We start from the raw sequence: 57671 nt of genomic DNA, 5'->3' as shown, positions 1-57671 counted from the left end.
CATACAGAACATCGGCGGCTCAGATGGATTTTCATAGGATTCTTCTGTCAGGTGCATTCTTGCATAGCTTGGATGAGCGCTGATCAGCAGCTTATGGTTTGTTCTTCCGGAGCGAATGGTTAAGATAAGCTCATTTTTATAAGGCTGATAAATCTTGGTAATTCTCCCGCTTTCTAGCTTATCCTTCAACTCTGCAGTCATGGCGTATGTAAAAATACCGTCGAAACTCATATATGTAAACTTCCCTTCTTGTTCTAAACCTAAAAGATTTCTCTTTTATCATTATATCTTAACAATCTTGATAACACCCAAAAAGTATATCATTTTTTTGGACGAGTCCGAATAGACTTTGTTAGATAGATTTTGTGCAAAGGTTGTGAGGTGGAACAGATGAAATGGCATGAAATGAGAGCAGAACAAGTCGAAGAACAGATCAATTCCGATTTAGAAGCGGGTTTAAGTGAATCAGAAGCAAAAAATCGTCTGTTGCAGTATGGGACGAATGAACTTCAAGAGGCGGAGAGACCGAACGCCTTTTTAGTGTTTTTAGAGCAGTTCAAAGATTTCATGGTAGTGGTGTTGCTTGCTGCAACATTGATTTCAGGTCTGCTAGGGGAATACATCGATGCAGTTGCCATCATTGCCATTGTGATTATCAATGCATTTTTAGGCTTTTTTCAGGAGCGAAAAGCAGAAAAGTCCTTGCAAGCATTAAAAGAGCTCTCGGCACCACAAGTAACGGTGCTTAGAGAAAAAGAATGGCGGAAAGTGGCGTCAAGAGAAATAGTAGTAGGGGATATTATCAAGTTCGGAAGCGGAGACCGTATCGGGGCGGACCTTCGGATTGTACAGGCCAGTTCGTTAGAGATTGAGGAGTCTGCGCTGACCGGGGAATCAGTGCCTTCGGTAAAAAGTGATAAACCTGTGCATGGCTCTGACATCTCCATTGGTGATCAGGAAAACATGGCCTTTATGGGGACACTTGTAACACGGGGAACGGGTGTTGGTGTCGTAGTTGCAACAGGTATGAATACTGCCATGGGACAAATCGCGGACCTCTTACAGACTGCTGAGACAACCATTACACCACTGCAGCGGAAACTGGAGCAGCTTGGGAAGATTTTAATTACGGTTGCTTTAATACTAACAATGCTTGTAGTTTTGGTGGGAGTTCTTCAGGGGCATAGTTTGTACGAAATGTTTTTAGCTGGTGTCTCTTTAGCGGTTGCAGCCATTCCGGAAGGCTTACCGGCAATCGTGACCGTTGCCCTTTCACTTGGAGTGCAGCGCATGATCAAAAAGAAATCAATTGTCAGAAAGCTACCTGCTGTCGAAACGCTCGGTTGTGCTTCTGTCATTTGTTCTGACAAGACAGGGACACTGACTCAGAACAAAATGACCGTGACCCATGTGTGGTCTGCTGGGACCACATGGAATGTAACTGGCAATGGCTATGAACCAAAAGGTGAATTTCTAACAGATGGTGCTGATAGCGCAAGTAAGAATAAATCTTTACATCAACTGCTGACATTCGGTCTGTTATGTAATCACGCCAATATTATCCAGAAAAAAAACCAATATATCCTTGATGGGGATCCTACGGAAGGAGCCCTTGCGGTTGCAGCCATGAAGGCAGGGTTTACTCGTGAAGGTTTACTAAATGAATTCCAAATTGTAAAAGAATATCCTTTTGACTCGGAACGAAAGATGATGAGTGTCGTAGTAAAAGATAAACAAGGAAAGCTGTTTGTTATCACAAAGGGTGCACCGGATGTGATAACGAACGTAAGTGATTCGTTATTATGGGAAGGAAAGCGGGAACTGTTTTCAGCCAAATATGAAGAGACTGTAAAAGATATGGTTCATAAACTGGCATCACAGGCTTTAAGGAATATTGCGGTGGCATTCAAGCCGATTTCTAATTTTCATGAGGGCATGCACGAAAGAGAGATAGAAAAAGACCTTGTCTTTATTGGACTCCAAGGGATGATTGATCCTCCTCGCTCAGAAGTAAAACAGGCTGTTCGTGAATGTAAAGAAGCAGGAATTCGGACAGTGATGATCACAGGTGATCACATCGTCACAGCAAAAGCGATTGCAGCTGAAATTGGTATTCTTCCCATGGGTGGAAAGGTACTAGAAGGAAAAACTCTTCAGAAGATGAGCCAGGAAGAATTAGAAGACATGGTGGATGATGTGTATGTGTTTGCTAGGGTGTCTCCACAGCACAAACTGTCCATCGTAAAGGCACTTCAGAAAAAAGGACATATTGTCGCCATGACTGGGGATGGAGTGAATGATGCCCCGGCGATAAAAGCCTCTGACATTGGAATTGCGATGGGTATTACCGGTACGGATGTTGCGAAGGAAGCAAGTTCCCTAGTCCTATTGGATGACAACTTTGCCACTATAAAATCAGCTATTAAAGAAGGCCGTAATATTTATGAGAACATTAGGAAGTTCATCCGATATTTGTTGGCTTCGAATGTCGGGGAAATACTTGTCATGCTGTTTGCGATGTTATTGGCGTTGCCGCTTCCGCTTGTTCCCATCCAGATTTTGTGGGTGAACCTTGTAACAGACGGATTGCCTGCAATGGCGCTTGGCCTTGATCAAGCAGAAGGGGACGTCATGAAGCGTAAACCAAGGCATCCAAGAGAAGGCGTTTTTGCCAGAGGTTTATGGTGGAAAATAGTATCGCGCGGCTTTCTAATAGGACTTGCCACCTTGCTTGCTTTTATGATTGTATACAAACAACATCCAGATAATCTTATTTATGCACAAACCGTCGCATTTGCAACACTTGTCATGGCTCAGCTGATCCATGTGTTTGATTGTCGAAGTGATAGATCCATTTTCCATCGAAATCCGTTTCAGAACATGTACCTAGTTGGAGCAGTCATTTCCAGTATTGTTTTAATGCTAATCGTTATCTATTATCCACCATTACAAGGTATTTTCCATACAGTGGCACTGGCTCCAAAAGAGTGGTTATTGATTTTGGGGATGGCATCGTTACCGACTTTCTTGCTAGTGGGTACTCTTTTCACAGGAAAAGCAAAAAAGAATATGGTATAATAAATTTAAGGTAGTAGAGGGAAACTCTATTGCCTTTTCTTCTTTTTTCGCCATCAATCAAATACCCACTTAATTTTCTATAAAAATAGCTTTCAAATTAGGTTAAACAATGCTAATATAGTGGTTGCTTAGCATCAACAATAGCCAGTTTTCCGGCTCTTTTTCTATATTTAAGAACGGACGTGAGTATACTATGGTGAAAAGTATGACAGGCTTTGGGCGGGCAGAAGCAACTCAAGGATCTTATCAGATTCTTGTCGAGATGAAATCTGTCAACCATCGCTTTTGTGAGATTAATATCCGGATGCCTAAGCAGTTCCTAGCAATGGAAGAGACGATGAAAAAAGTCGTTAGCTCTTATTTGCAAAGAGGAAGAATAGAAATATTCATAACGATTGAGGGCCAAGACACTCAAGATAAACATCTGAATGTGGATTGGGAGCTTCTTTCGGCATACATAGATTCTATACATAAGGTAAAAGATAGATACCAAATTTCCGGTTCCATTGAGATTAATGATATACTAAAATTAGAAAATGTGTTTACGATTATGGAAACACAGACAGGAATGGAAGCAATAGGAGAATTGTTGCTCGAACAAATCCATTCAGCGTCTAAGCAATTGGTTGCCATGCGTTCTGCTGAGGGCGATCAGTTGAAAAAGGATATTATCACTCATTTAAACTTTATTGGAACTATGTCGGAGCAACTCGCAGAATTAGGTCCGACAGTTGTGGAAGCGTATCGGTTGCGTTTGGAAAAAAAGCTGAAGGAATATTTAGGTTCCCAGATTGATGAACAACGTATACTGGCAGAAGCAGCAATTTTTGCTGATAAGGCTGACATTAATGAAGAGTTGAAAAGAATTAACAGCCACCTTGGTCAATTTACCCAATCCCTCCATTCCACAGGGCCGGTAGGCAGGAAGCTGGATTTCCTTGTACAGGAATTGAACAGGGAAGTAAATACCATCGGTTCCAAGGCAAACAACGCAAATATTGCGAATCTGGTAGTCGAAATGAAAGCTTGCCTGGAAAAAATTAAAGAACAGGTGCAAAACATTGAATAATCGTTGATTACTAACCTTTGAACACGGTTAGAATAGAGTTTGTAACAAGAGGTGGGAACCATGAGCATAAAGTTGATTAATATTGGCTTTGGTAATATCGTATCAGCAAATCGTATTATATCTATTGTTAGTCCTGAATCTGCTCCGATTAAACGGATCATCCAAGATGCAAGAGATCAGGGAATGTTAATAGATGCAACTTATGGAAGACGAACAAGAGCAGTACTAATAATGGATAGCGATCATGTTATCTTATCGGCAGTGCAACCGGAAACTGTGGCACAACGCCTGGTAAATAAAGATGATATGTCTGATGAAGGGTAGGTATTTGTAAATATAATGAGAGATAGAGGATTATTGATTGTTCTTTCCGGACCTTCCGGTGTTGGAAAAGGGACAGTAAGAAAAGCGTTATTTTCAAAAGAAGATGTTAGTTTACATTATTCCATTTCCATGACAACACGTAACCCGCGTGAGGGGGAAGTGGACGGAACGGATTACTTCTTCAAGTCTAGAGAAGTATTTGAACAGTTAATAGAAGAAGATAAATTTATCGAGTGGGCAGAGTATGTTGGAAACTACTACGGTACTCCTGTTGATTATGTAGAACAATGTTTAGCTGAAGGCAAGGATGTCTTCCTTGAAATTGAAGTTCAAGGTGCCATCCAAGTTAAGAGCAAATTCCCTGAAGGTGTATTCATCTTCCTGATGCCGCCAAGCCTATCTGAATTAAAGAACCGAATCACGACAAGAGGTACTGAAACAGAAGACTTAATTAACAACCGCATGACAGTTGCCAAAGAAGAAATCGAAATGATGGACGCTTATGACTATGTGGTGGAAAATGATCAAGTGGACCTTGCTTGTGACAGAATACAAGCAATTGTTCAGGCGGAACATTGTAAACGTACAAGATTGCGTGAAAAATATAAGCAAATGCTGGAGGCTGAATAATATGCTATACCCATCTATTGATTCACTAATGCAAAAATTAGATTCAAAATATACGCTTGTAACCGTTTCTGCACGACGCGCTCGTGAATTGCAACAAGTAAACGATCAAATGATCGAAAAAACGGTTTCTCACAAATTTGTTGGGAAAGCCCTTGAAGAGATTGACGCAGGCTTATTATCTGCCAAGACAATTAAAACTGCTGAAAGAAGCGAAGGCATCCTAAATCACAAGTAAAGATAACAACCTAGAAATAGGTTGTTATTTTTTTAAAAAGAAAGTGTATAGTTCGGTTTATTTCCGTTCCAGGCGCTTCGCTTGCCTGCGGGCGGTCCGTGAGCCTCCTCGGCTTTCGCCTGTGGGGTCTCACCTGTCCCTCTCCGCGCCTTCCACTCCAACCAACAGTGTGACATCATTCACTTAAGGGTTTAATGAAGGGAACTTAGATGAGTTTACTGATAATGAAATAACCTTTCGTTCATATAATTTCTAGCTGTGGATTGGAGCAAATGGCGAAGACTCCTGAGGGAGATGGCGGTAGCTTGAGACCCCGCAGCAAAGCGAGGAGGCTCAAGCACCGCCCCTAGGAAAGCGAAGCCATTTGCGGAAAGGAACAGCGGCGATTAACCTAACCGCCAAATTCTTTTAAAAAAAGGACCGGGCGGATGTTGCACGGTTTTTCTTCATGAGGCAAGTGACTTAAGGGAAAGAGGATTAACGGGGTAAAGTAGAATTTCTAGTACATGACGGGGGTTGTGAAATGAAAAATAAAAAAATCCTATTGTGTGTAACAGGTGGTATAGCTGTCTATAAAGCGGTAGCTTTAACAAGTAAACTGGTCCAGCAAGGTGCAGAAGTAAAGGTAATTATGAGCCAGTCTGCCTGTAAATTTGTCACACCGTTGTCTTTTCAAGCTTTATCAAGAAACGAAGTATTCACGGATACATTCGAAGAAAAGAATCCTGCAGTTATTTCACATATTGACCTTGCAGACTGGGCAGATGTGGTGCTCGTTGCGCCTGCGACCGCAAATGTAATCGGGAAACTTGCTAATGGTTTAGCGGATGACATGATTACGACAACTTTATTGGCAAGTACGGCCCCTGTATGGATCGCACCAGCTATGAATGTACATATGTATGATCATCCTGCAGTTAAGCAAAACATGGAGCGGCTTTTGTCTTTCGGGTATCGATTCATTGAACCGGGAGAAGGTTTTTTGGCGTGTGGTTATGTAGGAAAGGGTAGATTGGAAGAACCTGAAACCATTGTCGAAGGACTGAAGCGTTTTTTTCAGAAACATGACGAGTTGACGCTAACAGGGAAACGAATTCTTGTCACAGCAGGACCGACTATTGAAAAAGTGGACCCGGTACGCTTTTTCACTAACCGTTCAACAGGTAAGATGGGTTATGCCATTGCAGAAGCTGCAGCTAGTTTAGGTGCAGAAGTTATCTTGGTATCAGGTCCTACAAACCTTCCTGATCCTCCGAATGTAAATACAATCCGAGTGGAATCTGCGGAAGAAATGTTTAACGAAGTAATAGCTCATTATGAACAAACGGATGTTGTCATAAAATCAGCTGCAGTTGCCGACTACCGTCCTAAGTTTGTTTCCGACATCAAAATGAAAAAGCAGGACGGGGACAGCGTTCTGGAGTTAGAGCGGACGAAAGACATTCTCAAAACATTAGGAGAAAGAAAAGAACACCAGGTGCTGGTTGGCTTTGCAGCTGAAACAAATAATGTAGAGGAATATGCCAAAGGTAAGCTTGCAAAGAAAAACTTGGATTATGTCGTAGCAAACAATGTAACAGTTTCAGGTGCTGGGTTTGGAACAGATACAAACTTAGTAACCATCTATAAAAAAGATGGCACAAGCATTTCTCTGCCGATGATGACCAAACAGGATGTGGCTTATGCACTGCTTGAGGAAGTAGCAGCAACACTTGAGGAAAAACGATGACCTATTATGCTAGTGTGATCGTTGATGTTCCTGCCAAACAAACGGATAGAGCCTTTGATTATGAGATTCCTGCGAAATGGAATGGGTTCATACAACCTGGAATGAGGGTGAATGTACCTTTTGGTCCAAGGCAGATCCAAGGCTTTGTCGTGGATGTAAAAGATACAACCACCGTACCTAAAACACGTCCGATCACTTCATTGATAGATATCCAGCCAATCCTGACAACAGAACTTATGCAACTGGCAGACTGGCTTAGAGACCATACTTTATGTTTTACTATTTCAGCTTACCAAGCAATGTTGCCAGCTGCATTAAAGGCGAAATATGAAAAATGGCTAATTGCCAGAAACATAGAAGGAGTCCCTTCAGAGCTTCAATCATTCTTTCACACATCCAATCGCGTGAAATTTGAAGAGGTGGCAGGGACCAGTCATTTTAAAACAATCAAACATCTGATTGAAGAGGACGTTTTAGAAGTTTATTATGAAGTAAAAGATAAACTTTCCAAGAAAACGAGAAAAGTAGTGGAGTTACAGGTGTCGAAAGAGGACCTACCAGAAGCAAAAAAGAAAATCTCAGCTCGTGCTGCCGCACAACATAAGCTGTTGGACTTTTTCTTGGAAACAAGTATTGAAAAGATGGATAAAAAAACTCTGTTAGAAGAGTTGCAGATTGGGACAAGTGCGATTCACGCATTAGTAAAACTTGGTATCCTCTCAGAAAATGATGAAGAAATATACAGAGATCCATATGAAAACAGGGAGTTTGAAAAGTCTCAAGCGCTTTCCTTAACCCAACAACAACAAGAAGCTATCATTCCCATTTTGAATTCCATTGAACAACATACACATGAAGCGTTTGTCATGTTCGGTGTCACAGGGAGCGGTAAAACAGAAGTCTATATGCAGGCTGTGGATGCTGTACTAAAAGAAGGAAAAGAAGCAATTGTACTTGTCCCCGAGATTGCCTTGACTCCGCAAATGGTCAACCGATTCAAATCAAGGTTCGGTTCCGACGTGGCTGTTATGCACAGCGGTCTTGGAATGGGAGAGAAATACGATGAATGGAGAAAAATACACAGAAAAGAAGTCAAGGTTGTAGTAGGCGCCAGGTCCGCTATCTTTGCTCCTTTTGAAAATGTAGGCATTATCATCATAGATGAAGAACATGAAACCAGCTATAAACAAGAGGACACCCCCCGTTATCATGCCCGCGATATTGCTTTAGAAAGGGGCAGGTATCACCAATGCCCTGTTGTTCTTGGCAGTGCCACCCCCACACTTGAAACCTTCGCCCGTGCATCCAAAGGGGTGTATAAACTTCTGACGATGGACAAGAGAATGAGTGAACAAGGAATGCCGTCAGTGGAGATTGTTGACATGAGAGAGGAATTGCGAGACGGGAACAGGTCGATGTTCTCGAGAAGCCTTCTCGAAAAGCTCCAGTCTAGATTGGAAAGAGGCGAACAATCCGTTTTATTTTTAAATAAAAGGGGTTATTCTTCTTTTGTAATGTGTCGAGACTGTGGATATGTGGTGGAATGTCCTCATTGTGATATCTCCTTGACTTATCACCGAAGCAGTAACCAAATGAAATGTCATTATTGTGGCTACGAAGAACCTGTGCGTTCTACGTGTCCATCGTGCGACAGTGAACATTTCCGTTTCTTTGGTACTGGTACACAAAAAGTCGAGGAAGAACTAACAAAACTCCTACCACAAGCAAGGGTAATAAGGATGGACGTTGATACGACGAGTAGGAAGGGCTCCCATGAAAAGCTTCTCCAGCAATTTGGTGACCGGAAGGCAGATATTCTGCTTGGTACGCAAATGATTGCCAAAGGCCTTGATTTTCCGCTTGTAACACTTGTTGGGGTACTGACGGCAGATACAATGCTGAACGTTCCTGATTTTCGTTCTTCCGAAAAAACATTCCAGCTCCTCACACAGGTTAGCGGAAGAGCTGGCAGACATGAACTGGCTGGCGAAGTGGTGGTCCAAACGTATAGCCCGGAACATTACAGTGTGGAGCTTGCCAGCACACACAACTACCTAGAATTTTACCAAAAAGAAATGCAAATTAGAAAACTGCATCAATATCCGCCATTTTACTTTTTGGCGCTTGTTACCGTGACACATCAGGAATTAACCAAAGTGGTCACCGTGACAGAAAAAATTACCCATTTTTTAAACATGCAATTATCCAATGAGGCTGTTATACTTGGACCGGTTGCTTCTCCTATAGCGAGGATAAAAGACCGTTACAGATATCAATGCATCATTAAGTATAAACGAGAACCAAATCTGCAGGCAGCACTGAAAACGGTAATAGAAAAATACCAAACACAAATGGATCAAGATAAATTAGCAGTTCATATTGATCTAAATCCATATATGCTTATGTAACAAATGGAGGAATAAAGATTGACTATATTAGATATTGTGAAGTACCCAGCGCAAGTGTTGGAGCAAAACTGTGAGGCGGTTACTCTTTTTGATAAAAGATTAATTCGACTCCTAAACAATATGTATGATACGATGCTCGAGGCAGACGGGGTTGGCCTGGCAGCACCGCAGATAGGTATCGCAAAAAGAATCGCTATTGTAGATATTGATGATAAACATGGGAAGATAGAACTGATCAACCCTGAGATCATAGAAGAAGAAGGAGAACAGGTCGGACCTGAAGGCTGCTTAAGCTTTCCTGATTTGTATGGAGAAGTGAAACGTGCAGATTATGTAAAGGTACGAGCTCAGAACCGTAAAGGCAAATGGTATGAGCTGGAGGCGCGAGGGTTCCTTGCCCGTGCTATGCAGCATGAGATTGACCATTTAAACGGTGTATTGTTCACATCTAAAGTGTTAAGGTATTTTGAACCAGATGAGTTGGAAGTAGAAGGGTGATAGAAATGAAGAAGAAAATAGTGTTTATGGGGACGCCGGATTTTGCGGTACCAGTCTTGCAGCAAATTATCCATGACGGATATGAAGTAATTGCAGTAGTAACCCAGCCTGACCGTCCGAAAGGCAGAAAAAAGGTGTTAACACCACCTCCTGTAAAAGTTGAGGCGGAAAAACATAACATTCCGGTTTATCAACCAGAAAAAATTAAAGAAGCTGTGGAGTATGAAAAAATCACTTCATTAGAGCCAGATTTAATTGTAACAGCAGCATTTGGGCAGATTTTACCTAAGCCTCTGCTTGATGCACCGAAATATGGCTGTATCAATGTTCATGCTTCCTTGCTTCCAAAATTGCGAGGTGGTGCACCTATTCACTACTCCATCATACAGGGGCATGAAAAGACGGGTGTAACCATTATGTATATGGTAGAAAAATTGGATGCCGGTGATATGTTGACACAGGTGGAAGTAAAAATTGAAGAGCGGGATCATGTCGGTACTTTGCATGATAAATTAAGTGCGGCAGGATCTAAGCTACTCTCCGAAACCCTTCCGCAACTTTTTGACGGGAAACTGCAAGCAGAAGTCCAAAACCATGAAGAAGCAACATTTGCATCTAACATTAAGCGTGAACAGGAGAAGATTGACTGGGCGAAGAATGGCGAGCAAATCTATAACCATATTCGCGGGTTGCATCCATGGCCGGTTGCCTATACAAACATGGAAGGGCAAGTGATGAAAGTTTGGTGGGGAGAGAAAACCCAAACTTCCAAAGATGCTGTACCTGGTACCATCATTGGGATCGAGGATGATGGTTTCATCGTCAAAACAGGCAATTCAACTGGGATAAAAATAACAGATTTGCAGCTGGCTGGTAAGAAGAGAATGACTGGTACGCAATATTTAAACGGTGCAGGAGCTTCTTTATCAGAAGGCACAAAGCTAGGAGACTAAAATGAAAAATGTAAGAGAACTTGCTTTAGAGGCATTATTAAATGTCGAAAAAAAGCAAGCCTACAGTAACTTATTGTTAAACAACTACTTGGATTCAGGTAAGTTATCCAAAAAAGATGCCGGGCTATTTACCGAGATAGTCTATGGTACCATCCAACGGACCATCACCCTGGACTATTACTTGGCTTCTTATATTGAGAAACAAAAAAAGTTGCAGGATTGGGTAAAAGTCCTGCTAAAGATGACTTTGTATCAAATGTTGTATTTGGACAAAGTTCCTGTACGTGCTGCTATTTATGAAGCGGTGGAAATTGCCAAAAAAAGAGGCCATAAAGGTGTTGCATCTGTTGTCAATGGCGTGTTAAGGTCCATACAGCGTGACGGTGTGCCTGATCTTGAGAAAATGGAAAATGATGTCGAACGTATATCCATTTCAACAAGCCATCCTAAGTGGTTAGTGGAAAAATGGATTGAACAATATGGCGTCCATGATACAGAAAGAATGTGTGAAATGAACCTTGTTCCTCCACACCAATCGGCAAGAGCAAATACGGCGAAGGCAGAAGTGGATGAAGTGTTGCAAATGCTCACCGCACAAGGATTCAATGTAGAAAAAGGGGAAGTTGCAGAAGAAAGCATTGTCTCTTTAAAAGGAAATATGGCTTATTCCAATGCCTATAAAAATGGCTATATGACCATACAAGACGAGAGTTCCATGCTAGTTGCTAGAGCTCTTGGTGTTGAGCAGGGCGACTACGTTTACGATTGCTGTGCTGCTCCTGGAGGGAAAACGACCCATATTGCCGAATTATTAAAGGATAGTGGGAAAGTCATTTCAACTGACCTCCACGATCACAAGGTAAAGCTGATTAAAGATCAAGCTGAACGACTTAAGCTTTCCAACATTGAAGCACAAGCACTCGACAGCAGAAAGGCCCAAGAAATTTTCAAACCTGAACAGTTTGATAAGATCTTGGTGGATGCACCATGCTCAGGTTTTGGAGTTATCCGCAGGAAGCCCGATTTGAAATATACGAAGTCCATGCAGGATATCAAGCAACTAGCTTCCATTCAATTGGCTATACTAAAGGAAGTGGCACCTCTTGTAAAAAAAGGTGGAACTTTGCTATATAGTACATGTACAATTGATAAAGAAGAAAATGCTGATGTTGTTCATGCATTTCTAGAAGAAAACAAAGAGTTCGAAATAGATTTCAACATTAAAGAATTACTGCCAGAAAAGGTAAACAGCTATGTTAAAGAAGGTATGCTCCAACTATTGCCTCACTATTTTGGTACGGATGGATTTTTTATTGTTAGACTAAAAAGGCAGGTGTAAAAGATGGAACATAAAACAAAAGAACAACTCAAACAAGAAGAAGCAACGCGTAAACCGTCCATCTATTCTTTACAATTGCATGAATTGGAAGAATGGTTACTAAGTATCGGAGAGAAAAAATTCAGAACCACACAGATTTTTGAATGGCTCTATCAAAAGCGTGTGACGTCATTTGAAGAAATGTCCAATCTCTCCAAAAGCTTAAGAGAAAAGCTGGAAGAGACATATGCACTAACGACATTAAAGACAATTGTTCAACAAACATCTTCTGATGGAACGATGAAATTCCTATTTGAACTGCATGATGGTTATTCCATTGAAACAGTTCTAATGAAGCATGAATACGGAAATTCTGTTTGTGTAACCACACAGGTAGGTTGCCGAATTGGCTGTACATTCTGTGCCTCTACTCTTGGCGGATTAAAACGTAACCTTGAAGCAGGAGAAATTGTTGCCCAAGTTGTGAAGGTGCAACAAGCTCTTGATGAAATGGATGAACGTGTCAGTCATGTGGTTATCATGGGGATTGGGGAACCATTCGATAACTTTGATGAGATGCTCGACTTCCTAAAAATTATCAACCATGACAAAGCGCTTAATATCGGCGCACGCCATATTACTGTTTCCACAAGTGGAATCATCCCAAAAATCTATAAATTTGCGGATGAAAACATGCAAATCAACTTTGCTGTATCCCTGCATGCACCAAACACTGAGATACGTTCAAGACTGATGCCTATTAATAGAGCATATAAACTACCTGAACTAATGGAATCAATCCGTTATTACATCAATAAAACAGGACGTCGTGTTAGTTTCGAGTATGGCTTGTTCGGTGGAGTAAATGACCAGGTAGAACACGCCGAGGAATTGGCACAACTTCTAAAAGGCATGAAATGTCATGTCAATTTAATTCCAGTAAATTACGTTCCAGAACGTGATTATGTGAGAACGCCAAAAGAACAAATTAATTTATTTGAAAAAACGTTGAAAAATCTTGGAGTCAATGTAACAGTTCGTCGTGAGCAAGGTCACGACATCGATGCTGCATGCGGACAACTGCGTGCGAAGGAGCGGAAAGAAGAGACGAGGTGACAATGGTTAATGGTCTTTTTAACAGATAGAGGGAGAGTTCGTTCACATAATGAAGACAATGGGGGAATTTTTGTTAATAAAGACGGCACAAAACTGGCAGTGGTTTGTGACGGCATGGGGGGCCATCAAGCAGGTGAAGTGGCAAGCGAAAGAGCTGTAAGTCACATCAAGGAAGTGTGGGAAGAGACAACCAACATCTCTTCCCCTGAACCTGCTGAAATCTGGCTGAAGACGTTCATACTTCAAGCCAACCAAACACTGTTTGACCATGCAAATGCCCATGAGGAATGCAATGGGATGGGGACTACAATCGTTGCTGCTATCATTGGCGATACTTTTGTGACCTTAGCACATGTGGGTGACAGCAGAATTTATCTTGTTTCAGAGGAAAATGCCAAGCAATTAACAGAAGATCATACATTTGTAAATGAACTCGTTAAAACTGGGCAAATTTCGAAGGAAGATGCAGAACATCATCCTAGAAAAAATGTTATACTACAGGCTTTAGGGACAGAAAAAACAGTGAAAATAGATATAAAAACCATTACATATGATGATCCAGGATATATTCTCCTTTGTTCAGACGGTTTGAGTGACAAAGTAAAAGACCGGGAGCTAGTTGAGGTTTTAAACAACGGGAACCATGCTTTGTCTGAAAAAGCAGAGGAATTAATTAGACGCGCCAACCATTACGGTGGGGAAGATAATATCACGGTTGCCATCTTGGAATTATCTGTCTCCGAAGCTGGGAGTGGGTGAAATAGGTGTTAATAGGTAAAAGATTAAATGATCGCTACAAAATTATGGAAGTCATCGGTGGCGGTGGAATGGCGAATGTTTACCTTGCCCATGATATGATTTTGGATCGTGATGTCGCAGTTAAAGTATTACGGTTAGATTTTGCTAATGATGAAGAATTTATTCGCCGCTTTAGAAGAGAGGCACAGTCTGCAACAAGTCTAGACCATCCGAACATAGTAAGCATTTATGATATTGGCGAAGAAGATGACATTTATTATATCGTGATGGAGCATGTTTCAGGAAAAACCTTAAAGCAATACATTCAACAATATGCGCCCGTGGAACAATACAATGCAGTGGAAATCATGAACCAGCTGACATCAGCTATTTCTCATGCCCATGAAAACGGGATTATTCACCGGGATATAAAACCGCAAAACATATTGATTGATGATTACGGAACCGTGAAAGTGACCGACTTTGGCATAGCCATGGCCTTGAGTTCTACCACCATCACACAGACCAATTCTCTTTTAGGTTCTGTTCATTATTTATCTCCTGAACAGGCAAGAGGAAGTTTGGCAACGAAAAAATCTGATGTTTATGCATTAGGTATCGTTATGTTTGAATTGTTGACAGGAAGATTGCCGTTTTCAGGGGAATCTGCTGTTTCTATTGCTCTAAAGCATTTACAATCACAAACACCATCTCCAAAGCGTTGGAACCCTACTTTACCTCAAAGTATGGAAAATGTTGTATTAAAGGCAATGGCAAAAGATCCACTTCACCGCTATGAATCTGTAGATGAAATGCAGGCAGATGTTATGACGGCGCTTGAACCAAGCCGTATGAATGAACCTAAATTTTACATTCCAGATGACGATGAAGAGGCAACAAAGGCCATTCCGATCATTAAAGGCAGCCTAAACAATTTTACGAATGAAGATGAAACTAGAATTCGTCCACCAGAAAATAAACCTGCAAGCGAGAAGGCAGAAGAACCACCTCCACCTAAAAAGAAAAAAAAGAAAAAATGGGTTATTGGTTTACTAGTCCTGTTTTTACTGCTTGTTGGTGGCGGGGTTGCTGCATTTACCCTTTTACCATCCATGCTTCTACCGAAAGATGTTACGGTTCCTGATGTGACAGGTAAGGAGTATGACGATGCAGTGAAAGAATTGATTGATTTAGGTTTTGTTTTAGAAGAACCTAAAGAGGAACCAAGTGATGACATAGAAGAAGGTAAAGTAACGAGAACCTTTCCTGAAGCAGGAGAAGTAGTAAAAGAAGGGAAAGCAATTACCATTTTCCAGAGCTTAGGAAAAGAAAAGGTCGAAATAGCTGACTACTCAGGACTTCCTGTCAATGAAGCTATCAACAGAATTGAAGCAGCCAATTATGATGATTATGAATTAGATGAAATTCACTCTGATGAAGTACCAGAAGGAGAGGTCATCAGTCAAGAACCTGAAGCAGGGGAAAGTGTAGTACCGGAAGAAACAGTAGTAAAACTTATTGTCTCTATGGGTTCAAGTCCAATAGAACTCGATAATTACCAAGGATCGTCCATTGAGTTTGCCCAACGACATCTTGCAAGCTTAATGTTAGTTCCAGAAGTTACAAGTGAGTATAATGATTCTGTCTCTGAGGGGAATATTATTAAACAGGATCCTGCACCGGAATCCCAAGTGAAAAAAGGGGATACCATTAAACTTATCGTTTCTGATGGGCCACAACCTGGTGATAAGACAGTGGATATACCACTTGAAGTAAAATATGATCCGGAAGAAGAAGGCGCAGAGCAAACAGTTGAATTATATCTAGAGGACCTTAACAACACCATGGATGATGAACCGAAAGAAACCTTCATTATTACGGAGGACTTAGTTACGAGTTTCATGGTAACTGTGGCATATAAGCAACAGGCTAAATATCGGGTTGTTGTAGATGGAAAAGAAGTGGAAAATAAAACCATAAACTATGACGACATAGAGTAATTATTAAGGAGTGAGTGTATGCCAGAAGGCAAGATTGTCAAAGCATTGAGCGGCTTTTACTATGTTTTGACAGCGGATGGCGAAATTACCCAATGCAGAGGAAGAGGGGTTTTCCGTAAAAATAAGATAACCCCTCTTGTTGGGGACTCCGTTGTATTCCAAGCGGAGAACGACCAAGAAGGATACATCATGGACGTTCTGCCTCGAAAAAACGAGCTTGTAAGGCCGCCAATCGCTAACATCGATCAAGCAATCCTTGTGTTTTCCGCGATGGAGCCTGAATTCAGTACTGTTTTATTGGATCGATTCCTTGTGCTGATAGAATCCAAAGGAGTAAGTCCATTGATTTGTATTTCCAAAATGGACTTGCTGGGCGAAGATGCAAACCTTATGAAGTACGCAGAGTATTATCGTTCCATAGGGTATGAAGTGCTGTTAACATCCACAAAGGAACCGGAGCAGCTTAAGGAAATTTTGCCATACCTGAAAAATAAGACATCCGTAATTGCAGGACAATCAGGAGTTGGAAAATCATCTCTTTTAAACGTGTTACGCCCTGAACTAGAATTGAAAACAGATAACATTTCCTCCCATCTAGGACGAGGAAAACACACAACAAGGCATGTGGAGCTGATGGAAATCAACCATGGTTTTGTTGCGGATACTCCAGGATTCAGTTCATTAGAGTTCCTTGAGATGGAAACAGAAGATGTAAAAGATTGTTTTCCTGAATTTGTTGAGAAAAGCCATGATTGCAAATTTCGAGGCTGTACTCACTTAAAAGAACCAAAATGTGCAGTAAAAGAAGCGGTTGAAAATGAAGAAATTGCATCTTACCGCTATAAACACTACGTTTCTTTTGTAGAAGAAATAAAAGACAGAAAGCCGAGGTACTAAAATATGATAAAAATCGCCCCTTCCATTCTAAGTGCTGATTTTGCCAACTTAGGAAAAGACATTCTTGATGTGGAACAAGGAGGAGCAGACTATATTCATATTGATGTGATGGACGGACATTTTGTGCCAAACATCACCATTGGCCCTTTAATCGTGGAAGCAGTTCGCCCCATCACGAAGTTGCCATTAGATGTGCACCTGATGATTGAGAACCCTGATGCATATATTGCGGATTTTGCTAAAGCTGGTGCAGATATCATCTCTGTTCATGTAGAAGCATGCCGCCATCTTCACCGTACCATTCAGCATATAAAATCACAAGGTGTGAAAGCTGGGGTGGTGATCAATCCAGCTACACCGGTAGAAAGCATTATTCCTATTATAAATGATGTGGACTTGGTGCTATTGATGACAGTCAACCCTGGTTTTGGCGGACAGGCTTTTATTCACGATGTGTTGCCTAAAATTAAGCAAGTGGCATCCTTAGTGGAAGAAAGAGGATTGTCCATCGATATTGAGGTTGATGGTGGCGTGAATCCTGAAACAGCTAAGCTTTGCGTAGAAGCCGGTGCAAACGTTCTGGTTGCAGGCTCTGCGATTTATAACAAGGAAGATCGCAAACAGGCAATCTCCTCTATCAGAAGCAACTTATCATAATTTTACTTTTGTGCGGAAAGCTATTGGTAAATAGTGAGGGAGGAATTCTAAGATGAATATTTCGAAGGATGACCAGGCAATACTTGAACAAGCGTTGCATTCCGCATTGGCCAATAGCACCGACTATAACGAAATTGACATGTATGAACAGCTGCTAAAGAAATTCTCCGCAGTTGGTGTAGAAAATAAACAACTGGATGGTTTCCGTTACGATTATGACGATTCCTCCAGCACGTAAAAAGTCTTCGTTAATGAAGGCTTTTTTATGTTAAATAAGATAAGGGGAGAGTTAAATTGAATATACATATTGTTGCAGGGGGACCGACAGACAGAATTCCCAAGTTGCATGATTGGCAAGCTGAAGATGTGATTTGGGTGGGGGTTGATAGAGGGGTTGCTTATTTACTTGAGCATAATATCATTCCAGCCAAAGCTTTCGGGGATTTTGATTCCATTACAAATCAAGAACTTATTAAGATAAAAGCTCAACTCCCACACGCAGAAGTTTTTCCGAGCGAAAAAGATGAAACAGATACAGAACTTGCAGTAAACTGGGCACTTGAACAAAATCCAGCTCTCATCAGAATTTTTGGTGGAACAGGTGGAAGGCTGGATCACTTCTTAGGGAACATACAGCTTTTATTGAAGGGTCTGGAAAAAGGGGCTGTTATTGAGATACATGATATTCAAAATCAACTTTTTGCTCATAGGGAAGGTACATACTCTATCACGAAAGATAAATCTCTGCCATATATCTCATTTATGCCCATCACCCCTGATGTAAAAGGCATTACGCTAAGGGGATTTAAATATCCATTAGAAAAAAAGCATATTCGCTTCGGGGACACACTATGTATTAGTAATGAACTTGAAGTGGAAAGTGGTACTTTTTCATTTGATGAAGGCATATTAATGGTGATAAGGAGCCGTGATTATCATCCATTATCCTAAGACGGTCCCAGCGATCCGCTAATTTGCAACCTGAATGAATAAAAAGGTAAAAGTTCGGAGGAGGGAATGTAATGAAATTTTATACAATCAAACTACCTAGGTTCTTGGGAGGAATAATCCGAGCTATGCTTGGGTCGTTTAAAAAGGAGTAAAGCACCTGGTTAAGGGTGCTTTTTTTATAAATGTATGGAGTATGCTTGAATGCGGAAGGTTATGGTGGGGAACGGGTGCAGATTGGGCAAATGTCCGAAGTTTTGGTGATTTTGACCGAAGTTTTTCAAAAGTTGACCGAAGATTTTGCGAAGTTGACCGAAGTTTTCCGGAAAATGACCGAACCAATTTTTTAAGTGACCGAACGTCACTGTGAAGTTGACCAAACATCCAGTTGAATTGTCCGAACTACCTTAAAAATACTAGAGAAAATGACCGAAGTTGCCAAAATATTGTCTGAACCAATTTTTACATGCTAATAAAGGACCAAAAACATACAATCTAAACTCATTTCGACTAATTCCCAAAGGTGTATACGATAAAATAGTTATGTAAACCTAAATGTTCCATCATAATACAATCCAAAGTAAAAAGCGACAGGAAGACTCGCTCCCTGTCGCTTCTTTATGTGCGCAAATATTAATTAAACGCGCTCAACTTTACCTGATTTTAAAGCTCTTGCAGAAACGTATACACGCTTTGGCTTACCGTCTACTAAAATGCGAACTTTTTGAAGGTTTGCACCCCAAGTACGACGAGTAGAGTTCATTGCGTGAGAACGTGCGTTTCCAGAACCAGTCTTTTTGCCTGTGATTACACATTTACGTGCCATGTTCAATTCCCTCCTAACTACAAAGAAACATCATTCAATATTTTCATTAGTAATAAGAAAGTACCTTCTTATTATTGCGAGAAAAACCATACATAAGGTCTACGTCCATAGAAGTACCCTTCTGCATCATTTTTCTTTACCAAAATAATCTCTTGAAAATACTTATATAATTTAACATACTACCCCACACTTTGCAATAGTTCTAAGGAAAGCTTTCAAGAAAAAAACCTTGACATACATGTTTTTAGCATTCAGTATAATAATAGTATTATTAGAATAGTACCCGCCTGCTTTTAAAATGAACGATTTTATAGTAAAATAGCGTGTAGACAAGGTGAAAAATCCAATTGAAGGGGGAACCTTTATGTCCATCGAACTAAAAACATCCTATGGTCAAATAGATATTTCTAACGATGTAGTTGCTACTATTGCTGGTGGAGCTGCAGTTGATTGTTACGGAATAGTAGGCATGGCCTCTAAAAGCCAATTGAAAGATGGGTTGTCCGAAATACTTAGAAAAGAGAATTTCACTAAAGGCGTTATCGTACGCCAAGAAGAAGATCAGCTACATATTGATATGTACATCATCGTTAGCTATGGAACAAAGATTTCCGAAGTGGCTCATAATGTACAGACGAAAGTTAAATATACCTTAAATCAAATGCTCGGTCTTTCCGTTGATTCTTTAAATATTTACGTACAGGGAGTTCGAGTTACGAACCCGTAATAAGGAGGAAAATTTAGTGTCAGTAAAAGTTCTAAATGGGAAACGTTTTGCACAAATGGTCATCCAAGGTGCAAATCATCTATCAAACAACGCCAAGACAGTGGATGCGTTGAACGTTTTTCCGGTTCCGGATGGAGATACGGGAACAAATATGAATCTTTCCATCACTTCAGGAGCGAAAGAAGTGAAGGGCAATGTTTCTGAACATATTGGGAAGGTTGGTTCGGCACTGGCTAAAGGCCTACTTATGGGTGCAAGAGGTAACTCTGGAGTTATTCTTTCTCAATTATTCCGCGGATTCTCTAAGCATATTGAGTCTAAAGAAACGATTACAAGCAAAGACTTTGCACAAGCGCTTGAAGCAGGAGTACAAACAGCATACAAAGCTGTTATGAAGCCTGTGGAGGGAACTATTCTTACTGTAGCGAAAGATGCTGCAAAGAGAGCTGTTGCGGTTGCTAAAAATGAAGAAGATATCATTGTTTTAATGGAAGAGACATTAAAAGAAGCAAATGCTTCCCTAAAGCGCACACCAGACCTACTACCTGTGTTAAAAGAAGTAGGAGTAGTGGACAGTGGCGGACAAGGGTTAGTTTATATTTATGAAGGATTCCTTGCGGAGCTGAAAGGACAAAGCATTGAAGATATCGTTCCTACTACAACTATGAACGAGCTTGTTAATGCAGAACACCATAAGAGTGTTCACTCTGCAATCAATACAGAAGATATAGAGTTCGGTTATTGTACAGAGTTCATGGTCAAGTTTGAAGAGGAAAAAGTGAAAGCTAATCCTTTTACTGAAGAAAACTTCCGTAACGACCTGTCTCAATATGGGGACTCCCTTCTAGTTATTGCAGATGAGGAAATTGTGAAAGTACACATTCATGCGGAACAGCCTGGAGATGTTTTGACTTATGGTCAAAAATACGGAAGCCTGATCAACATGAAGATTGAGAATATGAGAGAACAGCATAGCAACCTACTTTTTGAAGAAGATGACTATCCTGCTCCAAAACCTGAAGTAAACAAAAAGCGTGAGAAATTTGGAATCATCACGGTTGCGATGGGCGAAGGGATTGCCGAGCTATTCAAGAGCATCGGAGCAAAAGCGGTCATTGAAGGCGGCCAGACAATGAACCCAAGCACAGAGGATATCCTTAAAGCGATCGAAGAAGTGAACGCTGATAACGTGATCATCCTTCCAAATAACAGCAACATCATCATGGCGGCAAAGCAAGCAGCAGAAGTTGCTGATCAAAACGTAGCGGTTGTGGAAAGTAAAACAGTTCCACAAGGAATGGCAGCAATCCTTGCATTTAACCCTACTGGAGAGCTTGCTGACAATGAAGCAACAATGAAAGAAGCTTTAGGATCTGTAAAAACTGGACAAATTACATTCGCAGTTAGAGATACAAATATTGATGGTGTTGAAATCCAGAAAGATGATTTCATGGGAATTGCTGACGGAAAAATTGTTCTTACTAACAAAGACAAAAAATCCGCTGCAAAGGAACTTCTAACTAGCATGGTTGACGAAGACTCAGAAATTCTTACTGTCATCTACGGTGAAGATGTAACAGAAGAAGATGTGGAAGAACTTGTGAGTGAATTAGAAGAATCTTATCCGGAAGTGGAAGTGGAAGTCCATAATGGAAAACAGCCACTATATTCCTTTATCTTTTCGATCGAGTAGGCTAATATAATATTTGAAAACAAAAGAAGGGCTAACACCCTTCTTTTGTATGTGTAAAAAAAGAAAATTTGCTGTGGTATAAAACAGTAAACCGTCATAGGGGAGTGGGCAGGCATGAAATATAAAAGTGTATTTGATATTATTGGCCCGATCATGATAGGACCATCAAGTTCCCATACAGCCGGGGCCGCTAGAATCGGGCGTGTGGCAAGAAGTCTTTTCGGCAGGCAGCCAAAATGGGCAAACATATCGTTTTACGGTTCTTTTGCAAAAACATATAAAGGGCATGGTACAGATGTAGCGATTGTCGGAGGCTTACTTGATTTTGATACATTCGATGAAAGAATTAAAACCTCCCTTCAAATTGCAGATTCATTAGGGGTTGCCATTTCATTTCATGAAGAAGATGCCGTCACAGACCATCCGAATACGGCAAAAGTTGTAATCGGTGATGAAAAAGGAGAATTGGAGCTTGTCGGTATTTCGATAGGCGGTGGGAAAATTGAGATTACAGAGCTTAACGGTTTTGCCCTGAAGCTTTCAGGAAATCATCCTGCATTACTTGTTGTTCATGATGACCGTTACGGTGCGATAGCTGGAGTTGCCAATGTTTTAGCGAAATTCGCCATCAACATAGGCCATATGGAGGTTTCTCGTAAGGAAAAAGGAAAAACAGCCTTAATGACCATAGAAGTGGATCAGAATATTGATGACGCAGTAATTCAAGAACTAACCGCATTACCTAACATCACTCAAGTTACAAAAATTGTAGACTAGCTTTTAGAATAATAATGATAGCGCTTTCAACTGATGTATAGCTCTTAAGGGGGAAAAATCATGTTTCGTAATGTTGCAGAACTGATTGAAATAGCACAAAGCAGTAATAAGAAAATTTCAGAGATTATGATTGAACAGGAAATGGAATTTACCGGAAGAACACGCGCGGAGATTTTTGAACAGATGGACAAAAATCTTACGATCATGGAGCAGGCTGTAGAAAGAGGCCTTGAAGGGGTAAGATCGGTTTCTGGTTTAACGGGCGGAGATGCAGTGCTTCTACAAAAATATATCGAAAAAGGCAATTTTCTTACAGGTAAAAATATATTGGATGCAGTAAGTAAAGCAGTAGCTACAAATGAAGTAAATGCTGCCATGGGTACAATCTGTGCCACTCCGACAGCTGGTTCTGCTGGGGTCGTTCCTGGAACACTCTTTGCCGTCAAAAATGTGCTTAACCCGACAAGAGAAGAAATGATCAACTTCTTATTCACGTCAGGAGCTTTCGGGTTTGTTGTTGCTAATAATGCCTCTATCTCCGGTGCAGCCGGTGGATGTCAGGCTGAGGTGGGCTCTGCATCTGGAATGGCGGCAGCTGCTATTGTGGAAATGGCTGGTGGAACTCCAGATCAATGTGCACAAGCAATGGCCATTACGCTTAAAAACATGTTAGGATTAGTATGTGACCCTGTTGCAGGGCTTGTAGAAGTCCCGTGCGTAAAGCGTAATGCAATGGGTGCAGCAAATGCAATGGTCGCAGCAGACATGGCACTGGCCGGAATTACAAGCAGAATTCCGTGTGATGAAGTAATCGACGCAATGTACAAGATTGGACAGACGATGCCTACTGCACTTAAAGAAACTGCTCAAGGAGGGTTGGCGGCAACACCAACTGGTCGTGAATTAGAAGCGAAAATATTTGGTGTTCCCTTACAAAAAGGTGACTAATTTATCCGAAATGACAGTAACATCCTTAAAAGGCATAGGGGAAGAGACCGCAAGCTCCCTACATGCAATGGGAATAGTTTCAGTAGAAGATCTGTTGATGCATTTCCCGTACAGATATGAAGATTACAGGCTTAGAGATATATCAGAAGTAAAACATGAAGAGAAAATAACGGTGGAAGGGAAGGTTCATGGGGAACCTTCTCTTATGTATTTTGGCAAAAAGAAATCTAGGCTCACGTTTCGATTTTTTGTCGGCCGTTTTTTAGTGAAGGCGGTATGTTTCAACCGACCATATTACAAGAATAAACTTTCCATTAATGATACTATCACGATTACCGGAAAATGGGATCAGCATCGACAAACTATTACAGTCATGGAGATTCATTTTGGTCCATTCTTGAAAGAAAGTGAAGTCGAACCTGTTTACTCGGTCAAAGGAAATATTACAGTCAAACAAATGCGTAAGTTTATTAGTAATGCACTAAAAACATATGGAGCCCAATTGGAAAGTGCACTCCCTCTTTCTCTTTTACAAAAATACAAATTACCTTCAAAAGGTGATTCCATAAGGGCGCTACATAACCCAGTCAATCAAGAAACGTTGAAGCATGCAAGAAGGTATTTTGTTTATGAGGAATTTTTACTTTTCCAGCTAAAGATTCAAGCATTAAGGAAATATAAACGTGAGCAAACAAAAGGACTGGTTCACCAGTTTTCTGATACAATGCTAGATCAATTCATCACTAACCTACCTTTCCCGCTTACAGGTGCACAGAATAGAGTATTGAGAGAAATCATAGGCGACATGACATCTCCTTTCCGCATGAATCGATTATTGCAAGGTGATGTTGGGTCTGGTAAAACAGTGGTTGCGGCAATTTCTCTATATGCTGCACACCTATCTGGTTATCAAGGGGCGTTAATGGTACCAACGGAAATACTTGCCGAACAACATGCCCAATCTTTAACAAGTCTATTTAGTGAAACGACAGTCAACATAGAGTTGTTAACAAGTTCTGTCAAAGGAAAGCGACGCAGGGAGCTTTTGGAACGATTGTCTAATGGAGAAATAGATATCCTTGTCGGAACTCATGCATTAATACAAGACGAAGTGAACTTCAAAAGTCTTGGCCTTGTCATTACTGATGAGCAGCACCGTTTTGGTGTTGAACAGCGAAGGGTGCTCCGCGAAAAAGGTTCAAATCCAGATGTATTATTTATGACTGCAACGCCGATTCCAAGAACGCTTGCCATTACAGCCTTTGGAGAAATGGATGTATCTATTATTGATGAAATGCCAGCAGGGCGAAAAGCAATAGAGACCTACTGGGCGAAACATCAGATGATTGACAGGGTATTAGGGTTCGTGGAAAAGGAGCTTCAAAAAGGTAGACAAGCTTATGTTATCTGCCCACTTATCGAGGAATCGGAAAAACTGGACGTGCAAAATGCGATAGATGTGCACGATATGCTTACACATTACTACCGAGGAAACTGGAGTATTGGATTAATGCATGGAAGGTTGAATTCTGATGAAAAAGAAAAAGTCATGGAAGCTTTCAGCAAAAATGAAGTGCAACTGCTTGTTTCAACAACCGTTGTAGAAGTTGGTGTTAACGTACCAAATGCGACGATGATGGTAATCTATGATGCAGAACGTTTTGGTCTTTCCCAACTGCATCAGCTTCGCGGCCGTGTTGGTCGTGGCAGTGAACAATCTTACTGCATTCTGCTTGCAGATCCGAAATCGGAAGTAGGGAAAGAACGCATGAAAATCATGACAGAAACGAACGATGGTTTTGTGCTTTCAGAGAAGGACTTGGAACTGAGGGGACCTGGCGATTTCTTTGGCAGAAAACAAAGCGGTGTCCCTGAATTTAAAGTGGCAGACATGGTCCATGATTACCGGGCTCTTGAAGTAGCGAGGCAGGATGCTTATGATCTTCTTTATTCCGATAGCTTTTGGGTGGATGAGGAATATAGAGGGTTAAGAGAAATGATCGAACACTCGGGGATTTTAGACGGTGACAAGTTGGATTGATAGAGGCAGTGTGAAGCCGTATAGCTGGCTTTCTCTGCCTTTTAGTTTCGATGTCACGAAATTTTATCTTGCAATATGCTTTTTATGTATATATACTACTATTAGTACCTAGTCATAATAGTTCGGATGGTGTGTATTTTATGAGACGAAACAAAAAGGAGCGCCAGTTATCTTTAAAAGATAAGATTCAGGAGAACCCTTTTATTACAGATGAAGAACTTGCAGATGTTTTTCAGGTCAGCATCCAAACAGTCCGGTTGGATCGTCTGGAGCTAAATATCCCTGAATTAAGGGAGAGAATTAAGAACGTGGCTGCACGGACGCTTGAAAAAGAAGTGAAATCTTTGCCTCTTGATGAAGTAATCGGTGAAATTATTGACCTTCAATTAGATGAGAGCGCGATTTCCATTTTTGATGTCCAAAGTGAGCATGTCTTTAAGCGAAATCAAATTACACGAGGGCATCACTTGTTTGCGCAGGCCAATTCTTTGGCAGTTGCTGTGATCAATGATGAACTGGCGTTAACTGCAAAAGCTACCATTCGATTTACACGACCTGTTAAATTGGGTGAAAGAATTGTGGCAAAAGCCTTTGTTAGTAAAGTAGATAAAGAAAAAGGTAGAACAACTGTAGAAGTAAAAAGCTCCGTTGGTAGTGAAAAAGTCTTCCATGGTGAGTTTGAAATGTTCCGATCTACAAGTTCTTGATTAAAGGCAGGTTATAATAATGAGAATTGCCATTGATGCAATGGGTGGCGATCATGCACCAAAGACGATAGTAGAAGGTGTCATGAAAGCTGTTGAAAAATATAGTGATGTTAACTTTACCCTTGTTGGGGATGAAAATAAGATTCGACCATATTTAACGAATGAAAAACAAATAACGATTTTACATACAGATGAGGTAATTTCAGGAGATGAGGAACCGGTTCGCGCAGTACGCCGTAAAAAGAACGCCTCTATGGTCCTGATGGCCAAAGAAGTGAAAGAGGGACGAGCAGATGCCTGCATTTCAGCAGGGAACACTGGTGCCTTGATGACAGCAGGACTATTGATTGTAGGCCGCATCAAAGGAATTGAACGACCTGCTCTATCACCGACATTACCAACAGGTGATGGTAAAGGGTTCGTCATGATGGATGTAGGTGCCAATGCAGATGCGAAACCAGAACATCTCTTTCAATATGCTCTCATGGGGTCCATCTATGCAGAGAAGGTCCGTGGTGTAAAAGCTCCTCGTGTAGCTTTACTAAATGTAGGAACAGAAGATAAAAAAGGAAATGAACTGACTAAAGCTGCTTTTGAATACATCAAAGAATCCAATGCGGTCCATTTTATCGGAAATGTAGAGGCAAGGGACCTCTTAAATGGTGTAGCAGATGTAGTGGTAACTGACGGATTTACCGGAAACATTACGTTAAAAGCCATTGAAGGAACCGCACTTTCTGTCTTTGATATGTTAAAAGAGGCGCTGACAAGTGACCTGAAAAGCAAGCTTGCAGCAGCAGTTTTAAAGCCGAAACTTAAGACAATCAAAACAAAAATGGACTACTCCGAATACGGTGGGGCGGCTCTATTTGGCTTAAAGGCGCCAGTCGTCAAGGCCCACGGCTCTTCAGATGACAATGCTGTATACAATGCCATACGTCAAACACGCGAAATGCTACAAAAAGATATGGTTGGTACCATTGCTCGTACTATTGAAAAAATGGAGTTTGTGACTAAACAAGAGAACGGGGGAGAATAATGGGTAAGGTTGCATTTGTTTTTCCAGGACAAGGCTCACAAATTGTTGGCATGGCTCAAGAATTAGCCACTGAATATAAAGAAGTTCAAGAAGTAATGGAGACAGCGGACGAGAAATTAGGCTACAAACTATCATCTTTAATGTTTGAAGGGCCTCAAGAAGAGCTCACGCTGACATACAATGCCCAGCCGGCACTTCTGACATCGAGCATCGCTATCTTGCAAATACTTAAACAAGCAGGTATTAATGCGGACTACACGGCAGGACATAGCCTTGGTGAATACTCTGCTCTTGTAGCGGCAGAATCCATCAGCTTTGAAGATGCTGTCTATACTGTCCATATGCGCGGAAAATATATGGAAGAAGCAGTTCCAGCTGGTGTTGGATCCATGGCTGCTGTGCTAGGTCTTGAAGAAAGTTTATTGAAAGAAGCTTGTGAAGAGGCATCTGAGGAAGCTGGACCTGTTCAACTTGCAAACTTAAATTGTCCAGGTCAGATTGTTATATCTGGTTCCGCACAAGGTGTGTCGTTAGCATCTGAAAAAGCGAAGGAAAAAGGCGCAAAAAGAGTAATTCCTCTAGTAGTTAGCGGCCCTTTTCACTCCAGTCTAATGAAACCGGCAGCTTCCAAACTAGAAGATACTCTGTCCTCCATCTCAATTAATGACGCTACAATACCTGTCATTGCGAATGTGGACGCGAATGAAATGAGAAGTGCTTCAGAGATTCCTGTGAAGCTCGTGGAGCAGCTCTACTCTCCTGTTCGATGGGAACAATCTGTAGAGAAACTGATAGAACTTGGAGTCGATACATTTGTTGAAGTAGGGCCGGGTAAAGTGCTATCAGGTCTCATCAAAAAAGTGAATCGCAGAGCAACGACGATTCCAGTTTATGATAATGAAACACTGCAAAAAGCAATTGATCACTTTAAAGGGGAGGACTCTACAAATGCTTAAAGGAAAAACAGCTGTTGTAACAGGGGCGTCCCGCGGAATTGGCCGAGCCGTTGCACTTGAATTAGCAGAACAAGGTGCGAATGTAGTTGTTAACTATTCAGGAAGCGAAGCAAAGGCTTACGAAGTAGTGGAAGCAATTAAAGAAATGGGTAGCGAGGCTATCGCAGTACGTTGTAATGTAGGGAACATGGAAGACGTACAAGCTATGATGAAAGAAGCGCTTACTCAGTTCGGTACCATTGATATCCTCGTCAATAACGCCGGTATTACCCGCGATAATCTTCTGATGCGAATGAAGGAAGACGAGTGGGATGATGTGATTAACATTAATCTTAAAGGTGTATTCAACGCGACAAAAGCAGTAACACGTCAAATGATGAAGCAACGATCCGGCAGAATCATCAACATTGCGTCCATTGTCGGTGTGATGGGGAATGCAGGGCAAGCAAACTACGTAGCGGCAAAAGCAGGTGTGATTGGTCTTACTAAATCAACGGCACGCGAATTAGCTTCCCGTCATATCACCGTAAATGCAATAGCACCAGGATTCATCACAACGGACATGACGGATAAATTAACAGAAGAAGTGAAGGCAGAAATGCTCAAGCAAATCCCGCTTGCAAGATTCGGAGAAGCAAAAGACATTGCCTCTGTCGTATCTTTCCTTGCATCCGAAAAAAGTGCCTACATCACCGGCCAAACCCTCCACGTAGACGGCGGAATGGTGATGTAATCTATGGTTTTGATGATTTATAGCTGGTGACTGTAGCGAAAGGCGAAGACTCCTGCGGGGGGCAGCGCTTGGTGGAGACCCCGAAGGCTTGCCGAGGAGGCTCCAGCAGCGCCCCGCGGAAAGCGAAGCCGTTCGCGGAGATCAGCAGCGGATTTTTACGGAATTCTCTATTAAGTCTAAACAACAAACACTAGTTTTTTAAAAACAAATTCACTATAATACTTGAGGGGAGGTGAAAGTTATGGCAGATGTATTAGAGCGTGTAACAAAGATCATTGTTGATCGTTTAGGTGTAGACGAGTCCGAGGTGAATCTTGACTCCAAATTCAAAGACGATTTGGGTGCTGACTCTCTTGATGTAGTTGAACTAGTAATGGAGCTTGAAGACGAGTTTGATATGGAAATTTCAGACGACGAAGCAGAAAACATTACAACAGTTGCCGATGCGGTAAACTACATAAAAGCAAACGCTTAATCTTTTTTGATTGTCCCACTAAGGTGGGACTTTTTGTTTTTTGGGGAATAATAAACCGAGGAATCGTCTTATAGCAATAAAAGATAACCGAATTTATATAATTTCAGGCAAGTTGCTATTTGTATCCTCTAAATAATTTGTTAAAATAGTAACGTTATACAACTTTCATCATCAAAAAAGAAGAACGTTGCCATCTTAGGGAAAGAAGATTGTATGTTGGAGGCTCCTTTACATGACCAGAAACAGAAGTAGAATAAATGAAATGAAAAACGAAGCAACAAAAAAGAATTTTGCTATGCTTCAAGAAAAAATAGGAGTTAAGTTTCATAATGAGAAACTATTATATCAAGCTTTCACCCATTCATCCTATGTGAATGAGCATCGCAGAAAACCTTACGAGGACAATGAACGTTTGGAATTTTTGGGTGACGCAGTTTTGGAGTTGACCATTTCTCAATTTTTATATAAGAAATACCCTATGATGAGTGAGGGTCAATTAACAAAACTAAGGGCGTCTATTGTATGCGAACCCTCTTTGGTTTCATTCGCCAATGATCTTTCGTTCGGTCAATATGTACTGCTTGGCAAGGGAGAAGAAATTACAGGCGGAAGAGCTAGACCAGCGCTGCTTGCCGATGTATTTGAGGCATTTATTGGCGCGCTGTATCTGGACCTTGGCCTAGAGACCGTGTTCGCTTTCCTTGAAAAGTATGTATATCCCAAAATTAATGAAGGTGCTTTTTCTCATGTGATGGATTTCAAAAGTCAACTGCAAGAGATGATACAACGCAATGCACTTGGAGTTATTGAGTATGAAGTGCTAGAAGAAAAAGGCCCGGCCCACAACCGTGAATTTGTGTCTAAGGTTTCACTGAATAAAGAAGAGATGGGAATTGGAATCGGTCGATCTAAAAAAGAAGCCGAACAACATGCGGCCCAGTTCGCTCTGCAGAAACTAAAAAAAGTCAGAAAATGAAGATAGGCGATCCAACGGTGTCTCAAAATACCTCAAGGATCGCTTACTTTTCTGTTACATAAATTATAAATAATTCTAGCTGGTGATTGGAGCAAAAGGCGGAGACTCCATCGGGAGGATAGCGACATTGTTGAGACCCCTGAAGCGTTGTGAGGCGGCTCAAGGTCGCACCGCGGAAAGAGAAGCCATTTGCGGAAATCAACAGCGGCGTTTAAAAGATTATGAAACTAAATGAGGTGAGGAATATGTACCTCAAACGATTGGAAGTAGTAGGGTTTAAGTCGTTTGCTGAAAAAATATCCGTTGATTTCGTACCAGGAGTCACAGCCGTCGTAGGTCCGAACGGAAGCGGAAAAAGTAATATTATTGATGCCATCAGATGGGTGCTTGGAGAGCAGTCAGCCAAATCCCTTCGCGGTTCCAAAATGGAAGACATCATTTTTGCCGGTAGTGATAGCAGAAGAGCATTAAATATGGCAGAGGTTACACTGACCCTAGATAACAGTAATCGTATCCTGCCAATTGATTATATGGAAGTGAGTGTCACTAGAAGGGCGCTGAGATCTGGTGACAGTGAATTTCTGATTAATAAACAAACGTGCAGACTTAAGGACATAGTGGACCTTTTCATGGATTCTGGTCTTGGTAAGGAAGCCTTTTCCATCATCAGTCAAGGAAAAGTGGAAGAAATACTAAGCAGTAAATCAGAAGAGCGCCGAAGTATTTTTGAAGAAGCAGCTGGCGTGCTCAAATATAAATCCAGAAAAAAGAAAGCTGAAAGTAAACTTATGGATACTCAAGAGAATCTTAACCGGGTATCGGATATTTTACATGAGCTAGAAGGGCAAGTAGAGCCATTGAAAATACAGGCTTCCATTGCCAAAGATTACCTGGAAAAGAAAGAAGAGCTTGAGCAGATTGAAGTAGGCGTCACGGTACACGAAATTGAAGAGCTACATCAAAAATGGGAACAAAATTCTTTGGAAGTCAAAAATAGTACCGAAAAAGAACTTGTACTGTCTTCTGAATTGAGCCAAAAAGAAGCGACACTTGAAAAGTATAAGGACCAAGTGGCCGCTTTGGATGAATCCATTGATTCCTTGCAGCAAGCCCTTTTAGTGGCGAGTTCGGAACTAGAAAAACTTGAAGGAAGAAAAGAAGTTCTGAAGGAACGTAAGAAGAACGCTACGACAAACCGTGCCCAATTAGAAAATTCATCGGTGGAGCTTGCAGAATTTATCAAAGTTCAAAAACAAAGGTTGGAAAACGAAAAACAACTTTTGGATAGCCTTCGTCAAGAATTGGTTTTAACAGAGCAACAACTCAAGGAAAAACAGGTAATCAACGAACAGTTTGATCAAAATATTGAAGAGAAAATTGATGCTTTAAAAAGTGACTATATTGAACTGTTAAATAAACAAGCATCAATCCGTAATGAAATATCGTATCTGGAGCAGCAAGAAAAGCAAGAAGGTATGAAAGTAACCCGTCTCGATGAGGGGAACAGGAAATATGTCGATCTAAGGGCAAATACTCAACAGAAGAAAGAAAAAGTTCTCACCGACCATAAACAAATACAAGAAGAGCTGAATCAAACTGTAGACCATTACAGAGCAGAGCAAGCCAACTTGGAACAATATAAACTGTCTTACCAGAAAAAAGAAACAACCTTGTATCAAGCATATCAATTTTTACAGCAAACTCGTGCGAGAAAAGAAATGCTTGAAACGATGCAGGGGGATTTTACAGGATTCTTTCAAGGTGTTAAGGAAATCCTGAAAGCTAGGGATGAGAATAGGCTTACTGGAATAAAAGGGGCTGTTGCCGAACTTATTCAAGTGAACCAAGATGTAGAGACGGCAATTGAGATTGCCCTTGGAAGCGCGACGCAGCATATCGTTGTGGATAATGAACAAAATGCGAGAGCATCCATCCAATACTTGAAAAAGAACGGTTTTGGTCGTGCCACTTTCCTGCCAATGACGGTCATGAAGCCTAGGACATTATCAGACTATCAAGTGAACCAGATTAGTCAACATGAAGCTTTTGTAGGAATTGCCTCTGCTCTTGTAGAGTTCGACTCAGCCTATGAAAATATCGTCCATAACCTCTTGGGTACCATTGTCATAGCTAAAGACCTTAAAGGAGCCAATGCATTGGCAGGTATCCTTCAGCATCGCTACCGCATCGTGACATTAGAAGGGGATGTAGTAAACCCTGGTGGCTCCATGACAGGAGGAGCTGTCAAACAAAAATCTAATTCCCTCTTAAGTAGGGGGCGTGAGCTTGATTCCATTTCAGCAAAGCTAGAAGAGATGGAAAATAAAACAACCCTGCTTGAAGATCAGGTAAAAACACTTAAGAAGAAAATAGATGAGAAAGAGTCCCAAGTTGTTGAGTTAAAGGGAGTTGGCGAAGAACTAAGGTATAGAGAACAGCAGGTTTCAAGTCTTCTTCGGGAAGTGGAACTGGAAGAGAAAAACGTCAATGAACATTTAAGTTTATATGATTATGAAAAGCAACAGCTCACCATTTCCTTAAAGGATGCTGTGAACAAAAAAGCAAAGCTAGAAGCCGAGCAAAAGACGGTAGGAATGCAAATTGCTGCTCTAGACAAAGAGATTTCAGAACTAAATTCCTTAAAGTTGGAGCAACATGCAAACAAGGAGACCGTGCAAAACGAGCTTACTCAACTTAAAGTGGATTATGCGAGTAAAAAAGAAAAGCTAACGAACCAATCGGAAAAAGTGACTACTATCGAAACAGATCTTGAACAAGCCACAGAAAGATTAAATGATATTAAGGAAGACTTATCTCTTTTACAAAGTGAAATGAATGATAATTCATCAGGTGAACAAAAGCTGGAAGTGGCTGCAGCTGAAAAATTACAAGACAAAAACACCACGATGAAACTCATTGCAGAACGCCGTGCCCAAAGGCTTTCTTACTACGAAAAGGTGGAACAAGAAGAGCTTCAACTAAAAGATTTAAAAAGACAGTATAAACAACTTACGGAAGTTCTAAAGGCGGAAGAAGTGAAAATGAACCGTCTAGATGTGGAATTAGATAATAGACTTCACCATTTAAGGGAAGAGTATATGCTGTCCTTTGAAGCAGCTAAAGAAGATTATCCACTTGAGATAGAGATTGAAGAAGCGCGTAAAAGAGTAAAATTAATCAAGCTTGCCATTGAGGAGCTTGGCACAGTTAATATCGCTGCAATAGAGGAATATGATCGAGTAAGCGAACGATATACATTCCTTAAGGAGCAAAAAGACGATCTTCAAGAAGCAAAAGATACCTTGTTCCAAGTAATCGGTGAAATGGATGAAGAAATGAAAAAGCGTTTTGAGACAACCTTCACGAATATACGCGCACACTTTCACGATGTGTTTCGTTCCCTATTCGGCGGGGGAAGAGCGGATCTAGTGTTAACAGATCCTTCCGATATGCTAAATACCGGCGTAGATATTGTGGCCCAACCGCCTGGTAAAAAATTGCAGAACCTCGGCCTCTTGTCTGGAGGAGAAAGGGCATTAACAGCAATAGCCCTGTTGTTCTCCATATTAAAAGTAAGACCTGTTCCGTTTTGTATTCTTGATGAAGTAGAAGCGGCGCTTGATGAAGCAAACGTACACCGTTTTGCCCAATATTTAAAACAGTTCAGTGAAGAAACCCAATTCATCGTCATCACGCACCGTAAAGGAACGATGGAATTTAGTGACGTCCTCTATGGGGTGACGATGCAAGAATCCGGCGTTTCCAAATTGGTCTCTGTCCGGTTAGAAGAATCCAAAGAACTTGTTAAATAGAGAGGAAGAGAATGAGAAAATGAGTTTCTTTAAAAAATTGAAAGAAAAGCTTACAACTCAAACAGAATCCGTAACGGAAAAATTTAGAGAAGGATTAACGAAAACTCGCGATTCCTTTTCTGGTAAAGTAAATGATCTTGTTGCTCGCTACCGCAAAGTCGACGAGGATTTCTTTGAAGAACTGGAGGAAATCCTGATTGGAGCGGATGTTGGCGTTAACACGGTGATGGAATTGATTGATGAGCTTCGAATGGAAGTGAAACGACGCAATATCCAAGATCCTCGTGAGGTTCAAAGTGTCATTTCCGAAAAGTTGGTCGAGATTTATCAAGCTGGAGATGACGTGTCTCCAACCATCAACTTTCAACAAGACGGCTTAACAGTTGTACTGGTGGTAGGTGTAAACGGCGTAGGGAAAACTACTTCTATAGGTAAAATAGCAAAGAAACTGAAACAAGAAGGAAAAAGCGTACTTCTTGCAGCGGGAGATACATTCCGTGCAGGTGCTATTGAGCAACTTGAAGTATGGGGCGAGCGTGTAGGAGTAGATGTCATCAAGCAATCAGCAGGTTCGGATCCGGCAGCAGTTATGTATGATGCCCTCCAAGCAGCTAAGGCACGCCAAGTGGACGTTCTCCTTTGTGATACAGCAGGACGTCTTCAAAACAAGGTCAATTTAATGAAGGAACTGGAAAAGGTGAAGCGTGTGATCGAACGTGAGGTTCCAGGTGCACCGCATGAAGTCCTTTTAGTATTGGATGCAACGACTGGCCAGAATGCATTAAGCCAGGCAAAAATCTTTTCTGAAGCAACGAATGTTACGGGAATCGTTTTAACCAAGCTTGATGGTACTGCAAAGGGCGGTATCGTTTTGGCTATCCGAAATGAAATGAAAATACCGGTCAAGTTTGTTGGTTTAGGGGAAAAAGCAGAAGATTTGCAAGAGTTTAATGCAGAGCAATATGTGTACGGACTATTTGCAGATATGATGGATAAAGAAGAAACACAAGAAAGCTAAAAAACGTACTACCACTTTCCGCCCCTCTAATCTGACGGGCGGTTTTTTAAAAATCAAGATAGCATATGAAACTGTTGATTTCCGTTCCAGGCCCTTCGCTTGTCTGCGGGCGGTCCGTGAGCCTCCTCGGCTTGCAGCCTGTGGGGTCTCACCTGTCCCTTCCTCCCGCGGGCGTCTCCGCGCCTTCCACTCCAATCAACAAGGTGACCTCATTTATTGAAGGGCTTATGAGATTTCATCTAACGGAATTAAATGAAAAAGAACTATCATTTCGTTCTCATAATTTTCAGCTGTGGATTGGAGCAAATGGCGGAGACTCCAGCGGGGGAGTAACGGTAGATTGAGACCCCTGAAACGTTGTGAGGAGGCTCAAGCGCCGTCCCGCGGAAAGCGAAGCCATTTGCGGAAAGGAATAGCGGCGGTCAACCAACAAACTAAAGACTTTTAGATTAATTTTATTTCAAATACTTGCTATTCTCACAGGTCAAGAAAAAAACTTGACATTCCCCATCCCAACCTGTAAACTAAGCTATTGTAAAGGCATTTCACTTAACAAGGGAGAGTGAAGAGGATGCTTGAAAAAACAACGAGAATGAACTATCTCTATGATTTCTATCAGTCGTTGTTAACACCAAAGCAACGAAGCTATATGTCTTTGTATTACTTAGATGATCACTCCCTTGGTGAGATAGCAGAGGAATATAACATAAGTCGTCAAGCAGTGTATGATAACATAAAACGTACAGAACAAATGCTTGAGCAATATGAAGAAAAGCTTTTGTTATTTCAAAAGTTTCAAGAGCGGCAATCGCTTGTGCAGCAGATGAAGGACGAAGTCGAAAAGGCGGAAACTCCGTTTAACGGCCAGACTCTTTTAGCGCTGATCGAGTCGCTTGAGAAATTAGATTAGGGGGCGGCATACATGGCATTTGAAGGTTTAGCCGACCGTTTGCAAAATACGATACAGAAGATTCGCGGAAAAGGTAAGGTAAACGAACAAGACGTTAAAGAAATGATGCGTGAAGTTCGATTGGCTTTACTTGAAGCGGATGTTAACTTCAAAGTAGTGAAAGACTTTGTAAAACGCGTGAATGAACGTGCAGTTGGACAAGAAGTCATGAAAAGTCTTACACCCGGTCAGCAAGTAATTAAAGTGGTAAAAGAAGAACTCACCGCGCTTATGGGCGGAGAGCAAAGTAAAATTGCAGTGAGCAGCCGACCGCCGACCGTCATCATGATGGTAGGTCTACAAGGTGCAGGTAAAACGACGACAACAGGAAAGCTTGCGAACCTATTGCGCAAAAAGCATAATAGAAAGCCTCTTCTAGTTGCAGCCGATATTTACCGACCGGCAGCCATTAAACAGCTTGAAACACTTGGAAAACAACTCAGTATGCCTGTTTTCTCGTTAGGAGATCAGGTTAGTCCCGTTGAAATTGCAAAGCAAGCTATCCAAAAAGCGAAAGATGAGCATCATGACTATGTGCTTATTGATACCGCAGGACGTTTGCACGTTGATGAAACACTTATGGACGAGTTAAAACAGGTGAAAGAAATATCCAACCCGGATGAAATCTTCCTTGTAGTCGATGCGATGACAGGACAAGATGCTGTAAATGTGGCGCAAAGCTTCAATGAACAGCTAGGCTTGACTGGCGTTGTGTTAACAAAACTTGATGGAGATACCCGAGGTGGAGCTGCATTATCTGTTAAGGCAGTTACCAATACCCCGATTAAGTTTATCGGTATGGGGGAAAAATTGGATGCCATCGAGCCTTTTCACCCTGAACGTATGGCCTCTCGTATTTTAGGTATGGGAGATGTGCTTACTCTTATTGAGAAAGCACAATCAAATGTAGATGAAGAGAAAGCCAAAGAGCTTGAACAGAAGCTGCGTACGATGAACTTTACGTTTGATGATTTCCTGGAACAGTTGGGTCAAGTGAGAAACATGGGGCCTCTTGATGAAATTCTCGGAATGATTCCTGGAGCCAACAAGATGAAAGGCTTAAAAAATGTCCAGGTGGATGAAAAGCAGATTGGTCACGTTGAGGCAATCATCCAATCCATGACCAAAGCGGAGAAAGATAATCCAGATCTAATTAATGCGAGCCGCAAAAAGCGGATAGCAAAAGGTAGCGGACGACCTATTCAGGAAGTAAACCGTCTACTTAAACAATTTGAAGAGATGAAAAAAATGATGAAACAGATGACAAGCATGCAAAAAGGAAAAGGCAAAAAAGGCGGCTTCAAATTTCCTTTCATGTAAGCATTCACAGCATTTTTTCTCTTAATAAATAAAGTGACAAGAAAAAACACTTTACAAACAAGAAACTACTTGTTATCATACTATCTTGTGTGAAATATTTTCGGAGGTGCTATATTAAATGGCAGTAAAAATTCGTTTAAAACGTATGGGTTCTAAAAAATCCCCATTCTATCGTATTGTAGTAGCAGATTCTCGTTCTCCTCGTGATGGACGTTTCATTGAAACAGTTGGAACTTACAACCCTGTAATGCAACCAGCTGAAGTTAAAATCAATGAAGAATTAGCTCTTAAATGGTTACAAGATGGCGCGAAGCCTTCTGACACAGTTCGTAACCTTTTCTCTAACGAAGGTATTATGGAAAAATTCCACAATGCCAAATTAGGTAAGTAAGAGGCAAAATGACAGAACTAATCCAAACAATTGTGACGTCGTTAGTAGATCATCCAGAAAATGTAGTGGTTACGGAAAAAGAAACAGGTAATGTTCTTACGTATCAACTTACTGTGCATCAAGATGATTTAGGGAAAGTGATTGGCAAGCAGGGTAGAATTGCAAAAGCAATCCGAACAGTCTTGTTCGCTGCTGCTTCTCACGAGAATAAACGAGTGCAATTAGAGATTATGGAGTAGGGGGAGGCTTTGATGCTTCCCCTTTTCTTTTTGGTTAAATAGGTAAGAGAACCTCTTTGAGGGTACTCTATTTATATAGAAGATAAGCGTTGCGCGTGGAGGTGCATGATATGTCAAAATGGTTCAACGTAGGTAAGCTTGTTAATACACACGGGATAAAAGGTGAGGTTCGTGTGGTTTCTAGAACGGATTTTCCAGACGAACGTTATAAAAAAGGGAATCTCCTATACTTATTCCTGCCAAATGAAAAGGAACCTGTAGAAGTTAAGGTAGCATCTAGAAGAGTACATAAATCCTTCGATCTTCTCACTTTTGAAGGGTTCCATAATGTAAACGAAGTGGAAAAATTCAAAGGAGCCATTGTAAAGGTTCCAGAAGACCAACTAGGTGAGCTGGAAGAAGGAGAATATTACTTCCACGAGATTGTTGGCTGTAAAGTAATCCTTCAGGAAACGATGGAGGAGATTGGAACAGTTAAAGAAGTGTTGACACCAGGAGCAAACGATGTCTGGGTGATTAAGGCAAAAAAAGGGAAGGACATACTAATCCCTTATATTGATCAAGTAGTGAAGAAAGTGGATGTGCAGGAAAAAACAATCATCATAGAGCCACTAGAAGGACTGTTTTAATATGAAGATTGATATCCTTTCCATTTTTCCGGAGATGTTTACAGGTGTTCTCGGATCGTCCATATTAAAAAAAGCTGCGGATAAAGGTGCCGTTCAATACAGTGTGACCGACTTTCGAGAGTTTGCGGATAACAAACATAAGACAGTCGATGATTATCCTTATGGCGGCGGCGCTGGTATGGTTCTCAAGGCTCAGCCGATATTTGATGCTGTTTCATCACTCACAGAAACCAAACCGTCTTCCAAAAAGCCCAGAGTGATCCTCATGTGTCCTCAAGGAGAGCGGTACACACAGAAAAAAGCAGAAGAATTAGCACAAGAAGAACATTTGATATTCATCTGCGGACATTATGAAGGCTATGATGAGCGAATCAGAGAACATGTTGTCACAGATGAGATCTCTATTGGGGACTATGTCCTTACCGGTGGCGAACTTGCTTCCATGGTCATAGTAGACAGTGTGGTTCGTTTACTTCCAGATGTATTAGGAAAAGCGGCTTCCCATGAACAGGACAGCTTCAGCACAGGCCTTCTTGAGCATCCCCATTATACGAGACCGGCTGATTTCCGTGGCATGAAAGTGCCGGATGTACTTATATCAGGAAATCATGCACATATTGAAGAATGGCGGACAAAAGAGTCTATACGAAGAACATGGAACAGAAGACCTGACTTATTCGATGAATATCCGTTAACAGATCAACAGCAAAAGTGGCTTGAAGAAATTAAAAAAGAGGATAAGGTATATTGATTTTATTTGTCTAATATGCTATTATACTCTTTGTGACTTAGCTATGGCTATGTCTAAAAACGATGTTCCGCTGCATCAAATAAGTATGGTATGAGCATCTGTGGAAAAGGAGCAGAAAACTATGCAAAAATTAATCCAAGATATTACTCAAGAGCAGTTGAAAACTGATCTTCCTTCTTTCCGTCCTGGTGACACTGTACGTGTTAACGTTAAGGTTGTAGAGGGAACGCGTGAGCGTATTCAGGTATATGAAGGAGTAGTAATCAAACGTCGTGGCGGCGGAATCAGCGAAACTTTCACAGTTCGTAAGATCTCTTACGGTGTTGGAGTTGAGCGTGCATTCCCACTACACTCCCCTAAAATTGAGGGAATTGATGTAGTTCGTCGTGGTAAAGTACGTCGTGCGAAACTTTACTACCTACGTGCATTACGTGGTAAAAAAGCGCGTATCAAAGAGATTCGATAATCAAAGGGGGAGCTTGGAGACAAGCTCTCTTTTTTTACTAAAAAAATGGCTGCGCAATATCTATCGTTTTGTTTAAACAAAAACAAGGTATATAATTGAAGTAGAATTACATATAAATTCTCGTTAAATAAGAGAACATAATGAAAACGGCGGAGGAACAGATATGGCACGTTCTAAAAATGAACTTTGGGAATGGGTAAAGGCCTTAGCTATCGCAGTAATTCTTGCAGCAGCAATACGTTATTTCTTTTTTGCACCAATTGTTGTGGATGGTGATTCCATGATGCCCACACTTCATAATCAGGATAGAATGATCGTGAACAAAATTGGATATAAAGTTGGTGAACCAGAACGATTTGACATCGTTGTGTTCCATGCAACAGAAGACAAGGACTATATCAAGCGTGTCATCGGTTTACCGGGGGACGAAGTGGAATATCGGGATGATGTCCTCTATATCAACGGAGTAGCCTATGAAGAGCCATATTTGGACAGCTATAAGGCTCAATATCCGGATGGACCATTAACGGAGGATTTCACTCTGGAAGAAAAGACCGGCCTTAAGGAAGTGCCAGAAGGTCATCTTTTCGTAATGGGAGATAACCGCAGATTCAGCAAGGATGGCCGACACATCGGTACAGTGCCACAAGAAGAAGTATTAGGCAAAACCAATATCGTCTATTGGCCGCTACCAGACCTAAGAATGGTAAAGTAGAACCTAGCTGGTGATTGGAGCAAAAGGCGAAGACTCCTGAGGGAGATAGCGCTAGGTGTAGACCCCGCAGGCGTATCCGAGTTATCATGAACGAAACTAGCTCCTTACTCGTAAAATCGTAGGTTAATTTGGTTAGAATGTTTACTGGAAAAACCAAACCAAATCAGAGCTACATTACGGAAGGAGCTAGTTATTATGAAGGATACCATAAAATACGTAGGTTTAGACGTATCGAAAGAAAAAATTGCGATTGCGGTTGCCGAAGAGGGACGTGAAGCACCTAGATATTGGGGGCTCATTCCTCACACTGCTGATGCCATTAGGAAGTTAATTAAGAAGCTAGGAAGTAAAGAAAATCTACGATTTTGCTATGAAGCTGGTCCAACCGGTTATCCATTGTATAGGTTGTTTCTTACTCAAGGTGTACATTGTGATGTCATTGCTCCCTCTCTCATCCCTAAAAAACCAGGGGAAAAAATCAAAACAGATCGAAGGGATTCCATACGATTAGCTCAATTGTATCGAGCAGGTGAATTGACTGCTATTTATGTACCAACTTCAGAAGATGAAGCTTTACGGGATCTTATCAGATGTCGAGAAGATGCTAAAGAGGATGAGCTAAGAGCTAAGCATCGATTAAGTAAATTCCTATTGCGTCATGATATAAAACCTCCAGTTGGAGTAAATAAATGGACCACTAAATATTATAGATGGTTAGATACATTAAACTTTGATAATGTGTCATTGAGATTAGTAATACAAGAGTATTACCACCAATTAAAAGAATTAATTCAACGAATTAAGAGGCTAGATGAAGAGATAAACCTTCAAGCTACCGAAGGTACTCATGCACCTAAAATCCAAGCACTTCAAAGCTTAAGAGGAATCGCTACTCTAACGGCAACAAGTATTGTAGCGGAAATAGGGTCGTTCAAACGATTTTCCACCCCTAGGCATTTTATGGCATATGTCGGACTGATTCCTTGTGAATATTCAAGTGGAGAAAGTAGATATCAAGGGGAGATTACCAAAACAGGTAACCGTCACGTACGTCGTTTATTAGTAGAATCAGCTTGGAGTTACCGGTATCAACCAGCTGTGAAAGGTAATTTGAAAAGAAGACAAGATGGACTATCTCCAACCATACAAGCAATATCTTGGAAAGCCCAAAATCGACTTCATAAAAAATATTACCGATTAATATCAAAAGGAAAAGAAAAAGGAAAAACCGTAACGGCAGTTGCCAGAGAATTGGCTGGGTTCATTTGGGCAGTTATGCAAGAAGTAGAAGATGTACCGCTAGGAGAGTAAAAGAGCTTTTGCAACAAACGACTTTTTTAGATGATGTAAACACTTTTTAAGAAGCCTGAGAATAGGGCTCGAAGGCAAAGTTAAAAACCGGAAAGGAAAATCCACGTGCCTCCTCTGTGCCATTTCTATATAGAATAACGCACGTCCCGAGTTAGTGGAAAAGTCCTTTATACGGAAAGATACTATGTGAAAACCCACGAATATCAGAATGCTAACCGCAGTTGATTTTTTTGCCTTCGTGCCGTGTTCTTACCTTCTTTATCAAGGAGGACTAAGACCAATCCTTCTTTAGCTTGAAGATCGTCTCACCCTATGGAATGGCAGTCAAGGAGAGCACTTGACAACCATTCCATAGGGTGAGGAGAAAGTTTGTAAGCTAAAGAAGGAGTTAGACTATCGTATACGCTAACATCAAACGCATAAAAGAAAAAGAAGTAGAATCGGCTTCTCTTCTTAGAGTTGCACAAAAACAAAACATAAACACCTAGTTGAGTGGGGGCCTTGACAGTTTCGTTCATATCAGGAGGCTCTAGCAACGCCCCTAGGAAAGCTTAGCCGTTTGCGGAAATCAACAGCGGTGAATAACGAAATTTAAAATACATGTTTTTCGCAAGGACTTCAGGAGGCAATTCTCATGACAATACAGTGGTTCCCCGGGCATATGGCGAAAGCCCGCAGACAAGTAACAGAAAAACTAAAATTGATTGATATCGTCTACGAATTGGTAGACGCGCGGATTCCCGTATCATCACGAAACCCGATGATTGACGAAATCATCTCCAATAAACCAAGAATCATCCTACTAAACAAAGCAGATATGGCAGATGCAAAGGTGACGCGCGAATGGTTGGAGTATTTCAACCTCCCAGGTTCATCAACAAAAGCGATTGCCATTGACTCTCAAACCGGTAAGGGGATTCAGCAGATCGCAACATTATCAAAAGAGCTATTAAAAGAGAAGTTTGATAAAATGCAATCTCGCGGAATTAGACCAAGAGCAATCAGAGCACTGATTGTCGGTATCCCCAATGTTGGGAAATCCACACTGATTAACAGACTGGCGAAGAAAAATATCGCTCAAACAGGAGACAGACCTGGTGTGACAAAGGCTCAACAATGGGTCAAAGTAGGGAAAGAATTGGAATTACTTGATACACCGGGTATTCTTTGGCCGAAGTTTGAGGATCAGGAGGTAGGCTACCGCTTAGCTACTACTGGTGCTATTAAAGACACAATCATCAACCTACAGGACATTGCTGTATTTGCACTAAGATTTCTGACAGACGCCTATCCAGAGAGGTTGAAGGAACGATATGGTCTCGAGGAAATACCAGAGGATATCGTGGAACTTTTTGACGCAATCGGCTCTAAACGCGGGTGCAAGATGAGCGGTGGACTGATCGATTATGATAAGACTGCTGAACTCATCATACGGGAAATCCGTTCTGAGAAGCTTGGCAAGCTTAGTTTGGAGAAACCGAAAAAACTATAGAAAGAGGCTGGCACATGTGCAGCCTTTTTCTTTTTGGGGTAAAGGAGTAAAAAACATGGTGAAAAAGTCGATAAAAGAAATAGAGAAAATACTCAATGGAATCGAAAGTGAAGAGGATCCCTTCCTCCTATCTATCCAAGAGGATGAACGAAAAGGTGTTAAAGCACTTTTAAAAAGGTGGACAAAGAGAAGGACGGTTCAGCAGAAACTTGTCGAGCAGTTTCAAGAGATGCAAAAATATGAACACGCTCTTTGGCAAAGTGGACGCCGTTTTATTGCCGGCATAGATGAAGTAGGGCGCGGTCCCTTAGCAGGTCCGGTGGTAGCGGCTGCAGTCATTCTCCCGGAGGATTTTCACTTACTTGGACTCACTGACTCCAAGAAACTGAGTCCACAGAAACGAGAACACTTTTACCATTACATAAAAGATCATGCTATCAGTTATGGTATAGGCATAGTGGACCCCGAAGCAATTGACCAAATTAATATATATGAGGCAACAAAACTAGCAATGATACAAGCAGTGAAGAGCCTTTCTGAAACACCTGATCATCTTTTAATTGATGCGATGAAGCTGGATTTAGCACTTGAGCAAACATCCATCATTAAAGGAGATGCCACAAGCATTTCCATTGCTGCCGCTTCTGTGTTGGCTAAAGAGACAAGGGACTCATATATGAAGGAACTAGCAAGAGAATTTCCACAGTATGGTTTTGACAAAAATATGGGATACGGAACCCGAGAACATCTAATTGCTTTAGAAGAAGTAGGGGTGACCCGAGAACATCGTCGATCATTCTCACCAGTAAAGGAAATGGTTGACTAAAAAGGAGTTAGCTATGAACATTTTGCAGTTCATCCAATCAAAGGGGATTGGTCTTGATTCGTTGTTGAGCAAACCATCTATCGACCCTCTTTCACAAATACCTGGAAGAGTTCTTCGAGCAATGGTAACGGAGCAGTTGAATGGTGCTGTTTTTTCCATTAAGAAGGGTTCTATCACTGCGCAAGCTGTCATCTACGGAAAAGTGGAGGTTGGCAAAGAATATACGTTCTCCGTACAGAAGGGAGAGAGTGGAGTGTTCTTGGTGCCTATCCAAAAAGATGTAGCTTCCGATCAACCGCTTTCCCAAATCGAAAAAAATTCTGATGGGACGATTAAACCCGCTATCCAAACAACCTCTTCTCCTGCTCCTTCACAAACGACTCAAGAGGTCATACAGGCACTGGTTGCACAAAAAGGAGGAAAGATGCCTTTAATCACCATAAAAGAAACGGCGGAGGTGATAGATCGCCTGCCACCGTCATTAAAGGAAAAGGCGATGGAGTTGGTAAAAGTGCTAGTTTTGCGAAATGGTCTCACCAATATTCCTGAAAAGCTCCAAATGATGGTTACTGGCCTTTCTGATGAGGAAACGACCTTGCAAACACTCGCCAAAGTGGAAGCTCATCTTCAAAAAGCAGCACCTCCTACATTGATTCAGGAAAAACTAATGGATGTCATTCAAAACATGCAGCTTCCTAAAACTCTTCAAACCAAAGGAGAGGCATTGCAATTTATCAGACAGGTTCTACCCCTAATGGGCTTAAATTTTGAAAATGATCTATTCCATTTCGTTCGGCAGGACCAGCCGTTATCACAAGCGAAGCTGGAACACTTGAAGCCGCTACTATTGAATTATTTATACCAAGCAACAACAACTGAGGAGAAAGCGACCATCAATCAACTCGTCTCCAAATTAACTAGTTTTCAACTCCTAACAAGAGAAGAAGGAAATCTTCTTCATGTTTTCATTCCCCTACCTGTTAACTTGGAGAATGAAGCAAGAGAATGGTATGTACATATAAGCTCGAAAAAAAAGAACGAAACCCTAGATCCCGAATATTGCCGTATTGTTCTTTTACTGGACCTGCCCATATTTTCATCTGTCATGGTGGACGTGCTTGTACAAGGAAAAGTAGTGAGTATTTCTTTTCAACATTCCTATCCGAGACTTGAAACACTTGTCCAACAAAGCTCCTATCTAATAAAAAACTCACTGTCTGATAAAGGCTATACTTTAAGCAATATCAAAACTGATTGGAAAAAAGCCGAAAAAACACCTGGAATGTCATTAGACTTTTTAAGGACGATTTTGTCGCCGCCACAGAAAGGGGTGGACATGAGGATATGAGTAAAGACATGTTAAAGAGAAAAAAAGCGGTTGCCATCAAATATGAACAGAACAAAAGTGTGGCACCTGTTGTGCAAGCAAAGGGTACTGGGCTCATAGCTGAAAACATTCTGGAGGAAGCCAAAAAGCATAATATCCCCATACAGGAGGATCAAGCTTTATTGGAGATACTCATGGAAATAGAATTAAATGAAACAATACCTGAAGAACTATATGAGGTGGTGGCCGAGGTCTTGGCCTATGTATACACCCTTCATAAAGACGAGAAAAAGAATGTGAAAAAAACCACGTGAAGGTTTTTTAACATAATGAAAATTGATTGAATAATCTGTCAAATATCTCATGTTTTTGCGAATTTGCTCCTTTTCCTCGACAAAATAGGATGTCAATCTATTAATTTTTTGAAAATAGTATAATATTTTTGCAGAAAGGTAGACATTTGATGACGCATTTAATAAAATGAAAGCGCAGTCTATTTTTAAATAATGTTCTGTTATACATAAGATTGGAGGATGGGAAATGAATATCCATGAATATCAAGGAAAAGAGATCCTCAGAAAATACGGGGTAGCTGTTCCAAATGGCCGCGTTGCATTTACAGTAGAAGAAGCAGTGGACGCTGCAAAAGAACTAGGAACAGAAGTTTGTGTTGTGAAAGCGCAAATTCACGCAGGTGGCCGCGGTAAAGCCGGCGGAGTTAAAGTTGCCAAAAACCTGGATGAAGTTCGCGAATACGCAGGAGATATCCTGGGTAAAACGTTGATTACTCATCAAACAGGCCCTGAAGGTAAAGAAGTAAAACGCTTACTTATCGAAGAAGGTTGCGACATTAAGAAAGAATACTATATTGGTCTTGTGTTAGATCGCGCAACTTCCCGTGTCGTATTAATGGCATCTGAAGAAGGCGGAACAGAAATTGAAGAAGTGGCAGAGCAAACGCCAGAAAAAATCTTCAAAGAAGTTATTGACCCAGTTGTAGGTCTTACTGGCTATCAAGCACGCCGAATCGCGTTCAACATCAATATTCCAAAAGAATTGGTTGGAAAAGCAGTTAAGTTCATGATGGGACTTTATACAGCTTTTGTAGAAAAAGATTGCTCTATTGCTGAGATCAACCCATTAGTAGTAACTGGCGACGGTAACGTAATGGCACTTGATGCAAAGCTTAACTTCGATTCCAATGCATTATACCGTCACAAAGATATCCTTGAGTATCGTGACCTGGAAGAAGAAGATGCAAAAGAAATCGAAGCTTCCAAATATGATCTAAGCTACATCTCACTAGATGGTAACATCGGATGCATGGTAAATGGGGCAGGACTTGCGATGGCAACAATGGACATCATCAAGCATTACGGTGGAGACCCTGCTAACTTCCTAGATGTTGGGGGCGGAGCTACTGCTGAGAAAGTAACAGAAGCTTTCAAAATTATCCTTTCTGATGATAATGTAAAAGGTATTTTCGTTAACATTTTCGGTGGAATTATGAAGTGTGACATCATTGCAACAGGTGTTGTGGAAGCAGCGAAACAAGTTGGACTTGAAGTACCTCTAGTAGTTCGTCTTGAAGGTACAAACGTAGACTTAGGAAAACAGATCTTACGTGAGTCTGGCTTAAACATTGTTGCAGCAGAATCCATGGCTGATGGTGCACAAAAAATCGTAGCGCAAGTAGGATAAGAAAGGCAGGGGACATTCATGAGTGTATTTATTAACAAAGATACAAAAGTAATCGTACAAGGTATTACTGGTTCTACAGCGTTGTTCCATACAAAACAAATGCTTGAGTATGGTACACAAATCGTTGGCGGTGTAACTCCAGGTAAAGGCGGCACGGAAGTGGAAGGTGTACCTGTATTCAATACAGTTGAAGAAGCGGTCAAAACTACTGGTGCTAACGCATCTGTTATCTACGTGCCAGCTCCATTTGCTGCAGATGCCATTATGGAAGCGGTAGATGCGGAGCTTGATTTAGCTATTTGTATTACGGAGCATATTCCTGTTCTTGATATGGTAAAAGTGAAGCGTTATATGGAAGGGAAAAAGACTCGTCTTGTTGGTCCTAACTGCCCTGGCGTTATCACTCCTGGTGAGTGCAAGATCGGAATCATGCCTGGTTATATCCACACTAAAGGCCACGTTGGGGTTGTTTCCCGTTCTGGTACATTAACGTACGAAGCGGTTCACCAATTATCTCAAGAAGGTATTGGTCAATCTACAGCAGTAGGTATCGGTGGAGACCCTGTTAACGGTACGGATTTCATTGATGTATTAAAAGCATTCAATGAAGATGAAGATACGTATGCAGTTATCATGATCGGTGAAATCGGCGGAACAGCTGAAGAAGAAGCAGCTCTTTGGGTAAAAGAGAACATGACAAAACCTGTCGTTGGCTTCATCGGCGGCCGTACTGCACCTCCTGGTAAGCGTATGGGTCACGCAGGAGCAATTATCTCAGGTGGTAAAGGTACTGCCGATGAGAAGATCCGTGTGATGAACGAGTGTGGCATTGAAGTTGCTGATACTCCATCTGTAATGGGTGAAACACTCATCAAAGTAATCAAAGAGCAAGGCATTTACGACAAATGTAAAACACATTAATATAATGATGGATAAGGGATAGTCGAGTTAGGCTATCCCCGTTTCCATTAAAATCGAAAGAGGTGTATTGCTTATATGCAAATAGAGAAAAGAAGATTGATAACCCTGCATCATTGTCCAGGACTCTCCTTGAAAACACTCCACCATCTATTATGGAAAGATCCCACACTTGACCTTCTATTCACCATGAAACCTTCTGACATTGTTTCCTATTTCACCATCACACCAAATCAAGCAAATTCCATCTACCATTACATCCACAACAATAATGTCACACAACTTCTTTCTATTTATAAAGAACATGGCATTCAGTCTCTGACTTTTTGGGATGATGACTATCCTGCCTTATTAAAAGAAATCTATGATCCTCCACTAGTCCTTTATTTAAAAGGTAACCTCCAACTTCTGAAAACTAGAATGTTGGGAATAGTCGGTGCTAGATTGATGTCTGCATATGGGAGTCACTCCCTAAACATATTGATTCCCCCGCTATTAAAAGAAGACTTTACAATCGTAAGTGGATTGGCAAAAGGGGTGGACATTTGTGCTCATCGGTTAGCTATGGAAAGAGGAGGAAACACCATCGCTGTCTTAGGTAGTGGCTTTTTTCATATTTATCCGAAAGAACATCAATCTTATGCAGAAAAAATCGCCTCCCAACATCTACTCCTCTCAGAATTTCCTCCATACACAAGTCCAACAAGATGGAACTTCCCACAAAGGAATCGAATTATCAGCGGGTTAAGTGAAGGGGTTATCATTATTGAAGCGAAAGAGAAAAGCGGCTCCCTCATTACTGCAGATCAAGCAATGGAACAAGGGAGAGAGGTGTTTGCTGTTCCAGGGTCGATCCTTTCAGAAACATCCAAAGGGACAAATACCCTCATTCAACAAGGAGCAAAACTTGTGAGTAGTCATCTGGATATTTTAGAAGAATTGTCTAGCACTGAAAGGGTAAAATGAAAAAATAGGGGCAGAGATTACAATTAAGTGACAAAAAAATAACTATTTTTGAGAGAATTTTCGTTTTTTACTTTACAAATCAATATATGTCTATATTATTATAGGGTACAATGATATTAAAAATTGTACCCTTTTCTCATTATAGGAAAGGCTTCTTTATTTAGAAAAGTTTGCAGGGACTAGTATATAAAGAAGATTCTGTGTCTACATATAATACATAAGGGTAACCGGAATGTTTAATGAGGATAAAACTAGGAAAATACATAAAATATTGAATTACTCTGTTTGACAAACGGTTACATAATATTTAATAATGGTGAAGATTTATAATAATAGATAAAACTAAAATGAAAATAGAAGCTAAAAACTTTGAGAAAACGCATCATCTTATTGTTTTTTCTAAGAATTTACCCTCTTGAGGAGGATTATTGAATGGCAGATTACTTAGTGATTGTGGAATCACCAGCAAAAGCGAAAACTATAGAACGTTATTTAGGAAAAAAATATAAAGTGAAAGCCTCCATGGGGCATGTAAGAGATTTGCCTAAAAGTCAGATGGGTGTTAATGTCGACCAAGAATTTGAGCCGAAATATATTACCATCAGAGGGAAAGGTCCCGTCTTGAAGGAATTGAAAACTGCTGCCAAAAAAGCGAAGAAAATTTTCCTCGCGGCTGACCCGGATCGTGAAGGAGAAGCTATCGCATGGCATCTTGCCCATAGCCTCGATATTGATATCACATCTGATTGTCGGGTTGTTTTCAATGAAATTACAAAAGACGCAATTAAAGAATCATTCAAACATCCAAGACCCATTAATCTTGACGTAGTCGACGCCCAGCAAGCAAGAAGGATTTTGGATAGACTTGTAGGATATAATATTAGCCCTTTATTATGGAAGAAAGTGAAAAAGGGATTAAGTGCTGGACGCGTTCAATCCGTTGCTGTACGTTTAGTCATTGAGCGAGAGCAAGAGATAAATGCATTTGAACCAGAAGAGTACTGGTCCATAAAAAGCAGCTTCCTTACCGGAAAATCAAAAGAATTTGAAGCAAGCTTCTATGGAGTAGATGGAAAGAAAACAGAGTTGAAATCTGAAGAGGATGTTAATGAGATTCTCGGAAGGCTTGAGGGCAACTCTTTTGAAATCAAGAGTGTAACCAAAAAAGAGCGTAAACGTAATCCAGCGCTTCCTTTCATCACATCTTCCTTGCAACAGGAGGCAGCGCGTAAACTTAACTTCCGTGCCAAGAAAACCATGATGATGGCTCAGCAGCTCTATGAGGGCATTGAACTCGGAAAACAAGGTACAGTCGGTCTTATCACATACATGCGTACCGATTCAACGCGTATTTCAGAAACCGCTAAAAAAGAAGCGGTGGAATATATCGAAAAGACGTTTGGCAAACAATTTGTTTCTACTGAAGAAAGAAAAGAAACTAAAAAGAGCAACGCACAGGATGCCCATGAAGCGATACGTCCAACATCTACCATGAAGGACCCACAGTCCATTAAAGAGTACTTATCACGAGATCAATTCCGTTTATACAAATTGATTTGGGAACGTTTTGTTGCAAGTCAGATGGCACCGGCAATCTTGGATACAGTCAGTGTGGACTTGACCCAAAATGATGTGCTCTTCCGTGCGACCGGATCTACGGTCAAGTTTCCCGGTTTCATGAAAGTATACGTAGAAGGTAATGACGATCAACAAGAAGAAAAAGAAAATCTATTGCCTCCTTTAGAAAAAGGAGACACAGTCTTTTCCAAAGATATCGATCAAAAGCAACACTTCACACAACCTCCTCCAAGATATACGGAGGCTAGGCTTGTACGTACATTAGAGGAGCTTGGAATAGGAAGACCGTCAACGTATGCACCTACACTAGATACAATTCAGAAAAGGGGCTATGTTGCGCTTGATAATAAACGATTTGTTCCTACTGAGCTTGGAGAGATTGTCATCCAATTGATTTTGGAGTTCTTCCCGGAAATCATTAATGTAGAGTTTACTGCAGATTTGGAAACAAACCTTGATAATGTTGAAGATGGAAAAGTTAACTGGGTAAACATCATTGATGGCTTTTATCATGAATTCGCCAAGCGGTTAGAAAAAGCGGAAGCGGAAATGCAGGAGATTGAAATTAAAGATGAGCCTGCGGGTGAGGATTGTGAACTCTGCGGTCACGAAATGGTCTTTAAAATGGGAAGGTACGGAAAATTTATGGCTTGTTCCAACTTTCCAGACTGCCGTAATACAAAACCTATCGTGAAAGAGATCGGCGTTCCTTGTCCTAAATGTGAAAAAGGGAATATCGTCGAAAGAAAAAGTAAAAAGAAACGAATTTTCTATGGCTGCGATCAATACCCTACCTGTGAATTCCTATCATGGGATAAGCCAATTGCCAGAAAATGTCCAAAGTGTGAATCCTTACTGGTCGAGAAAAAGCTTAAAAAAGGTGTACAGGTACAGTGCGTAGAGTGCGATTATAAAGAAGAACCACAAGGATAAGCTGTAGGATAGCAAAGAGGGGACTGACACTTGAGTGGTTGGGTCAGCCCTTTTTCCTTTGTAAAAAAAATAGTAGATGTAGCAATAAATCTTGGAGGTATCAGTTATGACAAACACAGTAGTTAATGTAATTGGAGCTGGCCTTGCCGGCAGTGAAGCAGCATGGCAGCTTGCAAATAGAGGGATACAGGTTCACCTATATGAAATGCGTCCAGTCAAACAAACACCTGCCCATCACACAGATAAATTCGCAGAGCTTGTTTGCTCCAATTCCCTACGTGCCAACAACTTAACAAATGCAGTAGGGGTGTTAAAAGAGGAGATGAGAATGCTTGACTCAGTCATCATTCGTTCAGCAGATGACTGTGCAGTTCCAGCAGGCGGTGCCTTGGCTGTGGACAGGCATGAATTTGCTGCTAAAGTTACCGAAAGAGTAAAAGAACATCCAAACGTGACTGTATTTAATGAAGAAATGGAACAAATCCCTGACGGACCAACCATCATTGCAACAGGGCCGCTAACGTCCAAAGCCCTCTCAGACCAGCTTCGTTCTTTAACTGGTGAAGAATATCTATATTTCTATGATGCAGCAGCTCCTATCATCGAAAAAGATAGCATCAACATGGACATTGTTTATCTAAAATCCCGTTATGATAAGGGAGAAGCTGCCTACTTGAATTGTCCGATGACAGAAGAGCAGTTTAATCGTTTCTATGATGCCCTTGTGGAAGCAGAAACTGTTCCGTTGAAAGAATTTGAAAAAGAGATTTTCTTTGAAGGATGTATGCCGATAGAAGTGATGGCAAATCGCGGAAAGAAGACGATGCTTTTTGGACCTTTAAAGCCAGTTGGTTTAGAAGATCCCAAAACGGACAAACGTCCTTATGCTGTAGTCCAACTTCGTCAAGATGATGCGGCAGGCACTTTGTATAATATTGTTGGTTTTCAGACACATTTAAAATGGGGTCCACAAAAAGAAGTAATCCGTTTAATTCCTGGTTTGGAAAATGCGGAGATTGTTCGATACGGTGTTATGCACCGCAATACTTTTATCAATTCTCCTAACCTGTTGAAACCAACCTATCAGTTCAAAGAAAGAGAAGATCTCTTCTTTGCCGGTCAAATGACAGGAGTGGAAGGGTATGTAGAATCGGCAGCGTCAGGCCTAATAGCAGGGATGAATGCAGCCCGCCTTGTGCTTGGAGAGGAACCATTAGTGTTCCCTAAAGAAACTGCAATTGGAAGTATGGCACATTACATCACTTCTACAAATGCGAAAAACTTCCAACCGATGAATGCTAATTTTGGGCTATTCCCAGAGCTTCCGAAGAAAATCAAAAATAAGCAAGAGCGCAATGAAGCGCATGCTAGGAGAGCGTTGGAAACAATTCAGAATTTTGTAAAAAATTAATCAAATTAATTGCAAGGGCTACTAAATTGTGATAATATTTAGTAGCCCTTGTGAGGTGATAAGTATGCAAAATGTTAAAGTTTCATTAATTTCTTTTCTAGAATATTTACAAATTGAAAAAAATTACTCAAAATATACTATTGTATTTTATCAAAAGGATATTGAAGATTTTTTTGATTTTATGAAAGAGGAAGCCATTACAAGCATCAATGAAGTCACTCATACAGAAGCAAGAATGTATTTAACCAGGCTCCATCAAAAAAAGTTCGCACGAAAATCAGTAGCAAGAAAAACATCAAGCTTGCGCAGCTTCTATAAGTTTCTTCTCCGAGAAGAAAAAGTGGAGCAAAACCCGTTTAGCAGTGTTTCCTTGCCTAAACAGGAAAAGCGACTTCCACAGTTCCTCTACAGTGAAGAACTGGATAAGTTGTTTGCTGTATCAGATCTGGCAACACCGCTAGGTCAGAGAAATCAAGCGCTGTTAGAATTGCTCTATGCCACTGGCATCCGTATTAGTGAATGTTGTCACATACAAGTTCATGATATTGACTTTCAAGTCGGTACCATCTTAGTCACTGGAAAAGGGAACAAACAGCGTTATATCCCGTTTGGAAGTTTTGCTCAAGATGCAATGAAGACCTATTTGGAAGACGGACGCAAATCACTGCTTGATAAGCAAAAAACGCCGAATTCCACCAAGCATCTTTTTCTAAATTTCCGTGGAGGTCCCCTTACTCCCCGTGGTGTAAGGCTAATACTTAATGACATGGTACAACAGGCATGTTCAACCTTACATATTAGCCCACATATGCTCAGGCATACTTTTGCCACGCATATGTTAAATGAAGGAGCAGACCTGCGCGTAGTGCAAGAATTGCTCGGACATGCCAGTTTATCATCCACCCAGATCTATACACATGTGACGAAAGAACACTTACAAAAGACGTATAATCAATTTCATCCTCGTGCATGAGGAACGATTGGAGGATCATTTCATGTCATCATTTCATGCTACTACGATATTTGCGGTCCAACATAAGGGACAATGCGCAATGTCAGGTGACGGTCAGGTTACATTTGGAAACGCAGTTGTTATGAAGCATACAGCACGAAAAGTGCGCAAGCTTTTTAACGGAAGGATTCTAGCTGGTTTTGCAGGATCTGTGGCAGATGCATTTACCTTGTTTGAAATGTTCGAGGCGAAGCTGGAGGAATATAATGGCAATATTCAGCGTTCAGCAGTTGAGCTTGCCAAAGAATGGCGAAGTGATAAAGTGTTGAGGAAATTGGAAGCGATGTTAATTGTAATGGATGAGTCTAGCATGTTGTTAGTATCCGGAACTGGTGAAGTTATTGAACCTGACGACGGAATACTTGCCATTGGTTCAGGTGGAAACTATGCACTTTCTGCAGGGCGTGCTTTAAAAAGGTATGCGGGCGAGCATATGACAGCACGTGAGATAGCAAAAGCTTCCTTGGAAACAGCTGGTGAAATTTGTGTGTACACGAATGACAATATCATTGTAGAAGAACTATAGAAAAGGCGGTTGTGGACATGAGTACAAAATTAACCCCTAGGCAAATAGTAGATATGCTCGATCAATATATTGTAGGTCAGACTAATGCGAAAAAAGCGGTTGCGGTTGCTCTTAGAAACAGGTATAGAAGGAGCCTCCTTAAAGGCAGCCTTCGGGATGAAGTAGTTCCTAAGAACATTCTAATGATCGGACCGACTGGTGTCGGTAAAACCGAAATAGCCCGCAGAATTGCAAAGCTTGTTGGTGCGCCATTCATCAAAGTAGAAGCAACGAAGTTTACAGAAGTAGGCTATGTGGGCCGTGATGTTGAATCGATGGTACGAGATTTGGTGGAAACATCCGTCCGTCTTGTAAAAGAAGAAAAGATGGCGAGTGTGAAAGAAAAAGCCTTGGATAATGCAAACAAGCGATTGGTGGAACTATTGGTTCCAGGAAAACAAAAAAGCACGTCATATAAAAATCCGCTTGAGATGTTTTTTGGAGGAAATGCAAACCCAAATGATACGGATGAGCAGGAGAAGCAAGAAGAAGTATCTATTAAAGAACAAAGAAGAAGAATGGCCCATCAACTTGCACTAGGTGAACTAGAAGACCGCTATGTGACGGTGGAAGTGGAAGAACAGCAAGGGTCCATGTTTGACATGTTACAAGGCTCGGGTATGGAACAAATGGGTATGAACATGCAGGATGCTTTAAGCAATCTTATGCCGAAGAAAAAGAAAAAAAGAAAGCTTACAGTCCGTGAAGCAAGACCGGTTCTTGCCCATGAAGAAGCCCAAAAGCTCATTGATATGGATGAAGTGACTCAAGAAGCTGTGAACAGAGCGGAACAAAGTGGTATCATCTTCATTGATGAAATCGATAAAATCGCGAAAAAGAACAGTGGTTCTTCCGCTGATGTATCTCGGGAAGGTGTACAGCGTGATATTCTTCCTATCGTGGAAGGGTCAACAGTTGTCACAAAATACGGCCAAGTAAAAACAGACCATGTTTTATTTATTTCAGCAGGTGCCTTCCATATCGCGAAGCCTTCTGATCTTATTCCGGAATTGCAAGGTCGCTTTCCAATTCGTGTGGAATTGACCAAACTATCCATAGATGATTTTGTAAGAATTTTAGTGGAGCCGGATAATGCTTTACTAAAACAATATACGGCATTATTGGAAACGGAAGGTATAAAAGTCGAATTTTCTGACGATGCTATTCGTAAACTAGCTGAAGTAGCGTTTCAAGTGAACCAAGATACTGATAATATCGGTGCCCGCCGACTTCATACAATTCTAGAGAAGTTGTTGGAGGACCTGTCATTTGAAGCGCCGGATATCAATCTTGAGAAAATCGTCATCACACCGAAATATGTGGATGAAAAACTAGGTAATATCGTAAAAAATAAAGATTTAAGCCAATTTATCTTATAGAGCAGATTTTTAGGAGGAAATAAACATGCCATTATTACAAAAAACAAGAACCATCAATGCTATGCTGCAAAGAGCGGCTGGTAAACCAGTTAACTTTAAGGAGATGTCGGAAACGCTTTGTAATGTTATTGAAGCAAATGTTTTCGTATTATCTCGCCGTGGAAAACTATTAGGCTATTCCATTAACCAACAGATTGAGAACGAGCGTATGATCAAGATGCTTGAAGATCGTCAATTCCCTGAAGAGTATACAAAAAACTTATTCAATATCTCTGAAACATCTTCAAACTTGGATGTGGAAAGTGAATATACAGCTTTCCCTGTAGAGAATAAGGAATTATTCAAATCAGGTTTAACGACAATCGTTCCAATTATCGGTGGAGGCGAGCGTTTAGGGACTCTTATCCTTGCACGTCTTCAAGAGCCATTTTCTGATGATGATTTAATCTTGGCGGAATATGGCGCGACTGTTGTAGGTATGGAAATTCTGCGTGAGAAAGCAGAAGAAATTGAAGAAGAAGCAAGAAGCAAAGCTGTTGTACAAATGGCAATCAGCTCTCTATCTTACAGTGAGCTTGAAGCAATTGAGCATATCTTTGAAGAGCTTGATGGAAAAGAAGGTCTTCTAGTAGCAAGTAAAATTGCAGACAGAGTAGGTATCACTCGTTCTGTTATCGTTAACGCACTGAGAAAATTAGAAAGTGCTGGTGTAATTGAATCCCGTTCTCTTGGAATGAAAGGTACTTACATTAAAGTCCTAAACGACAAGTTCCTATTCGAACTTTCCAAACTTAAATCACATTAATAATAACCATAGAAAAGGGTCTGACTCCTATCTGCAATATGCAGAAGAGTCAGACCCTTTTTGGTTTAACTTGAGGGAGTATATAAACCGTTGATTTCCGTTCCATGCGCTTCGCTTGCCTGCGGGCGGTCCGTGAGCCTCCTCACTGCGTTGAAGGCCACTGAAAAACTAGTATTTGGTAATTTCGAGCTGTGGATTGTAGCAAAAGGCGAAGATTCCTGAGGGAGATAGCGCTAGGTGGAGACCCCGCAGACTTGCCGAGGAGGCTCCAGCAGCGCCCCTAGGAAAGCGAAGCCATTTGCGGAAATCCACAGCGGTGTATATAGAATATTTAAATTCAAAGACTTTTTCAGTGGCCTTCTGCGTTGCGGGGTCTCACCTGTCCCTTCCTCCCGCGGGCGTCTACGCGCCTTCCACTCCAATCAACAAGGTAATCTCATTCTTCGGAGGTTAATGGAAAGTATACTAACCAGGTTAACTGAAATAGTGATAACCTTTTTTACTTACGATTTCTAGCTGTGGATTGGAGAAAACGGCGAAGACTCCTGAGGGAGATAGCGCTAGGTGGAGACCCCGCAGGCGAAAGCCGAGGAGGCTCCAGCAGTGCCCCTAGGAAAGCGAAGCCCAGTGCGTAAATCAACAGCGGTGTAAGAGCTGTCCA

Annotated in this window: 56 protein-coding genes (1 of these 56 running past the window's edge); 54 read left to right on the top strand and 2 right to left on the bottom strand. The window is 41.1% G+C overall.

Features of this window, described 5'->3' with window-relative positions:
• Positions 1–231 carry the beginning of an Rqc2 family fibronectin-binding protein gene (locus HF078_RS04485; protein WP_169290025.1) on the bottom strand. It extends 1473 nt beyond the left edge of the window, so 231 of the gene's 1704 nt are visible here — the first part of the coding sequence; the start codon lies at positions 229–231; its stop codon lies off the left edge, out of view.
• 159 nt (positions 232–390) lie between these two features.
• Here HF078_RS04485 and HF078_RS04480 point away from each other — a divergent pair, with 159 nt between their 5' ends.
• The 19 genes from HF078_RS04480 to HF078_RS04390 all read left to right on the top strand — a co-directional run bounded on the left by HF078_RS04480 (position 391) and on the right by HF078_RS04390 (position 18948).
• A complete protein-coding gene (locus HF078_RS04480; RefSeq protein WP_169290024.1) occupies positions 391–3078 on the top strand; it encodes a calcium-translocating P-type ATPase, SERCA-type in 2688 nt (895 codons plus the stop codon).
• Between the two features lie 193 nt (positions 3079–3271).
• Positions 3272–4147, top strand: a complete 876-nt coding sequence (locus tag HF078_RS04475) for a YicC/YloC family endoribonuclease (protein ID WP_169290023.1) — start codon at positions 3272–3274, stop codon at positions 4145–4147.
• A gap of 60 nt (positions 4148–4207) precedes the next feature.
• A complete protein-coding gene (remA, locus tag HF078_RS04470) occupies positions 4208–4471 on the top strand; it encodes an extracellular matrix/biofilm regulator RemA (protein WP_010193107.1) in 264 nt (87 codons plus the stop codon).
• A 15-nt stretch (positions 4472–4486) separates the two neighbouring features.
• Positions 4487–5101 carry a guanylate kinase gene (gene gmk / locus HF078_RS04465; RefSeq protein WP_060665843.1) on the top strand — a complete coding sequence of 205 codons (615 nt, stop codon included), beginning with the start codon at positions 4487–4489 and terminating at the stop codon, positions 5099–5101.
• 1 nt (position 5102) lies between these two features.
• Positions 5103–5336 (top strand): DNA-directed RNA polymerase subunit omega, encoded by a 234-nt coding sequence (gene rpoZ / locus HF078_RS04460; protein WP_060665844.1) that lies wholly within the window; start codon positions 5103–5105, stop codon positions 5334–5336.
• A gap of 523 nt (positions 5337–5859) precedes the next feature.
• Entirely contained in the window at positions 5860–7065 is a 1206-nt protein-coding gene (gene coaBC / locus HF078_RS04455) for a bifunctional phosphopantothenoylcysteine decarboxylase/phosphopantothenate--cysteine ligase CoaBC (RefSeq protein ID WP_169290022.1), read from the top strand.
• Positions 7062–9473 (top strand): primosomal protein N', encoded by a 2412-nt coding sequence (gene priA, locus HF078_RS04450; protein ID WP_169290021.1) that lies wholly within the window; start codon positions 7062–7064, stop codon positions 9471–9473. Before coaBC ends, priA begins: the two co-directional genes overlap by 4 nt.
• An 18-nt stretch (positions 9474–9491) precedes the next feature.
• The gene (gene def / locus HF078_RS04445) at positions 9492–9971 is read left to right on the top strand and encodes a peptide deformylase (RefSeq protein WP_169290020.1); all 480 of its coding nucleotides are present in this window, start codon (positions 9492–9494) and stop codon (positions 9969–9971) included.
• A gap of 5 nt (positions 9972–9976) precedes the next feature.
• Positions 9977–10924 (top strand): methionyl-tRNA formyltransferase, encoded by a 948-nt coding sequence (gene fmt / locus HF078_RS04440; protein ID WP_169290019.1) that lies wholly within the window; start codon positions 9977–9979, stop codon positions 10922–10924.
• Position 10925: 1 nt separating this feature from the next.
• Positions 10926–12263, top strand: a complete 1338-nt coding sequence (gene rsmB, locus HF078_RS04435) for a 16S rRNA (cytosine(967)-C(5))-methyltransferase RsmB (RefSeq protein ID WP_169290018.1) — start codon at positions 10926–10928, stop codon at positions 12261–12263.
• A gap of 3 nt (positions 12264–12266) precedes the next feature.
• Positions 12267–13358 carry a dual-specificity RNA methyltransferase RlmN gene (gene rlmN, locus HF078_RS04430; RefSeq protein WP_169290017.1) on the top strand — a complete coding sequence of 364 codons (1092 nt, stop codon included), beginning with the start codon at positions 12267–12269 and terminating at the stop codon, positions 13356–13358.
• A 9-nt stretch (positions 13359–13367) separates the two neighbouring features.
• Positions 13368–14117, top strand: coding sequence for a Stp1/IreP family PP2C-type Ser/Thr phosphatase (locus tag HF078_RS04425; protein WP_169290016.1), 750 nt, complete (start codon positions 13368–13370; stop codon positions 14115–14117).
• Positions 14118–14122: 5 nt separating this feature from the next.
• Positions 14123–16096, top strand: a complete 1974-nt coding sequence (gene pknB / locus HF078_RS04420; RefSeq protein ID WP_169290015.1) for a Stk1 family PASTA domain-containing Ser/Thr kinase — start codon at positions 14123–14125, stop codon at positions 16094–16096.
• Positions 16097–16114: 18 nt separating this feature from the next.
• On the top strand, positions 16115–16993 hold the full coding sequence (gene rsgA / locus HF078_RS04415; RefSeq protein WP_169290014.1) for a ribosome small subunit-dependent GTPase A: 879 nt from the start codon (positions 16115–16117) through the stop codon (positions 16991–16993).
• A gap of 3 nt (positions 16994–16996) precedes the next feature.
• Positions 16997–17650 (top strand): ribulose-phosphate 3-epimerase, encoded by a 654-nt coding sequence (gene rpe / locus HF078_RS04410; RefSeq protein WP_169290013.1) that lies wholly within the window; start codon positions 16997–16999, stop codon positions 17648–17650.
• Between the two features lie 52 nt (positions 17651–17702).
• Positions 17703–17888 carry a hypothetical protein gene (locus tag HF078_RS04405; protein WP_169290012.1) on the top strand — a complete coding sequence of 62 codons (186 nt, stop codon included), beginning with the start codon at positions 17703–17705 and terminating at the stop codon, positions 17886–17888.
• Between the two features lie 56 nt (positions 17889–17944).
• A complete protein-coding gene (locus HF078_RS04400) occupies positions 17945–18601 on the top strand; it encodes a thiamine diphosphokinase (RefSeq protein WP_169290011.1) in 657 nt (218 codons plus the stop codon).
• 71 nt (positions 18602–18672) lie between these two features.
• Positions 18673–18753, top strand: coding sequence for a stage V sporulation protein SpoVM (gene spoVM, locus HF078_RS04395; protein ID WP_060665857.1), 81 nt, complete (start codon positions 18673–18675; stop codon positions 18751–18753).
• 45 nt (positions 18754–18798) lie between these two features.
• Positions 18799–18948 (top strand): hypothetical protein, encoded by a 150-nt coding sequence (locus HF078_RS04390; protein WP_169290010.1) that lies wholly within the window; start codon positions 18799–18801, stop codon positions 18946–18948.
• Between the two features lie 287 nt (positions 18949–19235).
• On the opposite strand, the gene rpmB is transcribed toward HF078_RS04390, so the two are convergent.
• On the bottom strand, positions 19236–19424 hold the full coding sequence (rpmB, locus tag HF078_RS04385; RefSeq protein ID WP_010193132.1) for a 50S ribosomal protein L28: 189 nt from the start codon (positions 19422–19424) through the stop codon (positions 19236–19238).
• 364 nt (positions 19425–19788) lie between these two features.
• Between rpmB and HF078_RS04380 the strand changes: the two genes are divergently transcribed.
• From HF078_RS04380 to codY, 35 genes are all read left to right on the top strand, one after another.
• Positions 19789–20151: an Asp23/Gls24 family envelope stress response protein gene (locus tag HF078_RS04380; protein WP_010193134.1), complete on the top strand. Its 363-nt coding sequence runs from the start codon at positions 19789–19791 to the stop codon at positions 20149–20151.
• 16 nt (positions 20152–20167) lie between these two features.
• Complete coding sequence (locus tag HF078_RS04375) at positions 20168–21844, top strand: DAK2 domain-containing protein (protein WP_169290009.1); 1677 nt, start codon at positions 20168–20170, stop codon at positions 21842–21844.
• A 114-nt stretch (positions 21845–21958) separates the two neighbouring features.
• Positions 21959–22621, top strand: coding sequence for an L-serine ammonia-lyase, iron-sulfur-dependent subunit beta (sdaAB, locus tag HF078_RS04370; protein ID WP_169290008.1), 663 nt, complete (start codon positions 21959–21961; stop codon positions 22619–22621).
• Between the two features lie 60 nt (positions 22622–22681).
• The gene (gene sdaAA, locus HF078_RS04365) at positions 22682–23569 is read left to right on the top strand and encodes an L-serine ammonia-lyase, iron-sulfur-dependent, subunit alpha (RefSeq protein ID WP_169290007.1); all 888 of its coding nucleotides are present in this window, start codon (positions 22682–22684) and stop codon (positions 23567–23569) included.
• Positions 23562–25610: an ATP-dependent DNA helicase RecG gene (recG, locus tag HF078_RS04360; RefSeq protein WP_169290006.1), complete on the top strand. Its 2049-nt coding sequence runs from the start codon at positions 23562–23564 to the stop codon at positions 25608–25610. Before sdaAA ends, recG begins: the two co-directional genes overlap by 8 nt.
• 140 nt (positions 25611–25750) lie before the next feature.
• Positions 25751–26317 carry a transcription factor FapR gene (gene fapR / locus HF078_RS04355; protein WP_169290005.1) on the top strand — a complete coding sequence of 189 codons (567 nt, stop codon included), beginning with the start codon at positions 25751–25753 and terminating at the stop codon, positions 26315–26317.
• Between the two features lie 19 nt (positions 26318–26336).
• Entirely contained in the window at positions 26337–27356 is a 1020-nt protein-coding gene (gene plsX, locus HF078_RS04350) for a phosphate acyltransferase PlsX (RefSeq protein ID WP_169290004.1), read from the top strand.
• Positions 27356–28312 (top strand): ACP S-malonyltransferase, encoded by a 957-nt coding sequence (fabD, locus tag HF078_RS04345; RefSeq protein ID WP_169290003.1) that lies wholly within the window; start codon positions 27356–27358, stop codon positions 28310–28312. The genes plsX and fabD overlap by 1 nt, the downstream gene beginning before the upstream one ends.
• Entirely contained in the window at positions 28305–29045 is a 741-nt protein-coding gene (gene fabG, locus HF078_RS04340; protein WP_088018086.1) for a 3-oxoacyl-[acyl-carrier-protein] reductase, read from the top strand. Before fabD ends, fabG begins: the two co-directional genes overlap by 8 nt.
• Positions 29046–29286: 241 nt before the next feature.
• Entirely contained in the window at positions 29287–29520 is a 234-nt protein-coding gene (gene acpP / locus HF078_RS04335; protein WP_010193151.1) for an acyl carrier protein, read from the top strand.
• A 262-nt stretch (positions 29521–29782) separates the two neighbouring features.
• Complete coding sequence (rnc, locus tag HF078_RS04330; RefSeq protein ID WP_169290042.1) at positions 29783–30496, top strand: ribonuclease III; 714 nt, start codon at positions 29783–29785, stop codon at positions 30494–30496.
• 245 nt (positions 30497–30741) lie between these two features.
• Entirely contained in the window at positions 30742–34308 is a 3567-nt protein-coding gene (gene smc / locus HF078_RS04325) for a chromosome segregation protein SMC (protein WP_169290002.1), read from the top strand.
• 19 nt (positions 34309–34327) lie between these two features.
• Positions 34328–35326 carry a signal recognition particle-docking protein FtsY gene (gene ftsY / locus HF078_RS04320; protein WP_169290001.1) on the top strand — a complete coding sequence of 333 codons (999 nt, stop codon included), beginning with the start codon at positions 34328–34330 and terminating at the stop codon, positions 35324–35326.
• A 571-nt stretch (positions 35327–35897) separates the two neighbouring features.
• A complete protein-coding gene (locus tag HF078_RS04315) occupies positions 35898–36236 on the top strand; it encodes a putative DNA-binding protein (protein WP_148986536.1) in 339 nt (112 codons plus the stop codon).
• 12 nt (positions 36237–36248) lie between these two features.
• The gene (ffh, locus tag HF078_RS04310; protein ID WP_169290000.1) at positions 36249–37595 is read left to right on the top strand and encodes a signal recognition particle protein; all 1347 of its coding nucleotides are present in this window, start codon (positions 36249–36251) and stop codon (positions 37593–37595) included.
• A 118-nt stretch (positions 37596–37713) separates the two neighbouring features.
• Positions 37714–37986 (top strand): 30S ribosomal protein S16, encoded by a 273-nt coding sequence (rpsP, locus tag HF078_RS04305; protein WP_148986534.1) that lies wholly within the window; start codon positions 37714–37716, stop codon positions 37984–37986.
• 8 nt (positions 37987–37994) lie between these two features.
• Positions 37995–38225 carry a KH domain-containing protein gene (locus HF078_RS04300; protein ID WP_060665873.1) on the top strand — a complete coding sequence of 77 codons (231 nt, stop codon included), beginning with the start codon at positions 37995–37997 and terminating at the stop codon, positions 38223–38225.
• Positions 38226–38335: 110 nt separating this feature from the next.
• A complete protein-coding gene (gene rimM / locus HF078_RS04295; protein WP_169289999.1) occupies positions 38336–38854 on the top strand; it encodes a ribosome maturation factor RimM in 519 nt (172 codons plus the stop codon).
• Position 38855: 1 nt separating this feature from the next.
• Entirely contained in the window at positions 38856–39605 is a 750-nt protein-coding gene (trmD, locus tag HF078_RS04290) for a tRNA (guanosine(37)-N1)-methyltransferase TrmD (protein ID WP_169289998.1), read from the top strand.
• A 121-nt stretch (positions 39606–39726) separates the two neighbouring features.
• Complete coding sequence (rplS, locus tag HF078_RS04285; protein WP_010193413.1) at positions 39727–40071, top strand: 50S ribosomal protein L19; 345 nt, start codon at positions 39727–39729, stop codon at positions 40069–40071.
• A 163-nt stretch (positions 40072–40234) separates the two neighbouring features.
• Positions 40235–40786 carry a signal peptidase I gene (gene lepB, locus HF078_RS04280; protein WP_169289997.1) on the top strand — a complete coding sequence of 184 codons (552 nt, stop codon included), beginning with the start codon at positions 40235–40237 and terminating at the stop codon, positions 40784–40786.
• A gap of 195 nt (positions 40787–40981) precedes the next feature.
• Positions 40982–42097, top strand: coding sequence for an IS110 family RNA-guided transposase (locus tag HF078_RS04275; RefSeq protein ID WP_169289996.1), 1116 nt, complete (start codon positions 40982–40984; stop codon positions 42095–42097).
• A 634-nt stretch (positions 42098–42731) separates the two neighbouring features.
• Complete coding sequence (gene ylqF, locus HF078_RS04270; protein WP_169289995.1) at positions 42732–43589, top strand: ribosome biogenesis GTPase YlqF; 858 nt, start codon at positions 42732–42734, stop codon at positions 43587–43589.
• A 55-nt stretch (positions 43590–43644) separates the two neighbouring features.
• Positions 43645–44415, top strand: coding sequence for a ribonuclease HII (locus tag HF078_RS04265; RefSeq protein ID WP_169289994.1), 771 nt, complete (start codon positions 43645–43647; stop codon positions 44413–44415).
• Between the two features lie 13 nt (positions 44416–44428).
• Entirely contained in the window at positions 44429–45763 is a 1335-nt protein-coding gene (locus tag HF078_RS04260) for a hypothetical protein (RefSeq protein ID WP_169289993.1), read from the top strand.
• Positions 45760–46056 (top strand): EscU/YscU/HrcU family type III secretion system export apparatus switch protein, encoded by a 297-nt coding sequence (locus HF078_RS04255; protein WP_169289992.1) that lies wholly within the window; start codon positions 45760–45762, stop codon positions 46054–46056. Before HF078_RS04260 ends, HF078_RS04255 begins: the two co-directional genes overlap by 4 nt.
• 226 nt (positions 46057–46282) lie before the next feature.
• Positions 46283–47443 (top strand): ADP-forming succinate--CoA ligase subunit beta, encoded by a 1161-nt coding sequence (gene sucC / locus HF078_RS04250; RefSeq protein WP_060665881.1) that lies wholly within the window; start codon positions 46283–46285, stop codon positions 47441–47443.
• Positions 47444–47461: 18 nt separating this feature from the next.
• On the top strand, positions 47462–48364 hold the full coding sequence (gene sucD, locus HF078_RS04245) for a succinate--CoA ligase subunit alpha (RefSeq protein ID WP_169289991.1): 903 nt from the start codon (positions 47462–47464) through the stop codon (positions 48362–48364).
• A gap of 75 nt (positions 48365–48439) precedes the next feature.
• On the top strand, positions 48440–49327 hold the full coding sequence (dprA, locus tag HF078_RS04240) for a DNA-processing protein DprA (protein WP_169289990.1): 888 nt from the start codon (positions 48440–48442) through the stop codon (positions 49325–49327).
• A gap of 432 nt (positions 49328–49759) precedes the next feature.
• A complete protein-coding gene (gene topA / locus HF078_RS04235; protein WP_169289989.1) occupies positions 49760–51838 on the top strand; it encodes a type I DNA topoisomerase in 2079 nt (692 codons plus the stop codon).
• A gap of 106 nt (positions 51839–51944) precedes the next feature.
• Complete coding sequence (trmFO, locus tag HF078_RS04230; RefSeq protein WP_060665885.1) at positions 51945–53249, top strand: FADH(2)-oxidizing methylenetetrahydrofolate--tRNA-(uracil(54)-C(5))-methyltransferase TrmFO; 1305 nt, start codon at positions 51945–51947, stop codon at positions 53247–53249.
• 64 nt (positions 53250–53313) lie between these two features.
• A complete protein-coding gene (gene xerC / locus HF078_RS04225) occupies positions 53314–54222 on the top strand; it encodes a tyrosine recombinase XerC (RefSeq protein ID WP_169289988.1) in 909 nt (302 codons plus the stop codon).
• A 22-nt stretch (positions 54223–54244) separates the two neighbouring features.
• On the top strand, positions 54245–54787 hold the full coding sequence (gene hslV / locus HF078_RS04220; RefSeq protein WP_010193398.1) for an ATP-dependent protease subunit HslV: 543 nt from the start codon (positions 54245–54247) through the stop codon (positions 54785–54787).
• Between the two features lie 17 nt (positions 54788–54804).
• The gene (hslU, locus tag HF078_RS04215; RefSeq protein WP_169289987.1) at positions 54805–56205 is read left to right on the top strand and encodes an HslU--HslV peptidase ATPase subunit; all 1401 of its coding nucleotides are present in this window, start codon (positions 54805–54807) and stop codon (positions 56203–56205) included.
• Between the two features lie 25 nt (positions 56206–56230).
• Positions 56231–57010: a GTP-sensing pleiotropic transcriptional regulator CodY gene (gene codY / locus HF078_RS04210; protein WP_060665889.1), complete on the top strand. Its 780-nt coding sequence runs from the start codon at positions 56231–56233 to the stop codon at positions 57008–57010.
• Positions 57011–57671: the final 661 nt, after the last annotated feature.

Origin of the sequence: Bacillus sp. RO2, from assembly GCF_012911845.1 — a bacterium.
In the GTDB taxonomy this organism is placed as follows: Bacteria; Bacillota; Bacilli; order Bacillales; family Bacillaceae_I; genus Sutcliffiella_A.
Note: the sequence above shows the minus strand (reverse complement) of the source record. Positions and strands in the feature narration are given on the sequence as shown.

Coding starts and splice junctions, on each gene's coding strand:
- trmFO (WP_060665885.1), top strand. CDS start 51,945: ATGACAAACACAGTAGTTAATGTAATTGGAGCTGGCCTTGCCGGCAGT.
- ylqF (WP_169289995.1), top strand. CDS start 42,732: ATGACAATACAGTGGTTCCCCGGGCATATGGCGAAAGCCCGCAGACAA.
- topA (WP_169289989.1), top strand. CDS start 49,760: ATGGCAGATTACTTAGTGATTGTGGAATCACCAGCAAAAGCGAAAACT.
- HF078_RS04315 (WP_148986536.1), top strand. CDS start 35,898: ATGCTTGAAAAAACAACGAGAATGAACTATCTCTATGATTTCTATCAG.
- rsgA (WP_169290014.1), top strand. CDS start 16,115: ATGCCAGAAGGCAAGATTGTCAAAGCATTGAGCGGCTTTTACTATGTT.
- HF078_RS04255 (WP_169289992.1), top strand. CDS start 45,760: ATGAGTAAAGACATGTTAAAGAGAAAAAAAGCGGTTGCCATCAAATAT.
- HF078_RS04260 (WP_169289993.1), top strand. CDS start 44,429: ATGAACATTTTGCAGTTCATCCAATCAAAGGGGATTGGTCTTGATTCG.
- ffh (WP_169290000.1), top strand. CDS start 36,249: ATGGCATTTGAAGGTTTAGCCGACCGTTTGCAAAATACGATACAGAAG.
- HF078_RS04425 (WP_169290016.1), top strand. CDS start 13,368: ATGGTCTTTTTAACAGATAGAGGGAGAGTTCGTTCACATAATGAAGAC.
- remA (WP_010193107.1), top strand. CDS start 4,208: ATGAGCATAAAGTTGATTAATATTGGCTTTGGTAATATCGTATCAGCA.
- ftsY (WP_169290001.1), top strand. CDS start 34,328: ATGAGTTTCTTTAAAAAATTGAAAGAAAAGCTTACAACTCAAACAGAA.
- sucC (WP_060665881.1), top strand. CDS start 46,283: ATGAATATCCATGAATATCAAGGAAAAGAGATCCTCAGAAAATACGGG.
- dprA (WP_169289990.1), top strand. CDS start 48,440: ATGCAAATAGAGAAAAGAAGATTGATAACCCTGCATCATTGTCCAGGA.
- acpP (WP_010193151.1), top strand. CDS start 29,287: ATGGCAGATGTATTAGAGCGTGTAACAAAGATCATTGTTGATCGTTTA.
- lepB (WP_169289997.1), top strand. CDS start 40,235: ATGGCACGTTCTAAAAATGAACTTTGGGAATGGGTAAAGGCCTTAGCT.
- smc (WP_169290002.1), top strand. CDS start 30,742: ATGTACCTCAAACGATTGGAAGTAGTAGGGTTTAAGTCGTTTGCTGAA.
- rsmB (WP_169290018.1), top strand. CDS start 10,926: ATGAAAAATGTAAGAGAACTTGCTTTAGAGGCATTATTAAATGTCGAA.
- hslU (WP_169289987.1), top strand. CDS start 54,805: ATGAGTACAAAATTAACCCCTAGGCAAATAGTAGATATGCTCGATCAA.
- HF078_RS04275 (WP_169289996.1), top strand. CDS start 40,982: ATGAAGGATACCATAAAATACGTAGGTTTAGACGTATCGAAAGAAAAA.
- HF078_RS04480 (WP_169290024.1), top strand. CDS start 391: ATGAAATGGCATGAAATGAGAGCAGAACAAGTCGAAGAACAGATCAAT.
- rpsP (WP_148986534.1), top strand. CDS start 37,714: ATGGCAGTAAAAATTCGTTTAAAACGTATGGGTTCTAAAAAATCCCCA.
- rlmN (WP_169290017.1), top strand. CDS start 12,267: ATGGAACATAAAACAAAAGAACAACTCAAACAAGAAGAAGCAACGCGT.
- codY (WP_060665889.1), top strand. CDS start 56,231: ATGCCATTATTACAAAAAACAAGAACCATCAATGCTATGCTGCAAAGA.
- plsX (WP_169290004.1), top strand. CDS start 26,337: ATGAGAATTGCCATTGATGCAATGGGTGGCGATCATGCACCAAAGACG.
- priA (WP_169290021.1), top strand. CDS start 7,062: ATGACCTATTATGCTAGTGTGATCGTTGATGTTCCTGCCAAACAAACG.
- rnc (WP_169290042.1), top strand. CDS start 29,783: ATGAAAAACGAAGCAACAAAAAAGAATTTTGCTATGCTTCAAGAAAAA.
- sucD (WP_169289991.1), top strand. CDS start 47,462: ATGAGTGTATTTATTAACAAAGATACAAAAGTAATCGTACAAGGTATT.
- gmk (WP_060665843.1), top strand. CDS start 4,487: ATGAGAGATAGAGGATTATTGATTGTTCTTTCCGGACCTTCCGGTGTT.
- rpmB (WP_010193132.1), bottom strand. CDS start 19,424: ATGGCACGTAAATGTGTAATCACAGGCAAAAAGACTGGTTCTGGAAAC.
- spoVM (WP_060665857.1), top strand. CDS start 18,673: ATGAAATTTTATACAATCAAACTACCTAGGTTCTTGGGAGGAATAATC.
- fmt (WP_169290019.1), top strand. CDS start 9,977: ATGAAGAAGAAAATAGTGTTTATGGGGACGCCGGATTTTGCGGTACCA.
- rpe (WP_169290013.1), top strand. CDS start 16,997: ATGATAAAAATCGCCCCTTCCATTCTAAGTGCTGATTTTGCCAACTTA.
- trmD (WP_169289998.1), top strand. CDS start 38,856: ATGAAGATTGATATCCTTTCCATTTTTCCGGAGATGTTTACAGGTGTT.
- coaBC (WP_169290022.1), top strand. CDS start 5,860: ATGAAAAATAAAAAAATCCTATTGTGTGTAACAGGTGGTATAGCTGTC.
- rimM (WP_169289999.1), top strand. CDS start 38,336: ATGTCAAAATGGTTCAACGTAGGTAAGCTTGTTAATACACACGGGATA.
- fabG (WP_088018086.1), top strand. CDS start 28,305: ATGCTTAAAGGAAAAACAGCTGTTGTAACAGGGGCGTCCCGCGGAATT.
- HF078_RS04265 (WP_169289994.1), top strand. CDS start 43,645: ATGGTGAAAAAGTCGATAAAAGAAATAGAGAAAATACTCAATGGAATC.
- fabD (WP_169290003.1), top strand. CDS start 27,356: ATGGGTAAGGTTGCATTTGTTTTTCCAGGACAAGGCTCACAAATTGTT.
- rpoZ (WP_060665844.1), top strand. CDS start 5,103: ATGCTATACCCATCTATTGATTCACTAATGCAAAAATTAGATTCAAAA.
- HF078_RS04380 (WP_010193134.1), top strand. CDS start 19,789: ATGTCCATCGAACTAAAAACATCCTATGGTCAAATAGATATTTCTAAC.
- HF078_RS04475 (WP_169290023.1), top strand. CDS start 3,272: ATGGTGAAAAGTATGACAGGCTTTGGGCGGGCAGAAGCAACTCAAGGA.
- sdaAA (WP_169290007.1), top strand. CDS start 22,682: ATGTTTCGTAATGTTGCAGAACTGATTGAAATAGCACAAAGCAGTAAT.
- fapR (WP_169290005.1), top strand. CDS start 25,751: ATGAGACGAAACAAAAAGGAGCGCCAGTTATCTTTAAAAGATAAGATT.
- HF078_RS04405 (WP_169290012.1), top strand. CDS start 17,703: ATGAATATTTCGAAGGATGACCAGGCAATACTTGAACAAGCGTTGCAT.
- xerC (WP_169289988.1), top strand. CDS start 53,314: ATGCAAAATGTTAAAGTTTCATTAATTTCTTTTCTAGAATATTTACAA.
- rplS (WP_010193413.1), top strand. CDS start 39,727: ATGCAAAAATTAATCCAAGATATTACTCAAGAGCAGTTGAAAACTGAT.
- HF078_RS04300 (WP_060665873.1), top strand. CDS start 37,995: ATGACAGAACTAATCCAAACAATTGTGACGTCGTTAGTAGATCATCCA.
- hslV (WP_010193398.1), top strand. CDS start 54,245: ATGTCATCATTTCATGCTACTACGATATTTGCGGTCCAACATAAGGGA.
- sdaAB (WP_169290008.1), top strand. CDS start 21,959: ATGAAATATAAAAGTGTATTTGATATTATTGGCCCGATCATGATAGGA.